The organism is Photobacterium sp. SKA34, from assembly GCF_000153325.1.
In the GTDB taxonomy this organism is placed as follows: domain Bacteria; phylum Pseudomonadota; class Gammaproteobacteria; order Enterobacterales; family Vibrionaceae; genus Photobacterium.
In genome coordinates this window covers 1-57,671 of the sequence record NZ_CH724142.1, presented here as the reverse complement: position 1 = coordinate 57,671, position 57,671 = coordinate 1, and the positions used below count along the sequence as shown (strand labels likewise).

Genomic DNA, 57,671 nt, shown 5'->3' with positions numbered 1-57,671 from the left:
CTCTATCATATTGCTCAAGTGAACGAGGGCCAACTTCATTTTCAATACTGATCAACGCGGACATCGGCACAAGTTGTCCTTTTTTATTAGCGATCATCAACTGTTTTAATGAACTTGGCGTTAAGGTAAATAACGATTCTAGCTGCATGTGAAGCGAGTAATTCGTTCCTTGGTAGCTCATATCATTACTGAAACTCTTACCACTCATTGCCAGTTTAAGTATCTGCTGAATATTACGCAGCGGCACATCATATTGTGAAGCTAACACTCGATTAATGTTGATCTTAAATTGATTGCGATCGAATTTAAGATTGCTTCGCGCATTTGAAAATAGTGGTGATTGCTCGATTTTGTAAGTCACTTCTGTGAGCTCTTTAGCCAACTTTTGCTCATCAACACTACTACTTACATTAAGATCGATACCGCCACTATTACCCCGGCGTCCACCACCCGTTTCTATCGCTGGAATAACCCCCGTATAAACACGGTTACCGCCATCTTTAAGCCGAGCATTAATCATCTCACTGATTTTTTGTGCTGATAATGAGCGCTCTTCCCATGGTTTTAACGTCACGAAACCACGAATAAAGTCAGAGCTCGCCAGAATAGCAACATGATCAATATCAGGGATATGTTTTAACTGCGTATTCATATTAGCAATCATTTTTTGTTGACTAGCATCATCGCTGCTACCGACTAATGGCTGAAATAAGAATATTTGTCCTGAATCTTCAGTAGGTAACATTTGTGATGGTGTTTGAGTAAAAGGCCAATAACTACTAGCAAAAATAATTGCCATAACTAGTAACGTCGTTTTACGCCAATCAATAGTGGCTGACAAAACATGGTGGTAAGCCTGGGCAAGTCGATCTAACTGAGCATTAATCCACGTTTCAAAACGACTAGGCGGCTTATGATTCATCATTTTACTACACATCATCGGTGATAGTGTTAATGCCACTACACCCGATATAATCACAGTGCCTGCTAAGGTAAATGCGAACTGTTGGAATAACTGCCCTGTAATACCGTCAACCAAACCAACTGGTATGTAAACGGCAGCCAAAGTTAACGTTGTAGCAATAATGGCAAAACCAATTTGACGACAGGCAATAGCAGTAGCTTTATAGACCGACTCATGAAAACGCAACTGCCTGTGTACGTTCTCCACCACAACAATGGCATCATCAACCACCAGCCCCACAGCTAATAACATCGCGAGCAATGTCAAGGAGTTAATACTAAAGCCTGCCAGTTTCAGGATGATAAACGAGCACGATAAACAGACAGGAATGGTTACAATAGGAATAAGTGCAATACGCAAATTACCAAGGAACAACCATATAACACCTGCAACTAATATCACCGCTAAACCAATAGCAAGGTAAACATCATTTAGTGCTGTAATTATAAAAGTCGATTTATCCAGTAACACCTTGGCTTTCATGCCACTCGGCAAGGTCATAGAGTCTAATAAACCATGAACTTGCTGTGATAAAACCAGTGGGTTTGCTGTTGCTGTATATTGGGGGTTCAATACAAACAGCATTGAGTTTTTGGTCGAAAAGTCCACCAACGGCTTTACTTCTCGTTGGCTATTTGGGGTACCAATCGTGATATCAGCCACTTGTTTTAATCGAATAGGCTGCTGTTGATAAGTCGCAATAATAGTGTTTTTAATATCATCAAGGCTTGAGATTGCCCCAGTAGAAATAAGCTGGTACTGACTTTCCGTCCCTGATGTTTTACCACTAATTGCCGAAATACTGTTTACGTCATTAACTTTGTTAATAACATTGTTTATTGTAAGTCCATAATAAAAAACCTTGTCAGGATTTAAAGTAATCAATACTGACTGGCTTGAGCTCGGTGCAACACTTACCGCCCCCGCAGCAGGTAACTGCTCTAACTTTGGCAATAGCGTATCAATACCATATTGATGAAATTCATACTCAACTTGATGAGGCCCCGGCGTTAAGCCAATCAGCATCGCTGGCATTCCCTGATCGTCAGATTTAGTCACTTTCGGAGAAATATCATCGGGTAACTTATTTTCAATGTTGCCAATATCATTATGGATTTCGCTCACTAATGTATCGATTTCACTGTCATCAATAGTCGATGCCACATCAATAATAATATTGCCTCGTCCTTGTTTTGCAGTCGCTGATAAATGGCTGATCCCTTCAGTACCAGCAATGGCATTTTGAATAGGAATTAAAACTTCAGTCATCATATTTTGTGCAGCTAATGCACTATCATGGACGGTAACTTGAATTTTTGACTGACTGATTTGTGGGGTATAGCGCCAAGGTAGTTTCTGACAAAAGATCAACCCAATAAATACCGGGATCAACCACAATACAGTACATAACACTGGACGGCGTAAACAGAGATCCGTTAATTTCATTATTTATCCGCCGTCTGTGACTGTAATGGTATATGTTGTAGATGCTTAACTTTTTTCGACGTTTGATCAGGTTGCTGAGCAGGCATTACTTCGACTTTTTGATCTGTGCGTAAGTAGTTTTGACCATTTATAACTAATTGATCACCCACGGTTAATCCCGATAAGATCTGCACATACCCATCATAGTATTGCCCTACTTTTACATCACGCAATCTGGCTTTATTGTTAACCACAATAAACACCTGCGCCCCTTGAATATTAGTGATTAATGAGGACGTAGGGATTGTAACTTGCTTAAGTAGTTCACGGGTATATTGGACAATTTTCACGTTTTGGCCCGGTGAAAACTGCTTAGCATTAGGTAGTTGAGCCTTTAAAGTCACCAGTCCCATTGAAATATTAGGAGAAACGTAACTCACATTACCGTCCACATATTTTTTGGGTTTAAGCTCTGAATAAACGGTAACATGTTGCTCTAATTTATAATCATCTTTTTGAGCAGCAGGTAGTTGATATTCAATAGTTAGTTGATCAGGGGTATATAAGGTTGCAAGTGTATTACCAACAGTAACAACATCACCGACATGAAAGTCGGTTTGGCTAATAACACCGTCAAATGGTGCTTTAACAGCCAACTCTGTGAGCTTTGATTTGTCTTGCTCTAACTGCGCTAAAGCCTGTTTATAGTCACTCTCGCTGTCATCATAAGTACTTCGCGCAACTACACCTTTATTTACCAGTTCTTTTTGACGTAACCAAGTTTGCTTTTTTGCATCAAATTGAGCTTGATCTCTTGCAACTTTAGCTTTAGCCTCGCTGGAATCAAACTGCACTAAAACCTGTCCTTTCTTTACTGTTTGCCCAGCCTCAAAGTAAATTGCGGTGATCTGGCTGGTCTCTAACGTTTTCAATGCAACCGAATTATGACTTTTTACCACACCATAACCCGTAACTTGATGAGTCAATGTGCGAGCTGACACCGTTTGGGTTTCTACTTGAACGACTTTAGAAGAGTGCTTGTGCGAATGAGAATCTGATTGGCTTTCTTGCTTACAGCCAACAACCATAAAAGCTACAACGGCGAAAACCATCACAGAAATGCATTTTTGTTTCATTATCATCTACTTACCTGGAAATTAAACAATATAAGCAAGGCGCTTATATTAATTGCCAGCACCTCTCAACATACCTATAAAGAATTATATATATTAACAAGGATATTTGTGAGGTTAAGTCAGGACTATGTAGCTTTACAGTTATTTACATTCCGCACTCCATTTGTAAATGCAAAAAATAACAATCAGTTACAGTATGTTTTTTTATATGTGTCGAATTTACAAATAATGAAAATAAAAAGTTACGACATAGTTATCAATATGTAAGTGGCAAGTATTTACTTGCACGCTTTAACATTTATCTTACCAAGACCATTAAGTTAATAAGGGTACGCCATGTTTAGTAAGCGTGATAAATACGCTCTCATCTTATCGACTTTGTTGCTTGTAGGTTGTAACGGTTCAAGTTCTGATTCGGCAACAACCGAGCCTTCAGTCGAGAAAGATAAAACACTTACTTCTGTTGATAGCTTTGATGAATACATAGCTGAAAATGGAGAGATAAAAGAAGATCAAACCATAACACTAGATCTTCCCGATGGTGAGATATACTTTTTAAACAAGGATTTAACGATTAAAGGCAACTTAATCATCAAATAAGGATATTGATAATGAAAAAACTTTTTTCTCTTTCTGCAATTGCCCTACTTACAGGGTTATCAACTGCCGCTTCTGCTACTTCACTCGATGTTCATGGCGAGATTAAAATTAACGGTAAAACGGTTATCGATGACAAAGGTAACCTAATTCAAGATCAGAGCGATCTTATTAACATTGATGATTACGCTAACGCCACACCAAATCGTGTTGTTACATTTTCAGCTCCTGTAAATGAAGACGGCACCGTTTCAACTTATAAATTTTTCTATGACGAAACTGGAAGAGAATATAAAGAAGAAAGCTTCATTGACGATAAACTAGTTTGGTCAATAAAATGGGAAGAACGCACCACAACACCATTAGCACATAAACGTACGATTTTAAGTGATTGGGGCGGAGAAGCTCCTATTACCACAACTTATCAAGATGAATTTACTACATCATCCGCTTATCCGTTAGCACGAATTGGCGTGAATATGACTCGTGCCGATATCTATACAAGTAAAGTTATTGCAACCAATCACCCTGATATAGAAATTAATAGTATTACTAATAATTCAGATTATCAAAAGTTAACAGTTATAGATAAAACATCATTTAAAATGGGCGATACTACCGTTGAGGACTGTATTATCGTAACTATGAGCGCATCATGGACGCAAGAAGACCAATTCCGTACGTTCTGTAAAGACTATGGCTTGGTTCAATTTGGAAACTATACGGCACAAGCTGCTGAATAATACTTTTAATGCAAAAAACGACCTTAATTTAAGGTCGTTTTTTATTTTCTCAAACCAAACATTAAAACGTTAGTTATTGCTCTAACATTTGCTCCATTGCCTGATGAGGAATATTGGCTTCCATAAATTCATCACCGTATGGCGTGAAACCCAGTTTACGGTAAAAATCGATAGCATGGGTTTGCGCACCTAAGTCCACACGGGGATAACCTTGCTGTTTAGCATAATCCACTAATGCTTGGACGACTTTTACACCTAAACCTTGTCCACGAGCAGCTTTCATGATTGCAATACGACCTATATGACCATCAGCAAGAATACGCCCTGTCCCTAATGGCTGTTCGCCATCGACCACAAGTACATGCATCGCTTGCGTATCTAAACCATCAAACTCAATTTCAGGATCAATTTCTTGTTCTTTAATAAACACCTGCTCGCGTACTAAGCGAATACTCTCTTTATTCGCACTATCAAAAGCAACAATTTTTACATCTAACATGAAATATCCTATTTATCTGAATCACAGACCTTTTTTATATTGCTGAGAAATAGTGCCAACAATGGTTTGCTCTAATGTTGTTCTCGCGTTGATATCACCATGAATATACGCATTAAACAAAGAGACTAACATTGCTTTATCAGTATTTACTTCCGTTTCCGTTTTAATATCACGGAGATCGATCATAAAGCGAGTAAACTTATCAGGGAAGTCTGTCACCACTTGTAAATTCATATAATTCTGCTGGCTATATAGCGTATTATGCGCGCCTCTTTGTTTATCTAATACGAACGAGGCGTCTTTTAAACTCAAGATAGACGCAGACTTATTACACTTACGTAAGCACTTATTATCAAAATACTTTTTCTTACAGCCTACTGTTTGATGGAATAAACATTGACGGCTCATTAACATCATCAATGGATGATAAATACTGTAATGTAATTCAAAGTTTTCAGGGCATACCACTGGATTAATTTGCTTACGATTGATCTCGTTAGAAACGAATGCGCCCTTCGCATTAAATTCATCATCAATGCACTGTAGGCTAAATGAATTAGTTAAGTTCAAGTAAGGCCCTGCAATCCAATCAATCTCTTGCTGATAAGCCACATGCGCAATACCGCTGTTATTTGCCACAATACAATTAGGTTTCACACGCTCAATAAATTCAATTGCAGCTTGGTAATTTTCACCAATTAAAATTGCTGGGAACCATGGTACAAGATGAGGATGCGCTTCAAACAATGCTACCGTTTTTTCCAATTCCATCGATAAACCTTCAGGAATGGTATAATACAGCACGGCATTGTTATCTTGATTTAATACCACATCACTTGGATCAGATATTAATATCGCCAGCTCTGGCGTGATCCCTGTTGGTTTACGGTGATTGATACTATTACGTGGTTTTGGCGTATCAATCGGCGCTACCAGCGCTTTTTCACCATTTAACTGATAACCAATTTGTTCTTTTAATTGTGCTAATTCCGCAAAAGGGATTGACGTATTTTCGGCTAGCCCTGAAATATCAACGTGGGTGATCTGATACTCACCTTCATTAGCCAAACTTTGAAAACGTTTTTCTAATAACTCATGAGTTAATACATGTTTTTGTGCACGAATAAGTGCTGACTCTGATTGTAACTCTATCGTTTGATCCGGCGTTGTCACTATCACCGTTAAACATTGACCTTCTTCACCGCTAAAGATCATGGTCATAGGTAGCGAGTTAACATCCATGGCTTTCGTGACATCTTCAACGATATTAATAATCGCTGTTTTGTCATCGTACAATTTCTGTTTGACGCCATTTACTGCATCAATTGTGGTTGCTTGATAGACCTGAGTAAAATGACTCACAGAGTTATCACGAGGGTTATCAATAAACATGCTCTTATTGATATCACCTTGGAGATACGAGTTAGAAAAATCGCGATTAAAGACCGTAAAAAGTGACCTTGTATCGGTTAGTAACGGCTTTTGCTCACAGTAACGATTTATCTGCTGACGCCATTGATCGACCACGGTATACACGTAGTGTGATTTCTTAATTCGCCCTTCCACTTTCAGCGAATATACCCCAGCATCAGCCAACTCAACCATATTAGAAAAAGCTGAGTTATCTTTCATATTTAATGGAAAATCTTTACCAGCGGCGGTGGTTTGGTATTGATCACGGCATGGTTGACTACAACGACCACGGTTACCCGAGTTACCATTTTTCACCGAACTGATATAACACAAACCAGAGAAACCAATACAATAGGAACCATGAACAAACACTTCCATAAGGACATCATGTTGATGTCCAAATTGAGCCAAATGCTTAATTTCACGAATGTTCAATTCACGCGATAAGTTAACACGGCTTGCTTGGAGCTGTTTTAAAAATAGAATTTGGCCGTCGTTATGGGTATTGATCTGCGTTGAAGCATGGACATCTAATGTAGGAAAGTGCTCTTTAATGATGTGGAACAAGCCTAAATCTTGCAAAATCACACCATCAACTTTGGTGTTCACTAACTTGTTCAATAAGCGAATAACCGCAGGAATTTCACTATCTAATACGACAATATTTAAGGTAAGAAAAATCTTACAATTGTTCTGATGTGCTAAACGAATAATGCCACTTAATACATCAAAGGTCAGGTTAGTTGCTCGATTTCGAGCATTGAAACTATCTAATCCACAATAAATAGCATCAGCGCCTGCAGCAATGGCAGCCTTAATGGATTCAATATCACCACCGGGCGCCAATAACTCAAAATTCTTAGTTTTCGCAACATTGCTCATCAACAATTGTACCTTGTATAACCGCATTAAATGTAAGGACGACTATTTTACGCGCAAGCTTTCAATAAAGTCCAACAGTGGGAGTTAAATCACACTATCAAAGATAACTTTTATATTTTGTGCACAGAATCCCTTTTGATTAAAAGAGGATAAAAAGCATTTAAGATTGGATGATTCATCTCACCTAAACACAAACGCGCGGCATTGATTGCCATACTTTCGATAGGGTTACGAATAGTCGTTAACTTAGGGCTGAAGTAGCATTGTGGAAGTACATCATCAAATCCGACTATTGATAAACGATTTGGAATATCAATACCATGTTCTTTAAATACTTGCATCGCTGCTGCTGCGTAAAAATCGTTAAATGAAACTAAAGCAGTAACTGGTAATCCTTTATTTAATAAATTAGTTGCAGCTACTGTTCCACCAATCTCACCAAAAGGTACCTCTTCAACCCAGTCTGGATTAAATTCAATTCCCCCTTCAGCTAACGCTTTCTGATATCCATTTAATCGTTCAACTTTATCATCGACTTCCATCTCACAGGAAAGATAAGCAATTTTACGATGCCCTTCTTCAATAAGATGTTTAGTCGCTAAATATGTTCCGGCGCAATTGTCTAACCAAACACATTGTGACTCAATTTCACTCACACACCTGTTAATCAAAATAAGACCAGAAACCTGCTTGGCATAACGTATCAACATGTCATCTGTCATTGCTTTACTATGCATCACAATATTACGGCAGCCTTTGCTTAACATAAATTTAAGCGCATCTTCTTCACAATCGAGATCATAGTTACCACTCGCAACAATTAACTTTCGTCCATGCCTTTTAGCAATTTTTTCTACTCCTTGTGTAAGCAATCCATAGAACGGAGAATTAAACCGACTAACAATCAAGCCAATAGTATCTTGCCCTTGATTAATATTTAAGCGTCTATTATCTGTAATTTTATAGCCCAATTGAGCCATTACTGTTTCTATTCTTTTGACTGTCTCTGGCAACACAGAATCAGATTGATTAATCACTCGAGACACTGTTGCAGTCGAAACATTTGCAGCTTTTGCCACGTCTTTAATGGTTACCATTTGCGCTTAAGATCCCATTTATCTGCCATGTAAATTACATATGATATTAACTTTTTATAGAAGTGAATTCCATCACAGATCGATATGGGTTTAATCAATACCCTTAATCTGTGGTTATAAGCAATGAATATAATAAATAACTTCTATTTACAATATAACGTGTGGATGTAAATTACATGAAAGAAGATAATGTGAAAGAGATACCGATAGGACTATCTCTTCTACCATTGATAGCGATGATCGGGTTGTTAGTTGTTGGCTTCGGTGTATATGGCCTACCTATTGAAAGTCTTTTGTTAACCTCTGCTGTCATTGCAGCACTTGTAGCATGGAAAATTGGTTACAGTTGGGATGATATTCAAAATGCGATTATTGATCGTTTAACGAAAGCCTTACCCGCTGTTTTTATCTTAGTATTAGTCGGGGGCTTAATTGGTAGCTGGATGATTGGCGGTACTATTCCGATGCTGGTTTACTATGGTCTTCAAATAATCAGCCCTGAATATTTAGTCCTAACATCATTTTTAGTAACTTGTATGGTATCGCTATGCACAGGAACATCATGGGGTTCTGCGGGGACTATTGGTGTCGCCTTAATGGGCATCGCTTCCGGCATGGATGCGAACCTTGCCGCAGTTGCAGGTGCTATAGTCTCTGGAGCTTACTTTGGGGATAAACTCTCTCCACTATCAGATTCAACCAACTTTGCACCAGTTGTCGCAGGAACAAATCTCTACTCACATATTCAACATATGTTATGGACTACGATTCCAGCATTTGTTCTGTCTTCTATAGTTTTCTTCTTCGTTGGTAGCAACAATGTAACAGCTGGAACACCAGAAAAAGTAATTACAATGCTTGCAAATATCGAACAGTTATTTTCATTTAATATTTTTTTACTGTTACCTCCTATTTTGATTTTATGGGGCGCAATCCGGAAGCTACCAACTATTCCTCTAATGTTATTAGCTATTGTAATTGGGGTATTAAATGCAGTAATTTTCCAAGGCTTTAGTCTAGATACCGCACTTACAGCAATGCTTAATGGTTTTAATGCAAATATGTTTGCTGATGCTGGTTTAGGCAATGTAACCGTCGTCAACGATGTATTAACTTTGGTTAATCGAGGCGGTATGACATCTATGATGGGTGTCGTGCTATTAGTCTTCTGTGCTTTCTCTTTTGCAGGCACTCTCGCTCTTACCGGCGCATTAAAGGTACTTGTTGATCTACTAAGTAAAGGTATCAAAGGTACTGCAAGTCTAATTGGTGCAACTATTGTGACAACGATTACTGTGGTTTGTACAACCTCAGATGGCAAACTAGCCCTACTTATTCCTTCAGAACTGTTCCGTGATACCTATAAGCGAATGCAACTCGATCCTAAAAATTTATCTCGTACTCTAGAAGACGCAGGCACCGTTATTGAGCCTCTCATCCCTTGGACCAATGCCGGCGTTTTTATGACAGCAACACTAGGCGTGTCTACGCTGGATTACCTTCCATGGGCAATTCAAAACTACTCTGTCAGCCCTACTTTAAAATGTCACATTCCTCCAACTTAGAAATGTCACATTAGGTGTATGATTCTTCCTATGGAAGAATCAGCCTACGGTGCTGGAATGTTACTCACGATGAGCACAAAAGAGCTTCAGAAACTCGAAACAATACAAAACGTTTGTGATAAGCGTATTAGACAAATTGATGCTTCTAAAATCCTGAACTTAAGCCGTAGGCATATTCAAAGATTGGTTAATCAATACCGACAGTTCGGGGCTAATGGTTTAATTTCAAAAAAGCGAACTAAGCCAAGTAATCGTCAATTCAATGCATCATTGAAAAAACAAGTTATTGATTTAATTCAGACTCATTACTTCGATTTTGGTCCTACGCTAGCCGCAGAAAAATTAGCTGAAATTCATGATATTAGACTCTCTACTGAAACCATCAGAAAATGGATGGTTTCGGTAAAACTTTGGAAACCAAAGGTTAAGAAAAGACGTAAGATTTATCAACCGAGAGCGAGAAGAGATTGTATAGGCGAACTTATTCAGCTTGATGGTTCCCCCCACGACTGGTTCGAAGGCCGAGCCGATAAATGTACATTGCTTGTTTTTATTGATGACGCAACAAGCGCCATCATGCATTTATATTTTTGTGATTCTGAGTCGACGTTTTCATATATGGCTGCGACTAAGCAGTATATACAACAGCATGGTAAGCCTGTCGCGCTCTACACGGATAAACACGGTGTTTTCCGTGTTAACCATGCTAGCAACGAAGACCGCAATAAACTGACTCAATATGGTCGCGCACTAAAAGAATTAAACATTGAGCTAATTTGTGCCAATACTCCACAAGCTAAAGGGCGCGTAGAACGCGCTAATTTAACGCTTCAAGACCGTCTAGTTAAAGAGATGAGGCTAGCAGGGATTAATGGGATAGAAGAAGCAAACGAGTGGTTATCAGGTTTTATAGATAACTATAACAGGCGCTTTGCTAAACCAGCTAAACGTCAATTGAATGTGCACAGACCTATCTACGAAACCCCGAAAGAGTTATACGATATTTTCTCCTGGCAAACTTCGCGAAAAGTAACTAAATCACTAACGCTACAGTATGACAAAGTCATGTATTTACTTGAAAAAAATTCAGAAAATGAAAACCTTGTGGGTAGAAATATCATGATACATGATTACCCTGACGGTCAAATAGATATTAAGCATTTAGGTCAATCATTAGGTTACAGTATTTTTGATAAATTGGAGCGAATAAATCAGGGAGAGATAGTTGAAAATAAGCGTTTAGACGCTGTTTTGAGATTAGCGATGGTAGAGCAAGAACGATTGGAATCAGAAGGTTTAAGAGAGCGTAGTCGTTCAGATACACCAAGACGACAAGAACAACGTAGACAGTCGCGAATAAATCCCGTGATGTATGACCAAGCGAAATAACAAATTTCTGTCACTTAGAAAAAGTGACATTTCTAACTTGGAGAACCGTGTGACATTTCTAAATGGTTGCAACACAATTCAAAACTACTCAGCTATTTTCTTTGCCATGTTATGGGCAATCACGGGAATTGGTATTGCTAAAGCAGTAAAAGATGTAAAAGAAGACACAGAAACAACTCAGACCAAAGCAATAATTTAAATTAACAAATTTGGAAAGCCCATCTATTTAGGGCTTTCTTCTCTATATTATAAGGGAATTACGGTGCACGAACTCGATACTATCATTAACCGTTATGGTACAGACTGCTTAAAATGGGATTACATGGAGAAGTGGCTAGGAGTACCCGAAGGAGAAGCTTTACCAAGCTGGGTCTCTGATTGGGACTTTAAAGCACCTCATTTTATTACTGATGCTTTACAAAAGCGTTTAGATCACGGCATCTTTGGTTATTCAGAACGTGGCGACGAATACTTTAACTCAGTGATTGAATGGTGGGCAGAGAGACATCAAGTCAGGTTACAAAAAGAATGGTTTCATACTACACCTGGTAGTTTGCCTGCAATTGCTATGCTAGTAGAACAATGGTCTCAAACGTCGGATAAAGTCTTAGTGTTAAGCCCTGTATATCATGCTTTTTATCGTACAATCGAAAATACAGGCCGTACTCTTGCTGAATCACGTTTAATCAATAATGACGGTTATTACACTATAGATTTTGACGATCTGGAAACACAGTTTCAGAATGGTGTAAAAATTATGATCTTTTGTAACCCCCACAACCCAGGTGGTCGTGTTTGGACTGAGAAGGAAGTGAATAAGGTCTGTCAGTTGTGTCACAAATACGGTATATACCTTATTTCTGATGAGATATGGGCAGATATCGTATTTGGCGACAATAAATTCTACAGTTGCCTAAGGGTAGACCATCAATATTTCGATAAGCTTGCTGTATGTATTGCTGGCACCAAAACATTCGGTTTACCATCACTGCGTCTAACTAATACCATGATCCCAAATGAGCAAGAAGCCCAAGCATTAAAAACTAAATTGCTTGCCTATGGTATTGATGTATACAGTGCATTTAGCATTATTGCGAACCAAGCAGCATACCGTAATGGTCATGCATGGGTAGATGATACCGTTAAATATCTAGAAGAGAATAATAAAATTCTTGAAGCTTTTGTTCGTGATGAGCTAGAAAAAGTAACTTATCGTGTTCAAGAATCAACCTATTTAGCATGGTTAGATTGCCGTGCAATGAATTTAGATGATCAGATGCTAGAAGAGATGCTACATCAAGCAGGTGTAATCCCTACAATGGGATATGGATTTGGCAGTGATGGTAGCGGATTTATTCGCCTTAATTTAGGTTGCCCAAAATCCGTACTAGAAGAAAAAATAAATCGTCTAAGAAAGGTATTGCTATAATCGCTTTCATAACAGTAAAGTCTGATTACACTCATTCCAACTAAGAGCTTAAATCGATATGATAAGTATTGATAAGAAGCAGTAAAAAACTTGCCACAACAGACTGTATGTAGGATAACAATAATGACCAGCACAACAGAACTAACAGATGCGCAAAAAGAAGCGATTGAAGCTATGGTAACTGATCGTATTAACGCCATGAATAACGATAAAGTATTGTGTGATGCAATTGATGCAAAAGTACATGAAATGGAAGAACACCTAAAAGAATATTTCCATAAGCGTTTTCATTTTCACAGCAATAAAGCATAAGACATCTACTTCTTATTGAGTTTAAAAAAGATCACTCTTAATTGTGGTCTTTTTCTTTTTTTAATAAGAGAACAGGATTATCTTTTAGGTTGAAGTAAACCCTGATTGGTTAAACAATTCCGTGACCAATTGAGTACTGATGCCGAGCCCGCTAAACCCAGATCGGCGCCTTGACGATTATCTTTTAACAGGAAAATATTCTCCTAACGGCATAAGAACAAACACCAGCCCTTTTACTTTTTCAAAAACAATCGCTTGATCAACATAAATTTTAAACACAGCACCTTGCCCTCAATAAAAAGGAAGCCTTAAGTATTAATCAGCGACATAAGCTTCGGCACACCTGAGACTTTTAAACATAAGAATGTAACGTATTTGTTTGCCCCACCCCCTAAAAAGAAACAAAGCGTCAAAATAAACCACCACAAGCAGAACATAACATTAACAATTAAATAAAAATCCAGAAACATAAACCAATAAATAATCAAAATGCATGATTTAATGTCATTCAGTAGGTAAAATACACTCCCTTGCTCTATTTAGTTAAAGAACCATGATTGATTTAAATGTATTACCTCTCTACCTCACAGCTGTTATCGCTTTATTATTAATTCCAGGGCCAGACATGTTACTGATTGCCAGTTCAAGCCTCAGTTACGGTCGCAAGGTAGGTATTTTTGCAAGTTTAGGTAATGCAACATCAGGTATTTTATTAACTATTTTGGCAGCTTTAGGTGTCTCAGCCTTAATTGCCGTAAACCCTATAGCATTACAAGTTCTTCGTTTACTTGGCGGCGCATATCTATTAAAGATGGGGTGGGACTGTATGCGAACACAACCTGCCGATGCGCCGGAAGAGCTCGCTAAAAGTCATAAAATGGCAACGACGCTATACCGACGTGCCGTGTTCACTAATTTACTTAATCCAAAAGCGCTTATTTTCTTTGTTCTATTCTTGCCACAATTTGTTTCGGCTCACGTTGCTGCAACATCTGGGCAACAAATGTTAGTGCTTGGTTTATTACTAAATGTATTAGGTTTACTGTTTAATTTATTCCTTGTCACCACTGTTGGTACGTTTGGTAAATCACTATTAAAAAGTGAAAAATTCCGATCAAATCAACATAAATTTATGGGGCTGATCTTCTTTGTTTTAGCTATTTGGTTATTAGCATCCCAACTCCCAACACCTGCTACACACTAATTATCCTCTTTTAATAGCGTTACCTATTTTGGTGACGCTATGCTCATATTAAAAGCAGTTTTCTGTTAACTTTCAATAATGGGAAATACATCTTTCATTTATGTGTATCTAATAGTGAAATATAAAATCTCTCACCATTTTTACCTTGAATTTCACTCTAAATATCCTCATATATCTTAATAATAAGTGTTGCGTACACTCTTTGATTCACTTTTTATTAATTAATGCGCAGACATAATATGCCCCATAACAAATTGGCGCATTAAGGATTATTATGATTATTCATGTTGGTATTATCGATCAGGACCCTGTCCGTTTGATCACCCCTTTGCTTGATGAAGCCGTTCCGGCTACAAAAATGATATTTATTGGTACTGAACATCAGCGAGAGCAGTATGACCGCCTAGCTTCTATTTTAACTCCACGTAACATAGATGTTGATTTTTTTGTGATCCCTGACAGCATTAACATCACGCTTATTAGAAGCGAGATTCACCAACTCGCTGAAGAGATTAAAGCAACAGGTTGCGAAGTTTGGTTTAACGCAAGTTGTGGTTTACGTCACCGTCTTCTTTCTGCTTACGAAGTTTTTCGTTCTTATCACTGGCCAATTTATGTTATCGAACCTTACAGTGATGAAATGTGCTGGTTGTTCCCTGCTGACTGTGAACAACAACAAGTTCAAGACCGTATTCAAATTACCGATTACTTAACTATTTTCGGTGCCCGTTGTGAGCTTTCTGATAACCCTATGCCTGAATCACTTAACGATCAGCTTTGGGAGTTAGGTCAACGCTGGGCAAGTTCTGCACTTGAATTAGGTCCAGGCTTAGCAACCTTGAATTACCTCGCGACCACATGCCGTAAAGAACAAGTTCTTCATGTGGAGCTTAGTGATAAGCAGCAAGGTTACAAAGAGCTAGGCACATTGCTATCGGACTTAGAAGAAACAGGATTAGCTACGTACCATGACGGTGTTTTAACCTTTAAACACGAAGAAGCTCGTCGTTTTGCAAATGGTGAATGGTTAGAGAACCTTGTCCATAGCACCGTTCGCGCTATTCAAAATGAACTACCAACAATTCAAGATCACTCATTAGGTGTGCAGGTTTACCGTAAGATTGGTGAGCGTGAAGTACGTAATGAATTGGATGTTGCAACTATCGTTAATAATAAGCTGCACATCATTGAATGTAAGACGAAAGGCATGCGTGATGATGGTGACGATACACTCTACAAGCTGGAATCACTACGAGACTTATTAGGTGGCTTACAAGCACGTGCGATGCTAGTCAGTTTCCGTCCTCTACGTCATCACGATTTAGTTCGAGCTCAAGATTTAGGCTTAGCGATTATTGGCCCAGATCAGTTAGGTGATTTACGCATCCATCTGCATGAATGGCTAAAAGGTGCGGGTGGTGGAGATCATTCTCACAACCCAGCCTAAAGCATAACGTTACTATTTAAAAAGACCTCAATAGAGGTCTTTTTTATTTTCTGTTTATAACACAGTTACGCCACACCATGCCCTTTAGACGCTTCTAACAAGCGATACCATTGTTCATGGGTAAGTTGTAACTGTTCGGCCGCAACAGCAGTCTTCACGCGCTCAATTTTACCCGTACCCAATAGCAAAGCGGGACGTGTAGGCAGTCGCATTAACCAAGCATAAATAACCTGATCAATAGAATCAGCATTGAGCTCTTGTTTTAGTACATTCAATGTTTCACGTACTCGATGAGCTTGTTCTGAAGGACTGTTATAAATATCGCCACCAGCTAAACATGACCACGCCATAGGTCGTACTCTATGCTGCTGTAGATGCGCTAATGTACCGTCTTCAATCGCATCAGTATGTAATGGATTAATTTCAATTTGATTGGTGATCAGTGGAAACTCTACCCGAGATTGCAACAATGAAAACTCATCATTTGAGAAATTAGACACCCCAAAATGTTTCACTTTTCCCGTCTGATGCAGTTGTTCAAACACACTATTGATCTCATCAGCATCCATTAATAGATCAGGACGGTGAATCAGCAATACATCCAATTGCTCGATGTCTAAACGCTGTAAAGAGCCCTCGACTGAAGCAAGAATATGGCTTGCTCGGCTATCGTAATAGGCGACTTGCGAAGTACCGTTAACTTCTTTACCTCCAACGATGCCGCATTTAGAAATTATCGTTAATTCATCACGAATACTTGGCTGTAATTGCAATGCTTCACCAAATAAAGATTCACACGCGGTTGCACCATAAACCGGCGCATGATCAACAGATGTTACTCCCAGTTCTAAATGTTGCTTGATAAATGATAATCGCTGCTGCGCCGTCATTCCCCACTCAGCCATTCGCCAGTAACCTTGAATAAAGTTAGAAAACAAAGGTTCATTGAGCTGTAGTTCGTTTTTATTTGTCATCATCACACCAATACATCGAAAGGAAAAATTGCGCTACCTGAACCTAACACAGCAATTACACGACTAACGTGATGAGTTTCAAAAAATATTGTTTGTTATCTTACGCATGACGACTGCAATACCACAAGTAACTGCGGCGTAAAGTAAAGATGGTTAAGGCTAAATAATATACCGCTAGCATAATGGCTGGTAACGCATCACGATCTGAGACACTGAGGATGGAGTAAACGCAGTACACCACAATAATGACAGGAATAATCAAGGCAGGTTTTACTGAAGAATAAAGATTAGTAGTCAGTAACACCACATGCGCTACTACCAAAATCAATGGTAACGTAATCATCAAAAACCACAACATAATCAATCCCTTTCTTAATCAGTAAGCATTACATCATAGCTCTGAACAAGATTTGCGCCAATATATTGTGATTGAGGAGTATGTAAGCAAAAGCAGTTAAGTTACACCACTGCCCCCCATAAGTTATCTAATTTCGCTAATAGTTGATGACTCTGGGCCGATAATTCTACATAACTGTATGCCAGCTTAATTTGATGATCATTAAAGCCAGGTCCCCAAATATTTGGATCTGATAAGTCAAAAGGTTGTGGTATTACCTTTTTGAGCCCTGACTCAGGTTTGCGATCATTAAGCTCTAACTGAATAAGCGATTGTTGTGCCGCTTGTTGCGCTAATTCTTTATAGCCCAATTTATCGAGTAAAAATATTGCATGGGCATGAGTAATTCCATGAAGTTTATCGCCAGCGAAAAAGTAATCATCAGTATTGTGGTAAATATCTTGTGTACTTAGCTCAACAGCAATAACACAATGTTGCTGAATATCTATCTCACCTTTATTTAATAAGTTCGATGGCTGATATTGACGATAATCAGCTAAACCGTAATAACGTCCCCAATTATCATCCATACAATTTAGAATAAGCTTAGCGATATTGGAAACCATACGCTGAGTAACAACAACGTTATTATTGGTGGCAGCATTTAAAAATAATGCGCCATATATGATCCCATGCCCTGAGTGGCATAATTGCTGTGCGTTAAGTGCTATGGCATTTACCACTTCACTATAGTCGGTCGTTTCAAGGCTATCGGCTAATGGATTCATTAAATGCTGATTATCATCGGTAAACTGCACTAACACTGCTTTTAAATTATCTTTAGACACATTGTTGAGTGCTCCGCTATTAAGTAATGAATCACCTGCTAATAATGCCGCTCCCGTATGTCCTTGAAACCATGCGGTGCTGTCAGCTTCCACCACATTGGCTAACGCTAAGATCCCGTTATTTAAAAACTTTTTCATTTTATTCTCTCCTTGCTTAATTTTTATAATTTCGCCACTAGCGAGATTGATGTAATGCAAGGATAAAACCTCAAGTTAGGTTTAGGTCAACATTATTAAATTAAAATTATTGTAGAAAGAAGTGACCTATCAAATTATTTGTAATAAATAGTCACCTATCATTCCGTACCGTAAATATTGTATATCTTTCTAAGATATCCCCATCAAATAAAAAGGCATCAGTTTGATGCCTTTATTTTAATTTAAGTATTAGCAAATAGCTTCTAATTCATATTCTTGAGTTAACCATTCGATCACTCCCCTTTCTGAATCAATATCAAATATCTCTCTTTGACATAAATGATTAATAATATTAGCTGAACGCCACGCCATTAAACTGAGTTGAGGCTCCGCAATACCATGAGAGTGAATACCAGCATTAACAGCGAATATACGATTGTTCAATGACCCGGCCCAATTCACTTCAAAATGGCGATTTAGGCTTAAATTTCCACAGCAATTAAGTTCAATAAGAGACCTCATATGATCCAAGCAAGGTGGAAATGAAGATTTAAAACCTGTTGCTAGAATAACTATATCTGCATTTAACAACTCATCATTTTCACTTAATGCATTTTTGACTGTCATCTTATAACTATTTTTTTCAGATGAAAGTTGCTGTAGTTCTCGATGTGGAAGCATCCGAACCCATCGCTTTTCCTTAAGAACATCAAATCGATGATAGAGCTCTCGATAAATATTGAGTAATGCGTTTTGTGTTATCCCATCCGAAGTTAATTTTTGAGAACTTAGCTCTTTGAGTTTCACCTCATCTTTTAACTGACAAAAAACTTCTACGTATTCAGGGGTAAAAAACTCATTAGTAAAAGCGGCTTCATCCAAAGGCTGGAAGTTTGCTCGCCTTGAAATCCAATCTAAACATGCAGGTTGTCCCCACTTTCCTCGCATAACGTTTAGAAAAATATCAGCTCCACTTTGCCCACCGCCAATAATAGCAACTTTCTTATCTGATAAATCTCTCTCTCTCAATCCGATTTCGACAGCATGAATTACCCGTTCACCAATATGTGGTTTAGCGCATTCGGGTAAATAAGGAACCTTACCTGTTCCTAGGAAAATATTACGCGCTCGATACATTCCTTTATTAGTATGTATTTCAAAAATCGCATTCTTCTCATCAAAATTAATTTTTTCTACTTTAGTGGCAAATTGTACATTAGGCAGTTTTTCCGAAGCCCATTTAAGGTAATTAGAAAATTCATGACGACTGATACAAGTAAGCTCTGTAGAGAGAAATCGATATAACTTTTTCTCACTTACAAGGTAAGAAACAAAGGAATATGGACTCTGAGGAGCGACTGCAGTGACCAGATCTTTAAGAAACATAGTCTGCATATGAGTATCATCAAGAAGAAGTCCTGGGTGCCAAGTAAACTGATCCCTTCCTTCAAAAAAACATGTTTTTAAGGTCGATACTTCTTCTGCCAAAGCAGCAACACTGAGATTAAAAGGGCCAGCACCGATGCCTGCTAAGTCAAGAATTTCATTTTTGTTATTGTTCATTATTTATCCTTCTAAATGCAAGGCCATGTACAACGGGTTATCTATTTGCTCATCCATTTCTGGTAACATTCGAGTTGAACTGTTATCGGTCTCATGTCGAAATTTTGCAAGGTTAAGTCCAATTCTAAGCATTCGGGGTTCAAACAAACTTAATAGTTCAAATCTATTTTTAAGCTCGGGGTGAGCATTCATATAATCAATTAATTCATGCCCTAATATTTGATAAAATTGATGCTCACTTACGCCAAGCTCTGCAGCAATTGGCGAGATAAATCTTAAGACTGTTACAAAATGCCCTGTTTGCAAATCATGAATAATTAATGACTCTGAAAGTCGAACTGTTGCTTTTTTTACAGACTCAGGTAAATCCGCCTGCTCTGGTATGTCTTTATCTATTAGACGCATATCGCCCTGAAAATCCTTCAATAATATGCGTTGTGGTATCATATCTTTAATAACAAGAGTTATATTTTGTCCGTGTGCAATCAGTGATACGCCATATTTCACTAGTAAATGATAAAGCGGAACGACGACTACTTTAAATAATAAACGTAGCCACTCATCTGCATTTAATCCCGACCTCTCAATATAATTTTCGAGTAATGGTTTCCCATTGCCATCTCGCTCCATTAAAGCCGCTATTAATAATGCCTGTTCACCACAACATAATTTAGTAGATGCAGCTTCACGCCAGATCACTCCACATAATTCATGATAACGGTAAGGCGCTTTTTTTAAATGCTTATACTTATTTTGACTAATGAAAGCACTGGCGGGCTCTCTTAAAATCTCAGCTCCACTTTGCTTTAAAAAAGGATCATCTTCAAATACATCACGAAGCCAATTAGATGCATCTGGACCAGCAAGAATGTAACGCTCAGGAATCCCTCTGTAGCAGGATGTATTCATGATTGTTAAAGGAAGTTTAATATCATATCCACCAACGTTGCTCATGTTGGTTAACGTTCGCAACGACAGTTGAGGTAAATACTTATGGCCTGCAATCCCTAAGTACACGACTTTTTCCAAAGCAATCTCGGAAGAAAATAAAATAGATAACTTTTGATCCCACTGCCAAGGATGTACAGGGACAAGATAATAGTCTTTAACTAATAAGTTTTTCTTCCCTAATTCAGCCTTTAATCCAGCATGAGAATTTTCATCCATTGCGGAATCAATCAACACTTGCCAATTTATGTCTGTTGAAACAGCTACATTTATTAACTCATGATGAACAGCTAACCATCCAAGTTGGAACGTATTAGCAGCTTCAGGTGAATACTTTTGAAGATCTCCAATTCCCCATCCTCTACGTCCTTTATTAAAAACAAATTTTGGATGCCCACTTAAGAAACGTTGCTGCTTTTCACAAGATAGATTTGTAATATCTTCAGCTTTCAGAGAATCTTTTAAATAAATAATTTCACAATCAGCAGATAATGTTGCATAAAGATCCTCAAGGTGTTCTGCTATTCCTTCATCTAACATGTCAAGATCAATTCGGGCATCAATAATAAATTGGTCTGCGGCAATATCATATGTACTATCTACATCGTTATTTCTGGTAACGGTTTCTTCTTTTATATTTACTTGGCCCCAAATATTTCTAGTGCCATAAAAATCATAACGAACCCCACTTTGAAGTTGTAGATAATAATGGTTTCTTTTTCCTACAGTGGATTGAATTAAAAAAGCCTACTCATAATCAAATTCACTGATCATTTTGGCAACTAATTCTCTATTTGCTCTAGACCAGAAACGCTTTATCGCTTTTTGGTTCATTACCATTGCTCCTTATAGAAGCTCTCTCTATTAAGCATTAATAGAGCAGAACGTTTATGGGGAAAGTCAAACTCAAATAGTTTTTTATAACCAACTTGAGAAATTCGATTAAATAAACGGTGATTGTCGTTTCGAGGTTCTAAAACAATTCTCTTTGTTCGGCAGTCATCAAGAAATATGTAGTGGCTAATTGCACGCATCCAACTATCAAAAAACATTGCGCCACGAAATTTTTCTTCTCCTACTAAAAGGTGAATACCTCTGTCAAAAGGATGAACACCATAGTATTTACCTAATCGATCCTCACTTACCCAATAAAGCTCGATATAACCAAAGGCATTATCATCAAATTCAGCAACGAGTGGAAGTATATGAGGATCTCTAAGCTGTTTATTTATATATTCAGCTTGTTTTTCTTCCGGCCACGCTTGTTCCCAAAAATTTGCAACACGAGGATTATTCATCCATTTGGTAAATAGCTTAGTGTCGACTTGAGGATCAATCACTCTGAAGGAAACTAATTTTCCTAATCTATAATCCCATCGACTATAAATTGTTCCTTTCGGCTTATTAGGCCTAACAGGATGATATTTTACCGCTGAATTACTTTGTTCCATTTGGAACGGAAAGCGATCCGATGGCAGGTGACGAATACCTGTAATTGGTAATTGATAAAATACCTGACGATATAGAGTATTTTCATTAAACAATCTACACTCAGGAAGAATATCAACTATTTTAGGCCAACTATCCTTACTAAATTTAATACTTTCTATATTCGGATAACTTGAAAATAACTTATCAAACTCACTAATTAATGTATTTGCATCTAGTTGAGAAGTAGGCGGATTTTCAATTAATAAAGAAGACTCTTTTGGTGTATTATTTTTGATTTCAATCCAATTAAACATGAGATTAGACAAGACTTAACTCCTCATTATTTCCATTATTAAAAATCTTATCTTTTTCTTTAAATAAGGGATTAGGAAGATCAAAATAAATTACCGAAGGTTCAGGAATTGAATTCTCATTTAAATTTTGCAAATAACAAAAGAAATTACCTTTACAGCATAATGTTGGACTATCAAGTACATAATTTAAACAACTTCTATCATTGACTCCGTCAGCTCTTAATGATTTAAGGCTATTTCTTAATATATTTATTAAACTTTCTTCTAAAATATTACAACGAGATGCCAATGCTGAAATAACATTATACGTAGAGTTTATTATTAGATAATAAGGAAAATAACGTTTAACCTTACTCTCATCCCAATAGTTTTCACGATCGAAAGCATCATCAATTAAATACTCTGGATACAATTTATACGCTATATCCGTATACCCTGTGCCTTGGCAATCTCTAAAGTACATCCCCACAGGTAAACCATCTTCAAGCTTCATAACAATATTTTGTTGGTGCGCAAGAAAGACAATGCCATGATTAGCCTGCATATCAAAAAGTGGCACTACTGCGTGTTGGCAATATTGTTCAAACCATTTCAGAGCAGCCTCAGATAGCGAAATTGATTTACGCTTCGCAAGATAAGATACGCGCGAAGCTAATAAACTATTTTTACCCGTTGGGTGTTGTTGACATAAGGTGGCAAGAACAACAGCTTCTTGTTCAGGTGTATCTTTGATAACGTTATCTCTTAGGGAAACTAAAGACTCTTCAATTACTTTTCCATCTATTCCTATAATTCCTAGAAAAGCTGGCTCCTGCATAATAGTGAAGCCGGTATATTTATTTGTTTTCGCCTGAAATTCATCCGCTTCAACAATGGTCTTCAGACGAAGACCCCTTCGAACTTCTTTTTCAGACATAGTTCTTATTGAGTTAGTCAATTTAACACTCAATGAAAACTTCAGCATCAGCGGAAGACCCGGACTATAAAGACTTCGAGTTGAAGATGTAGGAAGCCAATTAGTGCCATGGTCACCTAAATCAATCAATTGATTGTTCTTGATATATTCCTTTATATCGGCACGCTTCAATAGCACTTTACTCTGCCATGGATGAACAGGGAATAGACAAAAACCCTCTGGTATTTTTCCAAGTAAGGCTTTGCGTAGTTTATTATCAACAGCCAAGACTTTTCCTAAAAGAGCTGTTGCGCTGTCCTTTCCAGCACTGTCCTTAAGGACTAATTGTCTTGAAACAGCAAACCACCGGAGTGGAAAGCAACTCTGAAATTCAGGAGTAAATAGGCTTGCATCTTCCTCGCTAAATTGTTCGCGACTCTTTGGTGCAGGATGAACAGAGTGCCCAGCCAAGAGGCCCTGTTCCGCATTTTCGAATTTTAGCGCCCCATCAAATAAAGAGTTGAAAGAAGATATCCTTGATATAGCAGCATGTGTATTTGCATGGCTTTCCATCACTCTCTCAATAAATTTCAGTTTATTGCTATTTGTTTGGTCACCTACGAGCTTCTTATTATTTATGATTATCTCTACAACTTGGCGAAAACTAATTTCCACTCTTTCTTGACCAGAGATTAGGAAAGCAGGCCACCTGTACTCACTAATACCTAAAGATGAAAAATAGTGTACAGGGACAAGAATATATTTATCTTGCTCTAAAGGAATGTGTAAATGACAACTACCTTCGGGTTGAGTAACGTAATAAAGAGATGAAGACTCTCTCTGTAAGGAATTTAAAAAACAGGCTGACGCAATATCATTAAATGTTTTAAGCATTTCGTAATTCCAAACCACCTTAAAAACCAATGATGTAAAAGATAATGATTATCATTTACGTTTTCAATTGTGATTTATTGGTTTATTCATCATCTATTGAGATATCGGTCACAAAAAAACAAAATATGCATTAAATTGCACCCAAAAATAACACTTATTTTTATAGGGAGAATGTTTTCCCTTCGGACTAAAAAACCTAAAAGGTATATGTAAATAAAATTAATTCATTTTTGTGTTGTTAAATTCCCTATTAAAATAAAAAACATCAAATGATAGTGATTATCATTTGCATTTTATGTGATTTATAACTTACTCTGGGCCGATAACTTTAATATTAATTGGTTTATGATGTATCTACATAAATATCAAAAAAGTTCATCAAAGTTACCTCTACTTTTTATTGCTGTCATACCTACTTTGATGGGAATTGGGCAAAATGGATTACTGGTATCTCTTCCACTATTAGTTGATAAAACGGGAATTAACCTTTCAACTTGGTCGATAATTATCTCGATAGGAAGTATTTTATTTCTCCCCTCCGCGCCTTTTTGGGGACGTTATAGTGATATTAATGGTCCTAAGTCAGTTGTTATCCAATCTTTAGCAGGTTTTACAGCATGCTTTTTCATACTCAGTGTTTTTTCTTTTTTAGGAAGTAAAACTAACCTTAATTCTATTTGGATAATAAGTTGCCTCTGTTTAGGACGAGTTATTTATGGTTTAACTGTGTCAGGAATGGTGCCAGCGACACAACATTGGGCAATATTAATATTGGGAGAAGATAAAAGGCTTGAAGCCATCACTACAGTTAGTGCAGGCCTAAGTACTGGGCGTTTACTAGGTCCTATTGTGGCTATTGCTGCATTGAAAGTAAGTGCTATTGCTCCGTTAATCCTCTTAACTTTACTACCTATAGTTATGTTATTTATCACAAGTACACTGCCTTCTCCTCCTTATCAAAAAAAGAAAAAACAGAATGAGACAATATTGTCAGTAAGTCACTCGAAGCGATATCTGCCTTACCTTACCACAGCACTAAGTGCTAGCGCTGCACTCGCATTGCTCTATTACGTTCTTTCTCCCGCTTTATCTGAAATAACTAATTTAAAAGCAGAACGTATTTCTGATTTAGTCGGATATATTCTTACACTTGCAGCTGCGATCTCTCTGCTGGCGCAACTATTTATAGTTAAATCTAAAAAGCTTAATATTGCACAAATGTATCAATTAGGCGCTTTTTCAATCTTTCTCGGATATACGATATTTCTATCCTCATCATGGATCTTATTTTTTATCGCCATGATCTTTGTTGCTTTCGGCAATGCCTTACTTGTACCAGCCTATACAAGTAAAGCGTCAGAAATATCACAAGGCCAGCATGGCATAAGTTCTGGTTATATTACAATGGCTCACACATGCGGTTACGGTATTGCAGCTTTACTTGCAGTAACAAGTGAGTTTGGCGCTAAGTATCCTTTAATTTTGTGTGTACTCTCTGGTGGAATATGTTGTATTTTTGCAGCTAAATACGCAGGAAAAATAAAGAAAGATAAAGATGTGGATATATATTAATAATTTGGTGAAGATATTCTATCTTTGGGGGGTATTTAAAACCTCGATATAAATACGGCAGTTTAAAACTGCCGCAAGTAATTACAATTAGTAGCGTAATGAGTAATTTAAGCTAAAGGTTCTTCCTCGCCCTTTATAATCAAACATAGATGCAGGGTTTGTATTATAAAGGAATGTGGCACGTTGCCCCCATATCGTTGTGTACTCTTCATTTAAAAGATTCTGAATACCAAACCCTAACGTTCCTTTTGGTAGATCAACGGATCCAACTAAGTCAAATAGTGTGTATCCATCAATACTCTGTCCTTGGTCATCCGATAAATTAAATAATGTCTGACTCTGTAATTTCACTGAATAAGAGTCCTCATACCAGCCAAGCCAAGCACCTGCTTTAGATGCGCTCGCATCAGCGGCACTCATCTTTTCCCACTTTCCAGATTCTGTATTTTTCTGTTCAGATTTAACTAAATTACCCGAAACCCCAGCTTGCCAGTTCTGGCTTAGCCAATACGATACATCTGCTTCCAAACCATAAACTCGTTTAGGATCATTGATAAGATCAATTGTGAAATCTGAATTAATTTTTGTTCTCTTATTCGAATATGAGTAATAGGCAGCACCTTGCCAAGTAAAATCTCCTAGTTCTTGTCGCATACCAATCTCATAACTATCAGTTTTGATACCCGCTTGAGTTGAATTATTGATATCAGGTGCGCTATCTAACGTCCAATGATCACCAATTAAAGTATAATCTCCTCTACCATAATTCTTGGCAGGATCTGCAAGATCATATCCTTGTGAGAAGTTTGCCCATACTTGACTTTTATCAGTTAACTTGTAAATCGTGCCTATATTAAATAACCCTAATCCATAGTTATTTTCGCCACCAGGCAGCATATCGGCAGAAGTACCGTTACCCATTGCAATCTCTTTTTGAATGCTTGCCTTTACAAAATCATTAATTTTATTGTTAACATACTGATAGCGATATCCAGCTTCCAACTTCCATGCATCCGTAATGTCATAACTACCCTGTATAAAAGCAGCAAGTCCTTGAACTTCGGTCCCAGGATAACGACCAATAAGGTCAGATGTTTTATTTACTAAGCCACCAGTTTCGAAGCTTGTGCTTTGATCAAAGATAGCCTGATCACTTTTTAATTTATCTATATATCCTTCGAAGCCATATGTTAATTTCGCTTTTTCAAATGATTTGATCATAGCAGCTCGCATGCTTACAACATCTGTTGTCTGTTCTGAAGCCGCTAAATAATCTCCATAAAAATAAGGTGTAGAAGTTAATACTTCTTTTCGGTAAGAACCTTGAAGTAATAATTCGTGTCCCAATATATCAGCGTCGTGATACTGAGCATTAAACATATAACGTTCAGTACCCATATTACGATCAGAGTCGAACCCCTCTCTTACTTCTGGATCTGATGCATCTTCAAAGTCTTTACCAAAATATAAACCGTAAGGACTGTCTTGCTGACTATTATAATACTGTGCTAAGAAGGTAATTGTTTTGTCATCATCAGGCATGATGGTCGTTGTTGCCTGCAAGTCAACCATATCATTAAATTGAAGTGAACCCTGAGTTGTGTCTGGCGTTACTATGGTTCCTTTCGCATCATAAAAACCATTATTTTTACCGTACACAACCGATACTCGACCAAACATATTGTCGGTTCCGCCACTTATTGACTGAGCTAACTTATAGTCGTAATCATCACTAGCATTAAAACCAGAAGATGTACTGACATAACTTTCAAATCGAGTCTTACCACTTTCGCCTTTCTTGGTGATGATATTGATAACTCCACCCGTTGCACCTGCACCATAAACAGACGTAGCCCCCGAGAGGATTTCAACCTTATCAATATTAAAAGGATCAATAGAATCGAGTTGGCGACTAATAGAGCGAGAAGAATTAAGAGAAACACCATCAATCATTACGAGCATCTTACGACCACGTAAGTTTTGTCCATAGCTCGTACGACCTCCACTACCGATATCCAGAGCTGGTACTTTCGATGATAGTATAGCCGAAAGATCTTTCCCTCCTTTATACTCTTCCTCAATATCCATTCCATTTACAACCCATACCGATCCGGGTATATCATTGATACTCTTAGGCGAACTTCCTGTAACAACAACAGTATCCATTGTTTGTATATCTTTTGAATTGATATTTTTAGCGGCAACTGGTAATGCTGAAACTGCAACAAATACCGCTATTGGGGTCATTATGAATTTACTACTACTTTTCAACTTACTTCTCCCTGATTACTTTCTGACTTATTAAGTTTCTTATTTCATATTTTTAATAGATTTATGAATAAGTAATTGCTTTTGTTCATGGTAAGAACGTCTGTTACAAGTGCCACATAGAGAGGACTCGTTGCCGGGTAAAGTATATTTAAGGCAACAACTGCGGCGGCGAGGAGTACAGAAAGAGCGTTCTGATTGAGATATTTCCAGCCACTCAATAGCATCTTGTAATTCAATACATAGATAAGAAAAGAAAAAGCGAGCATCCTCTGCAAGGTCACTTCCTCTTTCACTCTTTAACGAAATTTGACTCCAAGGAGAAGCAACAGCCAAAGCAGCATTCCCCCAAAAAATACGTGGTGGTAAGTTAAAAACTTGCTTAAAAGTAGAACAAAGTGAAATAAGCAAACTATTTAACCAATCATGAAAATCTCTACCCTGTTTTTGATAAGGAGAGTCTATCCAGCCCCACTCTTTATCATTCAAATCTACAATTAAAAAGTCGAGGCATTGCTGTGGCTTTATTCCTGATAGGTTAAATACAGCTACAACCAAAGATATAATTTTATTCAGCCATTGCTTTTGAAGTAGAGATGCTGCAACTTTTAATGTTGGAGCCCTAACTTCTTTCTTAATATCTATCGCCAAATCAAGTAGAAACTTTTCATCTTTTATAAAATGAGAGAGAGGAACAATGTTATTTGAAGTTTGTTCTTTCCATTGCCAATCAATATTTATAGAGAGTAATAAAGAATCGAGATTTATATTTTCTGAATTATTAGGGATAAAATCACGCAATTGAGAAAACATTTTAAATCCACCTCTTTTTTACCACATATTAAATGCGGGTTAATATTTATAAGATTGTCATATTTCTCTCTGGTTGAAGAAAGAATATGAGCAATATTGCACCAGCATTCGATAATGATAATTATTACCATCTGCTAGTGCAATAGTTTTCGTTTTTATATAGCTAAATAAATTCTTTATGATTTAAATTAATAATTAGCTATTATCATTACTCTTTAGAAAAAAACGAAATATATCCTTAACCTTAAAGCTGCTATTTTCTTATTAAATAAATAAAATAAGCTCCACCAATAACTGAGGCTAATAACCCCGCAGGAAACTGCCAAGGAAACCAAATATTGCGGCCAGCCCAATCAGCAAGCATCATGATATTTCCGCCAACAATCGAAGCGACAATTAATTGTCTTCTAGACTGATATTGCCCTAAAGATCGTGCCATGTGAGGAGCAAGTAACCCAATAAAGCTCAAAGGTCCCATAACAATGGTTGCGACCGCTGTAAGTATTGCAGCTAAAAGAAAAAGTACTTTCCTAGCATTTTTAAGAGGAACTCCAACGGAGCAAGCTGATATATCACCAAGTGCTATGATATCTAGCCAACGATGACATAAGATTAGGAGGATGCTAACGGCTCCAGTAACAGAAAATATAAGATAAAAGTCAGATAATGATGCCAGATAAGTCGAACCAGACATCCAATTTAGTAGCCCTTTTACATTATCCTGTCCGGAAGCCATGGCAATTCTGATTATGGCATCGAGACCAGCACTTAAACCGATACCTGTAAGTAATACCTTCGCCGGTGAAAACCCCTCCTTTCTGGTGGTTAACCCAATCACGCTAATTACTAGTAATGCCCCTATTGCACACACTAAAAGCTGACTCGTTCTTGAGATGTGGAAGCCCAATAATGTTACCAAAACTAAAGCTAAAGCAGATCCAGCACTAACCCCCAACACTTCAGGGCTTGCCATCCCATTACGTGTAATACGTTGGATAATAGTACCTGCTAAGGCAAGTGCAACACCAACAAAAAAAGCCACTAAAGCTCTAGGTAATCGAAGATCATATACAACATTTGAAAACGTAAATAGCCACCCTAGAGCACTTTTACCTATGGTAAGAGAGCCAATGAAGACAATAGTACCAACACATGCCAGTACAATAACTACATTTTTAAATTGATAACTTACATACGTTTTCTCTTCTTGCTCTTCAGCACGAAAACTGGATGGAAAAGTATTGCGGTGAATTATCCAAATAAGAAATGGGGAACCGATTAAAGCCGTTACAGCACCTGTGGGTAGTAAGTTTCCCTCGAGATTCGAAAAAATCATCGAGCACAAATCGGCAAACAGCAGTATTGCTGCACCTAAGAAAGTACTTAAGACTAATCTGGTAAACAGCTTACGAGCACCAAGCATTTTAGCCAACACTGGCGCGACTAAACCGACAAAACCTATAATACCAACTTGACTAACGATTGAAGATGTAATGAAAACAGATAAAGATAATGCCAATACTCTTAAAACAATAACACGAACACCAATCGCTGATGCAATCGACTCTCCTAACTGTAAAATTGAAAGTGGTCTTATTAAAAGAAATAAAGCTATCCAAGGAAAACCGATGAGTAAAGTTACTAATTGGACTTTGCTCCAATCTGTTTGATCTAAAGCACCAGCTCCCCAAATAAAGACACTCGTTAGTTGGTTTTCGTTCACTAACAGCAACATCATATTAAGTGAACCAATAAACAAACTTACAACCATACCGGAAAGAACGAGCTGGAAAGGAGAAAAGCCTTTTCGAGCACTAAGTAAAAAAACTAATCCTGTTGCAAATAAACCGCCGATGAAAGCAAAAACAAAGTTAAACTGTTGTAACTGTGAAGGAATAAATAAAGTTCCAATTAACACACCCAATTCGGAACCAGCAGCAACACCAAGTGTCATCGGAGAGGCTAATGGATTGCGAAGAACATATTGCATCATTGAACCAGCAGCTGCGAGCCCTGCCCCACATACTAAAGCAATACTTAAGCGAGGAAGAAAACTATAGTGCACAATAAGCTGTCTGTAATCTTCATTATTCGGTGAAAAGATTGCAGAAATCCATTCACTAAAAGACAAAGAGTAAGGTGCATTATAAGACACAAGAAAAGTAGTTATTATTACGCCAACTATAAGTCCAATATTGCTAGTCTTAATTTTCACTTTATTATTAATTGCTTTACTAGTCATAATATTTTATTTGATAAATAACTGAGTTAATTTATTACTAAAGTTTTGAGCGGATTCTAATCCTCCAAATGTCCACATTGTTTTTAGTTCATGACATCTATTTTCACGTTTAAATGCCAACGCATTCCATATTGGTGTATTAAAGACTAAATCTTTTTTTGATTTACTCATCGGACCTAAATAAACCAAAAAGGATTTTTGTAACGGGGCAAGTTTTTCTAAACTGATTGAAGAAAAGCCCCACTGGTTCGTTGAGCTTTGCCAAGCATTATTTAAGTGCATTTCTTTAAGAACATTTCCTAATAGAGAGTTTTCCCCATGCACCCTAAGATGTGATTCGTCAAGGAAGCGAACAATTAATATTTCCTTATTAAATCCGATTCCTTTTAATCGCTTTCCGTTTTTTGTAAATACTTTTTCTGTTTTATTAACTAGATTTTGAGCTTCTTTTTCTTTCTTTAATACCCGCCCTAATTTAAGGGATATTTTATTCAATTTTAAGATCGGACTTTTATCATTATTATAAGCGGTAAAAACCATCGTTGGTGCAATAACTTGTAACTTTGGTAATACTGGCGCTAATTGATCACTCATTAAAATTAAGTCTGGTTTTATCTCACTGAGCAATTCCAAATTTGGCTCCCTACGTGAACCAAGATTAATAACACTATCTGGTAATTTAGGAACCTGTAACCACTTTCTATATCCGTCGGAATCTGCGACAGCATATGGAATAACACCTAAAGAAAGGAGTGTCTCAGCCATAACCCAATCCAATGCGACCACTTTTTTAGGTGTTTTATTAAATTCAACTTTTCCCATTTCATGATTAAATATTTCAGCAAAGCAATTTGAGCTCAATAAAAGTAAAATAGAAATAATAACTCGCAAAATACTCACCTTAATTTACGAATATAAAAACATAAAATAAATATTCTTTTAGCATTCAACGAAATGTTTCATAGAACAAAACTTATTGGCTGACCTGATAAAGGGTGCTCAAACAAACCAAGTTTGACACCATATACACTCTCGAGAACTGACGTTTCCATCATTTCTGTTGAAGAACCTTTAAAAAGAAGCTTTCCAGAATGCAATGCAATAAGAGTATCACTAAACCTGGATGCCATATTGATATCATGCAACACGGTCACAACAGTTAAACCGAGTTCGCAATTTAGTTGACGAATAAGTTTCAATAGCTCGAATTGGTGGGCAACATCTAATGCAGAAGTCGGCTCATCTAGAACAATACACTCACTTTGTTGGGCCAATAACATTGCAACCCAAGCTCTTTGCCTCTCACCACCAGACAAAGTGCTAACAAAGCGGTTTTTCATATTATCTAATCCAACCTTGAGAATAGCTTCATTCACAAAATGATGGTCCTCAGCCGTATAACGTCCCATGACACCTTTCCATGGGTAACGACCAAACTCCACTAACTCTTTAACAGTGATACCTTCCGTAACAGGTGGATGTTGAGGCAAATAAGCGACACTTTGAGCAAATTCTTTAGGTGTAGTTTGCTCTATCGGTTTTGATTGTAAATAAACTGTACCATTTGTCGGTCTATTTTGTTTGCTGAGTAATTTAACGAGTGTCGATTTACCACAACCATTGTGACCTAGAAAAGTAGTAAATTTCCCTTTTTCTATTTCCAAAGAAAGAGGATGAAGTATTATTTTGTCTTTAATACAGAAAGATACATTGTCTAAGCTAAACATCATAATAAGCAAAAAACACACAAATAAAGAGTTAATGTAGCATATCATGACAGAACAAGGTTTAAACGCAAATGATAATCAATATCATGGTCATTTATATTACATTGTGTGATGTTGAGCCAATTTAGTGTTTGAGTTAGAGACTATTTTAAGTGGTGAATCTTTCAAAATAAGTTTTACATACATAATTCTAAACGCCCCCCTTTATCAACAAATTTTCTCATCGCTGATTTCTTACTTTATTTCTGTTATCTCGCCACCAACAAAATTGATGTAGTGAAAGCATAAAACCTCAAGTTTGGTTGAAGTAAAACAAATAATAAAAATAGACTAACAGATCAATTAATCGCATTAACATTATCTTACACAAACCCTCAGCATCCCTTTAGCGAATAATGTATTGTCCTCTAAATAATTTGGAGGAAGAATGAAATTAAAATTTGCACCTGTTTTATTTGGCTTATTTGCCAGTATGTCTGTCCAAGCCTCAGAACCACAAGCATTTATTGGTGTCGGTATTAATGATGGTGTCAGTAGTATCAACAATCGTTGGGATTTTAATCCAAGTGTAAGGATCGGCGCTAATATTAACGATAACCACCGGCTCTATGGCTACCTTGAGATAAAAAAAGAACTCTACAACTTTGTAGCGTCTTATGACTACTTAGTACCCTTTACGAAGAGTGGAGATTGGCGAGGATTTATTGGTGCGAGTACGGGAGTCCAAATTGCAGAATCGAGCAAAGATGATCTTATTTTAGGCGCACAGACAGGGATTAATTATCGAATCAATAAGAACTTTAATACTGAATTTGGTTACAGAGTTCATGATACAAGAAGAGTTTGGAAAACACGTAATATGTCTCAACTTGATACTTTTTATATTTCTCTAGACTTTGCCGTTTAATCTAAAAAGAATTTTCATATCATAACCCATTTTATTTAAACCTTTTTATTCATGACAGTATTATTGAAAATAAAAAGCCGCTCCTAAGAGCGGCTTTTTAATATATATTTTTAAGAATTAAATCTTATTCAGCCAGTATTTTACGTGCAGCTTCTACCACGATCTTAATTGATTTTGCTTCGGTTTCTTTTAGTGTTGCGTGATCTGGTGTCTCTTTTTGTGTACGGTTAATAATAACACCCGCTACACAACCCGCACGTAAACCGGAGCTTGCACACATAGTTAATAGCGTTGCTGATTCCATTTCAAAGTTAAGCACGCCCATTTCTTGCCACTCTTTCATTGAGCCTTGGAAACGACGAACTACGCGACCCGAGAACGTGTCGTAACGCTCTTGACCTGGGTAGAACGTATCACTTGATGCTGTTACACCTGTGTGTACTACTGCATGCTCATCATCACATGCTTGTTTCATTGCAGTTGCAACACCGAAGTCAGCAACAGCTGGGAACTCCATTGGTGCGAAGTGCAAACTTGCACCATCTAAACGCACTGAGCCTGTCGTTACGATCATGTCGCCTGGGTTAATGTTAGGCTGAATTGCACCTGTTGTTCCCACTCGTAGGAAGGTTGTTACACCTAGTTGTGCTAATTCTTCAACAGCAATAGAGGTTGATGGACCGCCGATACCCGTTGAACACACAACCACTGATTTACCGTCTAATTTAGCGCGAAATACAGTATACTCACGAGAGCTAGCTAAAAACTCAGGGTTATCCATTAAGTTTGCAATTTTCTCAACACGTGCTGGATCACCGGGAATAATCGCTAATTCTGCACCATTAAGATCAGCTTTATTAACACCTAAGTGGAAGACTTTATTATCAGACATAATGTTACCCTTTAATTTAAACAGCTCTGTTGTAGGTTCAGAGTGATTCTTATGAGTTATTACTATTTTAATCAATTTTTTGATAGAAAGAGTCAAACAAACTGCAACATGCTCTATCAAAAACACGTGGTAACAATAACCAATGATTCAACTACTTTTAGTGAGCACTGTCACACCAACAAAAAGCAATTTAAAAATTCGTTACACAAAAATACGATCTTAATCACACGAAAACGATATCTTATTGCCGAAATCACAAAAATTCGTTTTCTCACGCATGTACTCTTTACTCTGTTTTCCAGTCCTATAACGAAAAAAACGGCATGATAAACAATACATCATTGTTCATATCATACCGTTTGGACTAGTCACTAATGCTCAGAGCAATTAGTTTTTACTTTTCGCTCTGCGGCTTAAAGCGCAATAAACGTAATGCATTCAGTGTTACTAACGCTGTTGCACCACTGTCTGCAAGTACTGCAACCCAAAGCCCTGTAAAGCCCAATAAGGTTGTGACAAGGAACACCGCTTTTAAACCTAATGCTAAGCTGATGTTTTGACGAATATTGCTCAATGTTGCACGAGATAATTCAATCATCACTGGCAGTTCAGAAACACGGTTATGCGTAATTGCTGCATCAGCGGTTTCTAGCGCTACATCTGTACCACCGCCCATCGCGACACCAATTGTTGCTGTTTTCATTGCTGGCGCATCGTTAATACCATCACCCACCATGGCAACAGAATGTAGCTCACTTAGCTTACGGACTTCTGTTACTTTGTCTTCAGGTAATAGCCCTGCACGAAAATCAATATTTATTTCTTTAGCAATCGCAGCTGCCGCACGTGGGTTATCACCCGTTAGCATCACTGAATTCACGCCAATGCTTTTCAGCTTAGTGATCGCTTCTAAAGCATCACTTCGTAAATTATCACGCCATGCAACCAAACCTACAGCTTGCTGATTACGAACGGCTACCACCAGCGTTTTACCTTCGCTTTCTAGATCTAACGCTTGCTGTTGCTGATTATCAGTTAACACAATTTGCTCTGGTAGACGATCGGCAGCACATAACATAAAGTTATCGCCTTCGGTAACACCTTGGATACCGCGACCTGCTAGTGCCTCACGATTTTCTGCCTCAACAACTGATAATGATTTTTCTCGAGCAAGGTTAACCACAGCTGTTGCTAATGGGTGTAACGAGCCTGATTCAACGGCCGCAGCTTGACGTAATAATTGATCGGGATTGTTATCCCAGCTAATTAAATCCGTCACCACAGGTTTACCTTCCGTTAGCGTACCTGTTTTATCAAACGCAACAGTTTCGATATGACCAAGTTGTTCTAGTGCAGCACCACCTTTGATTAATGCACCGCGACGCGCTGCTGCTGCTAAACCTGAAGTAATTGCTGCTGGCGTTGAAATAACAAGTGCGCAAGGACAAGCAATAAGTAATAACGCTAGACCTTTATAAATCCACTCATCCCATGATTGACCAAAAACAAGCGGCGGTATAATGATGGCAAGTGTTGCTAATAGCATCATTGCAGGAGTGTACCAACGGCTGAATTTATCAATAAAGCGCTCTAGCGGTGCTTTACGTGATTCTGCATCTTCAATGAGATGAAGAATACGGTCGATCGCATTTTCACCTTGCGCAGACACAATCGTTAATCGAACCACTTTGTCTGATGCCATGCTACCCGCCATTACTTTCTGGCCAGGTGTTCGTTCAACCGGTACTGATTCCCCTGTTAGCGCGCTTTCATCAAAACTCGCGACCACATCTAAAACTTGGCCATCAGCCGGTAAACGCTCACCGGGTACGACTTCAATCACATCACCGGGTTTTAACTCGCTTGCTGGAACTTGTTTCTTCTCACCGTTTGGCAGCACTACATTGGCATCTTCAGGCACCAAATCCATTAATGCTTTTACACCACTTCGTGCACGTGATGCGGCATACCCTTCTAATTGTTCACCAATTAAAAACAGTAAAATGACCATTGCCGCTTCTGCGGTTTCCCCTAAGTACAGTGCACCAATGGCAGCAATACTCATTAGGGTTTCAATCGAGAATGGTGAACCTGATTTACCTAAGCTAATAGCTTTTTTCACAATGGGCACTAAGCCAACAACTGTGGTTAAAGTAAATGCCGCTAAACCCCATGAATGTGACACTTTATCAATTAAGAAAGAGGCAATCATCATTGCCGCAATAACAATGACTTCTAAGTGTTCTTGAATAAATGATTTTTTTGGTAACGCTTCAGCCGCTGCAACATTAGACACTAAGGTAAAACCAGTTGCCTGTGCTTTATCTTCAATCTGTTTTTTTAATTTATTGTTATCGGTTTGCTGATTAGCTTGCATGTTAACGATTAGCTTTTCCGTCGCAAACATCACTTTTACCGTTTCAACTTCAGTAAGACTCGAAATTGATTTTTCCAATTTAGCCGCGCAGCTTGGACAATCCATGCCTATCACTTTCCAGCTAAATGTTTGACCGTGAGCCGATTGTGCTAGAGACGCTTCAATCGCTTGCTCTTTTGATGAGGTTGACGTTGAACAACAACTTTTTACTGAAGATGAATGACTTGAGTCGTCATGTTCTGAATGCTGGTGCTCTGACTCTACGTGCGCGTGTTGAGAGGCGCTTTCAGTGTCTGATGAACCAATAGAAGATACTGTAAAGGTTGATTGTTTTTTATTTGGGTGAATGGCATCTATTGCTGATAGTGTTGCTGCATTAAGTACTTTGTCACTCTTAGATGAGCAACAGGAAGCAGGGCCGTCGGTATCAGACTCACCACAACCTTCGGTGTGTTTTTGTACACTCTCAGAAGCGGTTGATGAACAGCATGTCGCTGACTCACAAGATTCAACAGTGACTGTCGCTTTTGTTACCGCTGTTGGTTTTGCAGCATGAACATGCAGTTTTTTATTATTACATTGAGCACACATAATCGTTCTCCTTGAGTGCTTTGATTATCTGTAGTCAATATAAACCTTGGAGTAATGTCTAAGGTCAATAAAAAAAGCCAAACTTTTATGGTTTGGCTTTTGCAGTCAACTCATACTATATGCTCATCTATCACCGCTAAAGCTTCATCACCAGAATCACAGGTACTCATAAGGTCTGATTCAGAGCGTATTTATTATTTGTTTTTTTCAGCTTTTACATCATCGTCAAGGTGTTCACTATTCAGTGCTTCTTCTAGTACCCCTTCGGTTCCCATATAAGTACGAGATGAGCAGAACGGTGTTACTGGCACAGATGGCGTTAATATTTCATGATCAGCCACATCTTGATGTTCATGCGCTAAGCCCATTTTCTTAACTTGTTTTAATACTAAATAAAAACCCAGTAAGCCAAAGACAACGGAGCCAACCGCTTGGCCGATTAACACCCCACTCGCACCGGCAAGATGTCCCCCAATAAGTACAAAAGGGATCGTACCTATTGTTGCTTTCCCCATATTCAATGCTGTTGACCATGTTGGACGATTGAGGTTGTTGAATGCTGCATTGGCAACAAAGAGTGCGCCATTAAAAATAAAAGTTACAGCAATGAAGGTACAGAACACACCGACAATTTCTGCAGCATCTCCCGTTAAACTGAAGATAGCGATGAGCTGATTTTGTCCTAGCCATAGAACGATAGACACCAAAACACAATATACTGCAGTAAAGAGCATTGCATCACGTAGAATTTGTTGAATACGATCCCAGCGTTCAGCACCAAAGTTTTGCCCAATAATAGGGCCAACGGCGCCTGATAACGAAAAAACTAAAGCAAAGCAGACTGGCATAATACGCCCGATAACGGCATAACCTGCCACAAAGCTCTCGCCAAATTGTGCAATATTACTTGTAACAACCGCATTACCAATAGGCGTCGCGGTATTGGTTAAAATGGCAGGAAACGCAATTTTAGCAATGGTTGGCATCGCCAATTTAAACTGAGAAAAATCAGGCTTTGCTAATAATTTATGTTTATAAATAACAACATATAACGAGAAGATGGTCACAGCTAGGCGTGCAATAACTGAAGATATCGCAGCACCTTGCATGCCCATTGAAAAACCAAAAATAAATAATGGATCAAGTACTGCATTCACACCACCGCCAATCAGCGTTGTCATCATTGAACGACGAGCATCACCCACACCACGCATTGCAGCGCCTGCCGCCATAGATACAGCCATTAACGGTGCGCTTGGTAGTAGAATAATCAGATACTGGCTAGCGGCTTCTGCGACATGTCCTTTTGCACCAATTGCATCAAGTAATAGAGGCAAATTCCACAGCATAGCTGCAACCATTACAATACTAATAAAGACAGCAAACAACATGACATTCGTCGCCATACTTTTAGCCTGCCCTCGATCATTTTGACCTAAAGCGCGCGAGACAAGTGCGCCAGAGGCAATTGATGTACCTATCGATATAGAAGTAGAGAAGAAGACTAACGTACCTGCAAAACCAATAGCAGCTGCCAGTTCAACTTCACCCAACAGGCTAATGAAAAACATATCTAATAAATCAACCAAAAACAGCGCCATCAAGCCGATTGCACCAGTTCCAGACATCACAACAATGTGGCGCATTGGTGAACCTGTAACGAATTTAGCTTGATGGTTTTCAGGTGCTTCTGTTGATGAATGTTGTTTCACTAAAACCTCTATACCTTATAAAACAGCTCGAATATCCATATTTGCAACTAAAAAATAAAGGCGCTAAATAGCGCCTTTACATAATCAATTAAGACTTAAATATATAGCATTAAAGTGGATGTTTAAAGCAATCCCCTAAGTGAGTACTGATCGCGGTAAGAACATCACGACGCGTTATCACACCAAGTAATTGTCCATTATCAACCACAGGATAAATCTTAGGTTTTTGACCCGTCATAATTTGTGCTAATTCAATAATTGAATCATCACTCGAGACCGTTAATACATCATCACGCATACAATCTTTAACAGTATGAGAGTCTTGGCAGTGATAACCCACTTTCAGTAATGTATGGATCATATCTTGTTCTGATAAAAAGCCGATAACCTGCTTGTATTCATTAATAACAGGTCCACCAATTTGTTTTGCTGTCAGCAACTTGTCGAGTGCTACAGATAATGACATTGATTCGCTGAATGTCACTGGGCGGACGTTCATATAATCTTTTACTTTTAATGATTCCATGTATCCCCCAAAACTACCTTTGAGTATGTAAACCTGACAAGCCTTTGTAGTTATTATTGATAGCTAAAAACCTGCCCCTTATTACATTTAAGCCTATTTCTTCAAATTTACTAAATTAGAATTTGTATTTTTATCAACAGTTAAGGTTCTTTGACTCATAATTAATACATTGATACAAAAAAGCGCCTCAAAATTAGAGACGCTTTTTCATTAAGCAATTGTTTATTATTAATGCATCATCAGCATAGACAGCATTGCTAGCGGGATTTTCAAACCTGAACCAAAGACAAGCTGTGAGCCTTCCACTTTCACAGTTAATTTATAGCTATCTTGATCTTCTGTAATGATCTTCTGTTGCAGTAGTTCTGGTACTTTTGCTGCAAGCTGTGGTTCATTAGATACAAAACCTTTTGGCATTGAGATGTTAATATTACCCACTAATTTATTTGGTAATGCAGCTAAGTTTTCAGACGCACGCGCTAAGCCTGGTTTAAGCTCAAGTAAAAGAGATGCATTCACTTTACCTTGTTCTGTCATCATGCTGAGATCAGATAAATCAACAGTGGCACCTTTAGCAACTAATAAATCTAGAGCAAGCATTGCATCTTGCATCTGCGCTTGTTGCTGCTCTACCGTTGTAGCCTCTTCCATTACTGCTAAACGGCTAATCGCTTTATAGTTAAGATCTTTTAATGCCAGTGCAAAATTGAAATCGGTATATTGCTGACCATCAAGGGTCACAATTTTCTTAATCGAAATATTATTCGTATTCGTTACTTGCTGTGTTTCATCTGTCGGTGTTTTTTCATCTTTCGGCTGACTTAACGCATTTTTCATCATCATCCTCATGCCTTCTAACTCAACATGATGCTGATTATCTGCCGATGCGAAATTTGCTTTGCCTAAATTGAATGTCTGATCACCGATCCAGAAATTACCCTGCATTTGACCACTACCTTGACCTTCAAAGGCATTCACTTGCATGGCTTCACCGCTATCTGTTTTCACATTTATAGAAGGTAACGTATAATTGAATTTACCTGCACCATCTGCATTTGCACTGCCCGTTAACACAAAAGCTTGGCTTTTAACAAAAGCTCCTGACTGATTATAATCAATCGGATTAATCGTCATCGTAAAATCGGTATTTCCCGTCAAAGAGGAATCGGTCACTAAGGTGATAGGTTGAACATTTTCACCCCAAATACTACTGATCAGTGGGGCGACTTGTTTATCAATTTCTAATTCACTGCTCGACTTAACACCTAAGAATCCGTTTTTAATATGATGCTTAACTAACCATGTAGTTGGTAAACCTTCCTCTTCAAATGTTGTTTTTAAGGTATCTTTTAATTCAATACGAGAGACTGCATCAGAAGAAAGATAACCGCGCTCAAAACTTTGATTCGTAATGGTCATATAAGGGCTGTGATAATCTTTAATGGCTCCCATATATAAACTTTGACCTATTTGTCCTGTGGCTAATGGCCAACAAAGGATCACGGTAACCGCACCTGCTCCTGCTACAACGTTCTTCAACAACATATTGAATCCTGATTAATAAATTTAAGTGCAAATATATGACTATATCATCAACTTTTTAAAGGGCTGTCGTCAACTAGAACTCACTGATTAATAAGAAAACAGATCAAGTTTGCAATTTGTCTTTTTGATCCTTTCTTATACTAATAGCTGAGTTATTTGATATGGTATTAATAAATACAAATAATAATTATGTTTATTAAGGTAGTTAGTCTTATGAAAATCGCACTCTTTAGCGCAAAAAAATATGACGAAGAATCCTTCTCTAAAATCAACCAACAATTCGGCCACAAGATCGCTTACTTTGATTTCCCGCTCAATAAGCAAACAGCTAAAATGAGTGAAGGGTTTGATGCAGTTTGTGCCTTTGTTAATGATGATTTGAGTGCACCTGTCTTAAAGTGTTTAGCAAAACAGGGCATTAAAGTCATTGCGATGCGTTGTGCCGGATTCGACTTGGTCGATTTAGAAGAAGCGAAAAAACAAGGGATGCAGATCGTGCGTGTACCAGCATACTCGCCGGAGTCTATCGCAGAGCACACACTAGGCTTAATGCTGAGCCTTAACCGTCGTATTCATCGAGCATATCAACGTACTCGTGATGCTAACTTCTCCTTAGATGGCTTAACCGGCTATAACTTTCACGGTAAAACCGTTGGTGTTGTAGGTACGGGTAAAATTGGCTTAGCGACAATCCGTATTTTAAAAGGCTTTGGCATGAATATTCTTGCTTTTGACCCATATCCAAATCCAGCGGCGATTGAGTTAGGTGTCACTTACGCAAGCCTTGATGAGATTTACAAAGTGGCAGATGTGATCACATTACACTGCCCTATGTCAGAAGAAAACTATCATATGCTTGATAAAGCGGCTTTCGACAAAATGAAAGATGGCGTCATGATCATTAATACCAGCCGTGGTGGACTTATCAATTCAAACGATGCTGTTGAAGCATTAAAATCACAACGTATTGGTGCGTTGGGTGTTGATGTGTATGAAAATGAAAAAGATTTATTCTTCCAAGACAAGTCAAATGATGTAATTCAAGATGATGTATTCCGCCGTTTATCATCCTGTCACAACGTACTTTTCACTGGACACCAAGCCTTTTTAACGGAAGAAGCTTTGGGCAATATAGCTGAAACTACGCTGAAAAATCTGTCTGATTTTGATCAAGGTAAAGTATCAGGAAATGAAGTGCTAGATTAATAAATAATGCCGCTAAATATATAAAATTTAGCGGCATTTTTATTTATGGTATTGATTTTAAAAATAACACTCTGCTTATTTTAACCAATCTCACTGAATAACCAATCACTAAAAGCTTTTATTTTAGGGGTGTTTTGCATGTTATGCCGGCACACAACATAATAACTAAAAGGTGATGGTGCCATCATATCAAAAGGTGTAACTAGCCGTTTTTCCACTAACTTTTCAGCAATAAATGAGTGCCTTCCCATGGCAACACCGATCCCACATTCAGCCGCTTGTAAAGCCAAATCGGAACGATCAAATGTACATTCCGATCCAGGTAATTGAGTACCGTATTGCTCTGCCCATAGCTGCCATTCATCATTTCGCCCAGCCCTTGCCCACGGCGCAGCATCATGGAGCAATAAACATTGCATTAAACCTTCAGGGTTATCATAAAGATCATTTGCGATAGCATAATCATGGCTACACACTGGCTGCATCGCTTCATCCATTAATTTACACGAATGCAAACCTTGATATTCCCCTTTGCCAAAATAAATCGCGCAATCAAAACTTTCTGTTTGAAAATCGACAAGTTCATTACGGGTTCGCAAATGAATACGTAGCATGGGATAAAGGTCAATAAAGGATTTTAAGCGGGGTAATAACCAAGTTTGAGCAAACGTTGGTGGTACAGAAATATTTATATCACCGCTTAGCTCAACATTTTTCAAATCACGTATTTCGTGTGCAATATCGCCAAAGTTAGCTGCAAGCACTTGTTTTAAAAGAAGTCCTTCATCTGTGAGTATCAGTTTGCGAGGCTGACGAATAAAGAGTTGGACGCCTAATGCTTCTTCAAGATTTTTGATTTTATGGCTAACCGCACTTTGAGTTAAAAATAAAACTTCAGCCGCACGTGTGAAGCTCATTTGTTCAGCTGCTATAAGAAAGCAATGTAAGCCAGAAAGTACAGAACCAGAAAGGTTAGAAAGTTGCATAATACCGCCACATTAAAAATCTAGTAGCAAGCATAACAAGAAAATGATCGGGGCTCAGCTATAAATATGAGTCCCCGAATAGTGTCAACTAATTAGCCATACTACGGTATTGCTCAAGCAAGCCTGATTTATACTCGTCAGTTAATAATTGCCAGTGACAGCCTTTGACTGCCCCCGCAAAAATCCATAACAAATTACGATTGACTTCTTCTCCATGGTGTTCGCATACTTTACGATAAACATTAACAGCACCCAACTCTAAAAAAGTAGGTACATCTAATACACCTGTTCGTTTAACCATTCTTTCAAGCGTTAATCGCATATTGGGTAAATCACGTAAACGTTTACTCGCACCAGACTGCTTAAATGCCTTATCTTTACATGAAAACTCAATCGATTTAGCTACTAATTGATTACAAACCTGCGGATCTTTTTCTAAAAGCTCTCTTATTTCGTAATAATTAACTGTTGCCGTTTTGCTTTTCTTTATATGTTTAAATTTCGCACAACCTAACTTTATTAACTCCGGATCCAGTTTTTCGCCACCTCGAATATACATAGAAGCCGGTGTAACTATCGCAAACATCGCACCGTCTATAAATACTCCTGTTCCACCAAACATGGATCGTTTTTCTTGTTGTCCGAACTTGTTTAAATAATTTAAATAATCTTCCTTTGGTGATGTCACAACTAATTCTCCATAATGTGGTATTAATCAATTATTCCAAACACGTCAAATAACCTAGCCAAACAATAGATTAGATTGTTAATTATTCGACAAAGCAATTGTATGCTCCTAATCATTATAGATTAAATAAGCAGCAGTCAAATATGAGATTACTCGCATATTTTTTGTCGAAAAATAATGTATATCAAACTAGATTTGCAGCATTTATCACGCAAGAATCAATAATGAATTGCATATCTATCATCATTATTATCAGTGCCGACTATCTTTAAGATATTTACAGTTAATAGAGTATACGCTGGAGCTATGAAAAAAATTCCATTGTTCCCATATGTAAACCACATTCTTCCCAATGGAAGAACTCAGCTAAAAATTGCACAAGCTCGTCATATTCGTATGGTGAAAGAAGCCCTTATTTCTAAAAAAGGGTTTGTAATGGCAATGATAGATAGCGAACGTGAGCACAGCGAAGTTAAAGATGTTCCTGCATTAAGTACGCACGTTAAAATCATAGACTTCAACCTACTCGAGGGCGATTTATTAGGTATTACGGTAGAAGGTATCGATCTACTCAAAATAGAACAAATTAAGATTGATGATGATAAGCTTTTAGTGGCCGAATGTATGCCTTTTAACACTTGGGCTCCCTCTCAAATTACAATGAGTAACGAGTGTTTAGCCAAACGATTAAAGCAACTTTATTCTTCTCAACCAGAAATAGGCCATTTATATCCTACCGCATTGTTTGATGATATGACGTGGGTCTGTCAACGTTGGTTAGAAGTACTACCGATAGAAGTAAAGTATAAGCAAATGCTGATTCATCAAAAAACGCCCAATCTAGCCATTCGTTTTTTAATAAAGTTACTTCAAGATAATAAATTAAACCATTAGTGGGATGAACATCATTTATTTTTAATTTATAACCTACTCACTTCAAATAAATTACGAGACAAACTACTCGATTACGCTATCAAACGATAGAATTTGATTATTATTTTATAAGATTAGTTTTACATGTCGCATTTATCTTTTTTTTGGTTAAAACATAGCCGTGATCATCAAATAAAAGCGTTGGAATCTGAGTTTTGTAACTTAGTAAAACAATCTGCGCAACAAAATAAGCTTAAGCTTCCTCCTATCCCTGATGTGCTAATGAAGCTAAATCAATTATGTAATGATGATGAAAGCACCATTCATGACGTGGCTGATTTACTACTTGATGATCCCGCCCTAACCGCTACCATTATTCGAACCTCTAATACGGTATTATTTAACCGCCGTAATGTTGTCTGTAACGATCTTCTAACTGCGGTCTCTCGTCTTGGATTGTTGCGGGTACGTGATATCGCTACCGCGCAAGCAATTGCTGAATTACGAAACCTAAAAACTGAAAATCTTGCTTGTAATCAACTGCTCAGTCAAAGTGCGATTCGTTCACGTCAATTTGCAGGTACGATGGCTCTAATTTGTCAAAGCTTAATAAAGCACAGTGAAAAGCCCTTAAAAATAGAACCGGAAAAAGCTCTATTAACAGGCTTACTGGCTGATATTGGTGTCTTTAGTTTAATCTACGAATATCTTAATTATATTGCAAACGATAATTATCTTGATATCGATATTGCCAAATATATTTTCAAAGAAACCTGTATGAAAACAAGTTTGATCGTATTAAAAGAGTGGGGATTTGATAATGATTATCTTGAAATCGCCTCTAATAAACGACAGCCTTATGGAAATAATAACGATGCGTTAAGTTATCTTGATATCGCCCGTATGGCACACCACTTATTGTTGTTTAAAAATAACGATGATGCTATCGACGAAAATGATGTTGAGCTCGACCTTGTAGGAGCTGAGGTTATATATGAATTAACTAACTTACCCGCTCACGAATTTAATCAACGAGTGAAAAACATCGTTCGTGAAAGTGGATTCTGACCTAACCCTCACCCCTTCTTTTTTTCTTACTTAAAAAGAAGGGGGAAACATCCATCTATAAGCCCCCACTTGCCTATATACTCCCTCTTTATCACTGTGTTAAATTAGATTTCTGTTAAAAATATAAATAAATGAATTCATTATTGCTGGTTACTTTGTGTTACATAACCAAATCCTCTAGCAAATAAATCACTAACTCTCTGAATATATTTAAGGACTAATGTGTTGTCTGGGATTCTACTTATCTTTTTGCCGCTTATTATTGGCTATCTCATCCCTCTTCATAATAAAAAACACCTCGATTTTATTAATGCTCAAACTAGCCGCTTAGTCTTGGTGATTTTGACATTAATGGGATTAAGCATAGCTGCGCTAGATAATCTCAGCCAAAACTTAAACCAAATCCTTATCTACACCACAACATTTTTTATCTCAATCAGTGTATGTAACCTTGCTGCACTCCCTTTTTTAGATCGTTTATGGCCAACACAAACGATTGATGGACACCATCATTTACCGATGGCAAAGATGATGATGGAATCAGTTAAATTGGTCTTTGTTGTAGCAGCCGGGTTGATCGTAGGTTTAATACTTAATATTAATTTGGCATGGGTTGATCAAGCAAGTGAGGCCATTTTATTACTATTACTGTTTTTTATTGGCATCCAATTACGTAATAGCGGTATGACGTTAAAACAAATAGTGCTCAACAAAAAAGGGATGATTATAGCTGCTGTGATTATCAGTACATCTTTTCTAGGCGGGATAATCGGCGCACTTATTCTAGGTATCCCACTTAATCATGGCTTAGCCATGGCTTCGGGTTTTGGTTGGTATTCTCTCGCGGGTATTTTAATTGGCGACGGCTTAGGTAATGTATTTGGTGGCGCTGCATTTTTAAACGAGTTACTGCGAGAGATCCTTGCGCTAATATTAATTCCGCTACTCATCCATCGTTATCCCAATACAGCTATTGGTTATGCTGGGGCAACGGCTATGGATTTCACCCTACCCGTGATTCAAAACACAGGAGGTGTGCGCTGCGTACCTATCGCCATTGTCAGTGGCTTTATTCTTAGCCTGTTAGTTCCAGTTTTCATATTATTTTTCTTATCGCTATAACAGTGATAAAAATAAGTGAAAAAAAACCGCAGTTTTCACTGCGGTTTTTATTTATCGCTCTACTACTTTTGTATGATTTTTTTTGTCATGCCAAGGTGGATTGGTAAACGTCAGATATTGCGCACCAGCATAGAGGGGATATAGCCCTAATGTTGCAATACATAGATAAATCTTATCAAACTCACGCTTTAAATAACGTTGCTTTGTGAACAGCTCATCATCGCTAGATATCACTTTCACACTTAACAAAGCGCGTGATAATGAAGTGCCAAGTAACCGATAACACAACCAGTGATAGCCCATAAAGACACCAACAAATAATGCCATGATGCCAATAATTAACAGTAACAATACTGGTAGTGCCATTGTATCGTTAAGCGATAACGATACTCCTGTACCATTGGTAATATAACCAACCACACCAAGGAAGATATCTTTGGCGATCATTGCAAACATCTGCACGATAGCCATATCAATCATAAACGTACCAATACGTCTGTATTTCAATGAAAAGCTGCTCATTGCTTAATTACTTACCAAGTTTTGAATTAATTTGAGCTTTAAAGCCTGCCGCTTGTGCACCATAGATAGCTTGAATGCCCGTACCACCTACTTTTACTAAACCTTTAGCGCCTAGGTTTTCAGTCCAGTATTTATTATCTTTAACAAGCTCACCGTCTTTAACTGTAATACGTAGACGTGTAATACATGCATCAACATCAACAATGTTATCTTTACCACCTAATGCTTCGATCATTTCATTGATTTGGCTGTCATCAGAACCACTCCCTTTTGCTGCTTGGTAATCTTTCTTACGAACAACCGCAACAGCACTCCCCTTACGACCCGGTGTCTTGATATCAAACTTCAGAATGAACCAACGGAACAACAAGAAGTAAACAGGACCATAAATTAGACCGAGTAGTGGGATGTAGTACCAGTGGTTTTCAGTCCCCGTTAGGCCAGGAAGCATACCAAACAGTGTAAAGTCAATGAAACCACCACTGAACGTCATACCAACTTTCACGTTTAGTAAGTCCATGATCATAAATGATAGACCTGCTAGTGGTACGTGAATAAAGTAGTAAAGCGGTGCAGATAAGAATAGGAATGTAAATTCAATCGGCTCTGTAATACCTGTTAGGAACGCTGTTAGCGCAACAGAGAACAATAGACCCGCAACTTCTTTCTTATTCTCTTTATCAGCCAGCGTGTACATCGCGTATGCAGCTGCAGGTAGACCAAACATCATGAATGGGAATTTACCTGTCATAAAGTTAGTTGAAGAGAACTGAGAATAATCACCGTTAGCTAAAGAGCCAAAGAAGACATTTTGTGTTCCTTTGTAAACCTGACCTGCAATTTCAGCAGTACCGCCTATCTCTGTCTGCCATAAAGGAAGATAGAATACGTGGTGTAGACCAACAGGGATAAGCGCACGTTCAATAATACCGAAGATGAAAGAAGCAATATAACCATGACCAGAAGCTGTCATTTCACCCAATGTTGCCCCGATAGAACCGAATACTGCACCGATGTAAGGCCAAATGAATACAAGTGCTATACCGTAGAACAATGCAGAAAACGCACTAACGATAGGAACGAAACGCGCACCACCAAAGAAACCTAAGAACTCAGGAAGCTTAATGTCATGGTACTTGTTATGAAGAACAGCGGTAATACCACCAGCGATAAGACCACCGAATACACCCATACTTAGCGTGTTGTGAATACCTAATACATCAGCTAACACTCCCGCATAATGAGTGCCCATTAAGATTACAGTGTTATTTGTTGTATCGACCATGCCAGCAACTGATAGCGTTTTCGCAATCGCAGTATTCATGATTAAATAAGAAATTGTTGCTGCTAATGCTGCTGCGCCTTTTTCTGCTCGAGCAAAGCCGATTGCAATCGCAAGCGCGAACAGTAAAGGTAGATTTGCAAAAATGATATCGCCTGCAGCGGTCATCACCTGTAGAAAACTATTTAAAAGTGTTCCGTCTTGCAAAATACCAATATTGTATGCGTCAATCATACTCTGGTTGGTAAAACTACCACCAAGACCTAGCATAATACCTGCAGCTGGTAATAGCGCTATCGGCAGCATCACTGCTTGCGATAGTTTACTAAAGAAGGCTTTCATTACCTTATCTCCTCGATATGGGATCTAAACTTGTATCAAAAATAATTAAGACTTTGTTTGTCTTTATAACCATTATTTTAATTACTTCAATAAGCGTAGTAATGCACACTCACACGAGACAAGCTCAAATTACCGAGGTAATTGATTGTGATAGTGAACATTATTTCCTGAGTGCTATATTTATCTAAAATAATAAAAACACTAACGACATACCCCCGTAGTCATAATGTTAGTATTTATTGTTTGTTATTTCTGAAAAATATAATTTTCGATAAGTAATATAACTTGATGATTGTCATACTTACTACTGGATAGTCATACAAGATTCAGAATATATAATAGAGATCACATCGAAATAAAGATATTAAAAAGCAGAAACAAACTTACAAGAGGTTGATAAAAAACAACTTTAAAACAAAAAAAACCATTAAAAATAATAGATTAATTTCTAAATAGTTACTTATATTACCAATGTAACATTCGTAAGGGTAATAACACTTTATATTTACTGGAATACGTGAATATTGATTGAGAATTTCACATCTCGATTCTAATTAGAGTAGCTATATATGATAATTTATAACTTAAAAGTGAGGTTAAACGACTCTTTCGCTTAAAGTAATGTAGATGATAAAAATAATAACAGTACTATGACCTTAAAAGGTTTCTTGTTGTTGAGACGCTATCCACTCTATAGTTAAACGATTTCAAATGCAGATCGTTGTCACGACTTTGAATTTAAATGAAATACCACCGTATCATCGTTAGCTATTTCAAAGCGGTTAAAAAAAATCCCGTAACTTTCATTACGGGATTATGAGCGTTTAGCAAATAAGATTAAACTTATTCTTTATGAGCCGCTTTTTCTTCTGGAGTACGATAATCGAAGAAGTAAATAAGTAACATCGGTACAATAAATGCTACTGCAATTGATACTGCGTACACCCACATTGGGTTGAACACAGGGATAGTCAGTAACGAAGTAAATGCAAACGCCTGAGTTTTAATACCACCGTATTGAGAACCTAGAATTGCAATTGTTAAACCACCAGCTAGACAACCAGGAAGCATACGTGAGTAAACTTTCTTAAAGCGTAAGTGGATACCGTATAGTGAAGGCTCAGAAATACCACCGAATAAACCAGCAGCCAATGCACCAGAAGCTGTTTGACGCATGGTTTTATCTTTTTCACGTAATGAAATTAGTAGTACACCCGCTGTTGCACCGAAACATGCGAAGTTCCAAACACCCATAGGACCTTGAATGAAGTCATAGCCCAATGTTTGAATATTCATTAACATCAATGCATTTAGAGGCCAGTGAAGACCAAGAGGTACAAGGAATGGGTACAGTAATGGAATTAGAATTGCGAACACAAATGGTGCATTTGTATTTAGCCAAGCTAAACCAAGACCTAAGTAAGTACCAATCCAAACACCTAGAGGACCAATTAAGAACGCTGTAAGCGGAATCATGATAATCAAAGATAAGAACGGCACAAATACCATGTGCAGATTCTCTGGAATAATCTTCTTCAGGAATCGATAAAGAACAGCTAATACAGCAACCATGATTAGCGGTACAAATACGTTACCAGAGTAATCATTAAGCTGCATTGATAAACCAAAGATATCAGCAACATGAGATACAGTACCAAGTGTCGTATCTTTAATCGACGTTGTTGATGCCATTGAAGATAACTTTTGGAACTCAGGCGTCATAAGTGCGCCCATGATTGCAGCACCTAACCAAGGATCAACCTTCAGTTTTTTCGAGGCATTGTAAGCAACCATAATAGGCAAGAAGTAAAATACTGTATGCCACATTGAGTCAACGAAAACCCAACCAGCAGACTTATCACCCCTAAAGTCAACAATATGAAGAGCATCTAATACGGCACATAGTGCAATAATTAACGACGCACCTAATAAAATACCTAAAATTGGACGGAACGAATCTGAAAGGTATTCAAAGAAACCATCAACCCAAGCGACTTTCCCTCGTACACCACCAGAGCGCATAGAAGCTTTGATATCATCATTTGATGCATTATCAGCTTTCACTTCATTCGTACTTGTTGTGCCACTACCCGCTTGATTTTCGATCAGTTGCTGGATTGCACTATGCATAGTCGCAACACCACCGCCGACAACAATTTGGTAGCGTTCACCGCTTTGAGGAATACACCCCATTACTTCAGGAATGGCATCTAATGCTGCTTTATCAACAATAGAATTATCATTTAATTCAAAACGTAAGCGAGTTGCACAGCAAGTGAAGAATTTTATATTTCCTGCGCCGCCAACCCCTTCAAGGATCTTCTCAGCTGAAGACTTATTGCCATTCGACATAATTATTTACCCTTTATATATCTAAATTTATAACTGCAGAATGTCATTGACACTCACAGAGACATCTTTAATAACTAATTAATTTGATTAGTATAATTAGGACTTAATATAAAATGCTGTCTACTTTAATTAATTTATCTTTAACATCACGTAATGATAAATTGATTAAAGCATTCCCTGAAAGCATTACCCCCGATATTAATATTGCGCGTTTTTGACCGATTTCGCTAGAACATACGTAAATAACATCAGAAATATAAAACATTGATCACATTAATTAATAATAAAGCATTGAATTGCTGATAATAAACATAAAAATTCACTTTTTATTAAGATTGGATGACAAATATAAAACCGAGTTGATACAATATTTTAACTATTAGAGATTATTAAAGTTTTGTAATATTTAATAGTGAAGGAAATAACCCACTTATCTATAGAAATACAAACAATATTAATTCCCTTACATTTTATACTGAAGATATAAATTCAGTGACTTTTGTTACTTTTGTTACTTTTGTAATAATTAAAGTTATTAATTTATATATTTACTCTTGCCTATATTTAAGCCCCTCAAAAAAAAAGAGAAGCCAACGCTTCTCTTTTTTAAAATCAATATATCAATATTATTTCTTTGCTAAAGAAAATAGCGTAAAGAAATTTTCAGTGGTTGCTTCTTCAACCTCTTCAACGGAAAGGCCTTTTAGCAACGCAATGTATTGAGCAACTTCGCGTGTATACGCAGGCTGATTTTGCTTTCCTCGATATGGAATTGGCGCAAGGAATGGAGAATCAGTTTCAACTAACAAACGATCCAGTGGTAACTGGCTTACCACATTTTTCAGATCGCTAGCTGTATTAAATGTTACAATTCCTGAAATCGAGATATAAAAACCAAGTTCAATCGCATCTAATGCCATTTCAAGCGATTCCGTGAAACAGTGTAATACACCGCCACATTTTTCAGCCCCTTCTTCACGAAGAATACGCATTGTATCTTCACGTGCCATACGTGTATGAATGATTAGTGGCTTATTCAATTCAACCGCGACACGAACTTGTTGGCGAAAGATCTCTTGCTGAAGCTCTGCCGTATCAGGCTGATAATGGTAATCTAACCCGGTTTCACCAATAGCCACAACTCTTTCATGTTGTGCATAAGCCTTAAACTGTTCGTAGTTATAGCCAGACTCAACATCTAAAGGATGGATACCGCAAGAAGCAAAAACATTTTCGTAAGGGGCGATCATTTCCATCATTTTAGGAAAAGCGGCCAACGTTACACCAACAGAAAGGAAATACTCTACACCTCTTTCTTTGGCTTTATTAAGTACATCATCAATCCCTGTATGTAACTTATCGTAATCAAGTTTGTCGAGATGACAATGTGAATCAACTAACACGGGCGTTCCTCTTTTATTTCTGAATATGACTATAAATACAAAGCTCAATACTACGCTTAATCTTGAATAAAGCCAGTTAGCCACTCTACAACTAACAGCTCAATATTCAATCCTGTATGCTGCTCTAGTTTACGGTAAAGTGTATTAATTTTTCTTGATTGCTCAAGTAACAAAGCACCCGAAACCTTTGAAGCAACCTGTTGTACTACCACTAAAGACTCTTTATGCACAAAACTATTACTTACGCCTTGCTGATACTTAAAACAGTCGACTAAAAAATAGCTCAACCATTTTAATGTAGCAATACCGTCTGCAGTACACATCGCGGTAACATCATAGATGCCAATATTTGGTGGCTGTAAAAACTCGGCAAAAGCTTTGATCAAATTAGCATGGCGAATATTCATACCACTTTCAACAAACGCTAACGTTGACAACGGCGCACCGCTATTAAGACGAATAGATTCAACGTTAATAGATTGCATTAATTTATGCTCAACCCACTGCTTTACATTTGCTTCAGCAGGAATGGGTAAACGCCATTTGTTACAACGGCTGACAATAGTCGGCAATAAACTATCTAAACTTTGCGCCGTCAAAATAAACTGGCAACCTTTCGGCGGCTCTTCAAGCGTTTTTAAAATCGCATTCGATCCCGCTTCTCCCATTGCATCGGCATGTTCAATTAAAATCACACGCTGACCATTTAAGTGAGAGGTTTCTGTAGCCCAGCGGTTACATTGTCGAACCGCATCAACACCAATTTTTTTACCTTCTTGTTCAGGCTTAATAGTATGAAAATCAGGATGACTATTGGCTTCAAACAATTTACAGCTATGACAAACATCACATGGCTCTGTTTCATTGTTTTGACACAAAACGGTTTTAGCTAACTGGCGCGCGAGAACATCACAACCACTGCCTTTTAACGCCAATAACAAAATAGCATGGTGAAGCCGCTTTTGTTCTAACAACTGTTGCCAATTCTGCCATAACGACTCTTGCCAAGGGTACAACATGTTATTGCTGCTCCAACCACGCATTCAGCGCAGACTGTAGATCTTCAGTAACTTTTTCTAAACTTTGGCTTGCATCGACAATAATGACGTTTGGCTGATTTTCTGATAATTCAAGGAAACGCGCACGTGCACGATGAAAGAAATCGATATTCATTTGTTCAATACGATCTAACGCACCACGCCCGCGGGCACGTTGTAACCCCAGTTCAGGATCAATATCCATGTAAATCGTCAAGTCAGGACGAAAATCACCCAGTACCGTATCACGTAAATTTTCCATTAATGCTCTATCAAAACCACGACCGCCCCCTTGGTATGCTTGGGATGACATATCATGACGATCGCCAACAACCCACAGACCTTGGTTCAGTGCAGGTTTAATCACGTTATCAACCAATTGAATACGTGCAGCATAAAGAAGTAATAATTCAGCCATATCTGTTAATGGCTCATCAGGATGCCCTTCTTTAACAAGTGCGCGCATTTGCTCAGCCAAGGGTGTACCGCCAGGCTCTCTTGTTGACGCAGGAGCATGAATACCATGCTGTGCCAATGTAGCGATTACTTGCTTAATCGCTGTACTTTTACCGGCCCCTTCAAGGCCTTCGATGACAATAAATTTACCGACCATTGTGACTATTTTCTTAATGTTTTTAGGTATGCACGAACCGCTCGGTTATGCTCAACCAAAGTTGCAGAGAATTTATGCCCACCTTTACCATCAGCAACGAAGTAATAGTAATTGCTTTCATCAGGGTTAACGGCTGCAAATACTGACGCTTTACTTGGCATTGCTATCGGCGTTGGTGGTAAACCTTTCATGGTATAAGTGTTATAAGGCGTTGGGGTTCTGAGATCTTTTTTACGAATATTACCGTCATATTTATCACCCATGCCATAAATAACCGTTGGGTCTGTTTGTAAAGGCATCCCTTTACGTAAGCGATTCATAAAAACAGAAGCAACCATACCTCGTTCTGTTGGTACAGAAGTTTCTTTTTCAATAATAGAAGCCATGATCAATACTTGATAAGGATCTTTTAAAGGCAAATCTTTCTCACGTACTTCCCACGCTTTGGCTAACTCTTTATTCATCGCGAGATAAGCACGTTTTAGTACCGCAATATCGGTAGTACCCGCCGTGTAATGATAAGTATCAGGCAATAAGTAACCTTCAATTTTCATGTTATCAATACCAATTGCTTTCGCAATTTGTGACTCTTCCATACCATCACTAACATGCTTTAATTCAGGCGCGGCTTGAATTTTTTTTAACCATTCACTAAAACGCTCACCTTCAACCAAGGTAATTGAGTATTGAAACTCCTTACCAGAAGCAATCAATGCCAAGGCTTCTTGCAATGTTATCTTTGGCTCTAAGCCGTAAGTCCCTGCTTTAATATCCGTTAAAGATGGCTCTAACTTTCCGACCCAGCGCGTCCATTGTGATGTCTTGATCACTTTATCTTGTACAAGCTGATTAATTAACCCTCTAAACGATGTCCCTGGTTTAACTGTTAACATTACCTGCTCAGTATTAATGACAGGCAGATTTAGCTCGTTCTTAACTTGAGTATACGCCCAGACAGCAGCACCTGCCGCCATTGCAGCAAGAATGAAAACAATAAGAATCAACTTCTTTAACACGTATATAGCCTCTTTTTTAATACGTCGAGTAGTGACTGTTCTTTATAATAGGTAGAGTCAATCACCTTTATTGGCACTAACTCCATTAACGCATTGGTTATAAATACTTCATCAGCACAAAGCAAATCTGGCAATGAATAATTACCTAATTCTAACGTATATGGCAAAGTTGAAAGCAATGTAATGACATGTCGACGCATTACACCTTCAACTCCCGATCCAGTTAAATCAGGCGTATAGACAATATTTCCTTTACGCCAGAAGATATTAGATGCTGTTGTTTCAATAACATGATTATTGGTATTGAGTACCACCGCATCCAACCATTGTTTATGTTCGACTTCTTGTTTTAAAAGCACCTGTTCAAGTCGATTTAAGTGCTTCATACCCGCAAGCATTGGACTATAACCAAGTTGCTGCTGACATACACCCAGTAAGATGCCCTCTTTCTGCCATTGTTCGTAATGAGCAGGCCAGTTGAACGTACTAAAAATAACTGTTGTGTCATCGCAACCCGTTGAGCTATATCCCCTACCGCCGCAACCTCGGCTGATTAATATTTTCACCCCACCGCGATCTGTAAATGTCGCCGCAGATTGTTCAGCTTGCAAGAATACTTGATCCCAATTAGGTTCATTAATCGCCAACCTGCGTAACGTTTGTTGTAGACGCTCAACATGAAGTGACCATAACAACAGCTTTCCCTGTTTAACGCCTATTGTCGAAAAACAGCCATCTCCATATTGTGTAGCACGATCAGTTATTGCTAACTCTCCTTGCTTCTGACTGTTAATAAACCCCATCGATTATCCTTTTTTTATGATAAAAAACAGCCCGATACCTACAAAGATATCGGGCTGCTAATCATATCAGGTTATCACATGATTTTCCTGATGCTATTTAAAGACAAATGTAACTACATTTTCTTAAATAATAATGAACCGTTAGTACCACCGAAGCCAAATGAGTTACACAATGCGTACTCTAGATTTGCTTGGCGTGCTTCGCCTGGAACATAGTCAAGATCACAACCTTCACCTGGATTTTCCAAGTTAATTGTTGGCGGAACCACTTGATCAACAAGGCTTAGAATTGTGATGATTGATTCAACAGAGCCAGCAGCACCTAGTAGGTGACCTGTCATTGATTTAGTTGAAGACACCATCACGTTATCAACCGCATTACCCATAGCGCGCTTAATACCTAATGTTTCAGCAACATCACCCGCAGGTGTCGATGTCCCGTGCGCGTTAATGTAACCAATTTGGTCTGCATTGATACCCGCATCACGGATACATGCTTCCATTGCTAGCGCGCCACCTGAACCATCAGCACTTGGTGACGTCATGTGGTACGCATCACCACTCATACCAAAGCCCACAAGCTCAGCATAAATTTTGGCACCACGTGCTTTTGCATGTTCGTACTCTTCTAATACAATCACACCAGCACCATCACCTAAGACGAAACCATCGCGATCTTTGTCCCATGGACGAGAAGCTGCTTGAGGATCATCGTTACGTGTGGATAACGCTTTAGCAGCAG

The 57,671-nt window shown here is 38.0% G+C and carries 47 protein-coding genes and 1 pseudogene (1 of these 48 running past the window's edge); 15 read left to right on the top strand and 33 right to left on the bottom strand.

All coding sequences use genetic code 11. The features are described 5' to 3' along the window. Positions 1 to 2,410: the 5' portion of an efflux RND transporter permease subunit gene (locus SKA34_RS09230; RefSeq protein ID WP_006645251.1), read on the bottom strand. It extends 668 nt beyond the left edge of the window; 2,410 of the gene's 3,078 nt are visible here — the first part of the coding sequence; the start codon lies at positions 2,408 to 2,410; its stop codon lies beyond the left edge, outside the window. Next, positions 2,410 to 3,525 (bottom strand): efflux RND transporter periplasmic adaptor subunit, encoded by a 1,116-nt coding sequence (locus tag SKA34_RS09225; protein WP_006645250.1) that lies wholly within the window; start codon positions 3,523 to 3,525, stop codon positions 2,410 to 2,412. The genes SKA34_RS09230 and SKA34_RS09225 overlap by 1 nt, the downstream gene beginning before the upstream one ends. Before the next feature lie 336 nt (positions 3,526 to 3,861). Here SKA34_RS09225 and SKA34_RS09220 point away from each other — a divergent pair, with 336 nt between their 5' ends. Next, positions 3,862 to 4,125, top strand: coding sequence for a hypothetical protein (locus tag SKA34_RS09220; protein WP_006645249.1), 264 nt, complete (start codon positions 3,862 to 3,864; stop codon positions 4,123 to 4,125). Positions 4,126 to 4,136: 11 nt separating this feature from the next. Beyond that, the gene (locus SKA34_RS09215; protein ID WP_006645248.1) at positions 4,137 to 4,865 is read left to right on the top strand and encodes a hypothetical protein; all 729 of its coding nucleotides are present in this window, start codon (positions 4,137 to 4,139) and stop codon (positions 4,863 to 4,865) included. A gap of 73 nt (positions 4,866 to 4,938) precedes the next feature. Here SKA34_RS09215 and SKA34_RS09210 read toward each other — a convergent pair whose 3' ends face one another. The 3 genes from SKA34_RS09210 to SKA34_RS09200 form a co-directional block, all read right to left on the bottom strand. Continuing rightward, positions 4,939 to 5,364 carry a GNAT family N-acetyltransferase gene (locus SKA34_RS09210; protein WP_006645247.1) on the bottom strand — a complete coding sequence of 142 codons (426 nt, stop codon included), beginning with the start codon at positions 5,362 to 5,364 and terminating at the stop codon, positions 4,939 to 4,941. A gap of 21 nt (positions 5,365 to 5,385) precedes the next feature. Further along, entirely contained in the window at positions 5,386 to 7,659 is a 2,274-nt protein-coding gene (locus SKA34_RS09205; RefSeq protein WP_006645246.1) for a peptidase U32 family protein, read from the bottom strand. Positions 7,660 to 7,769: 110 nt separating this feature from the next. Next, entirely contained in the window at positions 7,770 to 8,756 is a 987-nt protein-coding gene (locus tag SKA34_RS09200) for a substrate-binding domain-containing protein (RefSeq protein WP_006645245.1), read from the bottom strand. A gap of 176 nt (positions 8,757 to 8,932) precedes the next feature. On the opposite strand from SKA34_RS09200, the gene nhaC reads away from it, so the two are divergent. The 7 genes from nhaC to SKA34_RS09170 all read left to right on the top strand — a co-directional run bounded on the left by nhaC (position 8,933) and on the right by SKA34_RS09170 (position 16,102). Then, on the top strand, positions 8,933 to 10,321 hold the full coding sequence (gene nhaC, locus SKA34_RS09195; RefSeq protein WP_006645244.1) for a Na+/H+ antiporter NhaC: 1,389 nt from the start codon (positions 8,933 to 8,935) through the stop codon (positions 10,319 to 10,321). Between the two features lie 69 nt (positions 10,322 to 10,390). After that, positions 10,391 to 11,710 (top strand): ISNCY family transposase, encoded by a 1,320-nt coding sequence (locus SKA34_RS09190; RefSeq protein ID WP_083784328.1) that lies wholly within the window; start codon positions 10,391 to 10,393, stop codon positions 11,708 to 11,710. A 49-nt stretch (positions 11,711 to 11,759) separates the two neighbouring features. Next, positions 11,760 to 11,909, top strand: a complete 150-nt coding sequence (locus tag SKA34_RS23195) for a hypothetical protein (protein WP_006645243.1) — start codon at positions 11,760 to 11,762, stop codon at positions 11,907 to 11,909. Positions 11,910 to 11,972: 63 nt separating this feature from the next. Further along, positions 11,973 to 13,139, top strand: coding sequence for a MalY/PatB family protein (locus SKA34_RS09185; RefSeq protein WP_006645242.1), 1,167 nt, complete (start codon positions 11,973 to 11,975; stop codon positions 13,137 to 13,139). Between the two features lie 123 nt (positions 13,140 to 13,262). After that, a complete protein-coding gene (locus SKA34_RS09180; protein ID WP_006645241.1) occupies positions 13,263 to 13,451 on the top strand; it encodes a hypothetical protein in 189 nt (62 codons plus the stop codon). Positions 13,452 to 14,004: 553 nt separating this feature from the next. Then, positions 14,005 to 14,655 (top strand): LysE family translocator, encoded by a 651-nt coding sequence (locus SKA34_RS09175; RefSeq protein WP_006645240.1) that lies wholly within the window; start codon positions 14,005 to 14,007, stop codon positions 14,653 to 14,655. A 274-nt stretch (positions 14,656 to 14,929) separates the two neighbouring features. Beyond that, a complete protein-coding gene (locus tag SKA34_RS09170; protein ID WP_006645239.1) occupies positions 14,930 to 16,102 on the top strand; it encodes a Card1-like endonuclease domain-containing protein in 1,173 nt (390 codons plus the stop codon). Between the two features lie 65 nt (positions 16,103 to 16,167). On the opposite strand, the gene SKA34_RS09165 is transcribed toward SKA34_RS09170, so the two are convergent. The 7 genes and pseudogenes from SKA34_RS09165 to SKA34_RS09135 form a co-directional block, all read right to left on the bottom strand. After that, positions 16,168 to 17,076, bottom strand: a complete 909-nt coding sequence (locus tag SKA34_RS09165; RefSeq protein WP_006645238.1) for an aldo/keto reductase family oxidoreductase — start codon at positions 17,074 to 17,076, stop codon at positions 16,168 to 16,170. A 100-nt stretch (positions 17,077 to 17,176) separates the two neighbouring features. After that, the gene (locus SKA34_RS09160) at positions 17,177 to 17,434 is read right to left on the bottom strand and encodes a hypothetical protein (protein WP_006645237.1); all 258 of its coding nucleotides are present in this window, start codon (positions 17,432 to 17,434) and stop codon (positions 17,177 to 17,179) included. Between the two features lie 101 nt (positions 17,435 to 17,535). Further along, positions 17,536 to 18,399, bottom strand: coding sequence for a hypothetical protein (locus SKA34_RS09155; protein ID WP_006645236.1), 864 nt, complete (start codon positions 18,397 to 18,399; stop codon positions 17,536 to 17,538). A gap of 249 nt (positions 18,400 to 18,648) precedes the next feature. Then, complete coding sequence (locus SKA34_RS09150) at positions 18,649 to 19,962, bottom strand: lysine N(6)-hydroxylase/L-ornithine N(5)-oxygenase family protein (protein WP_006645235.1); 1,314 nt, start codon at positions 19,960 to 19,962, stop codon at positions 18,649 to 18,651. Between the two features lie 3 nt (positions 19,963 to 19,965). Continuing rightward, a pseudogene (locus SKA34_RS09145) lies at positions 19,966 to 21,744 on the bottom strand (IucA/IucC family siderophore biosynthesis protein). After that, the gene (locus tag SKA34_RS09140; RefSeq protein WP_006645232.1) at positions 21,744 to 22,667 is read right to left on the bottom strand and encodes a GNAT family N-acetyltransferase; all 924 of its coding nucleotides are present in this window, start codon (positions 22,665 to 22,667) and stop codon (positions 21,744 to 21,746) included. Before SKA34_RS09140 ends, SKA34_RS09145 begins: the two are co-directional and overlap by 1 nt. Next, on the bottom strand, positions 22,660 to 24,444 hold the full coding sequence (locus SKA34_RS09135; protein WP_006645231.1) for an IucA/IucC family siderophore biosynthesis protein: 1,785 nt from the start codon (positions 24,442 to 24,444) through the stop codon (positions 22,660 to 22,662). Before SKA34_RS09135 ends, SKA34_RS09140 begins: the two co-directional genes overlap by 8 nt. Before the next feature lie 297 nt (positions 24,445 to 24,741). On the opposite strand from SKA34_RS09135, the gene SKA34_RS09130 reads away from it, so the two are divergent. Continuing rightward, positions 24,742 to 26,016, top strand: a complete 1,275-nt coding sequence (locus tag SKA34_RS09130; protein WP_006645230.1) for an MFS transporter — start codon at positions 24,742 to 24,744, stop codon at positions 26,014 to 26,016. Between the two features lie 87 nt (positions 26,017 to 26,103). Here SKA34_RS09130 and SKA34_RS09125 read toward each other — a convergent pair whose 3' ends face one another. The 5 genes from SKA34_RS09125 to SKA34_RS09105 all read right to left on the bottom strand — a co-directional run bounded on the left by SKA34_RS09125 (position 26,104) and on the right by SKA34_RS09105 (position 33,066). Next, the gene (locus SKA34_RS09125; RefSeq protein WP_006645229.1) at positions 26,104 to 28,263 is read right to left on the bottom strand and encodes a TonB-dependent receptor; all 2,160 of its coding nucleotides are present in this window, start codon (positions 28,261 to 28,263) and stop codon (positions 26,104 to 26,106) included. Between the two features lie 63 nt (positions 28,264 to 28,326). Beyond that, positions 28,327 to 29,097, bottom strand: a complete 771-nt coding sequence (locus SKA34_RS09120; RefSeq protein ID WP_006645228.1) for a (2Fe-2S)-binding protein — start codon at positions 29,095 to 29,097, stop codon at positions 28,327 to 28,329. Positions 29,098 to 29,350: 253 nt separating this feature from the next. Further along, positions 29,351 to 31,339, bottom strand: a complete 1,989-nt coding sequence (gene fhuB / locus SKA34_RS09115; protein ID WP_006645227.1) for a Fe(3+)-hydroxamate ABC transporter permease FhuB — start codon at positions 31,337 to 31,339, stop codon at positions 29,351 to 29,353. A gap of 6 nt (positions 31,340 to 31,345) precedes the next feature. Next, entirely contained in the window at positions 31,346 to 32,239 is an 894-nt protein-coding gene (locus tag SKA34_RS09110) for an ABC transporter substrate-binding protein (protein ID WP_369750678.1), read from the bottom strand. A 59-nt stretch (positions 32,240 to 32,298) separates the two neighbouring features. After that, positions 32,299 to 33,066 (bottom strand): ABC transporter ATP-binding protein, encoded by a 768-nt coding sequence (locus SKA34_RS09105; RefSeq protein ID WP_039860181.1) that lies wholly within the window; start codon positions 33,064 to 33,066, stop codon positions 32,299 to 32,301. A gap of 427 nt (positions 33,067 to 33,493) precedes the next feature. On the opposite strand from SKA34_RS09105, the gene SKA34_RS09100 reads away from it, so the two are divergent. After that, positions 33,494 to 33,973, top strand: a complete 480-nt coding sequence (locus SKA34_RS09100) for a hypothetical protein (protein WP_006645224.1) — start codon at positions 33,494 to 33,496, stop codon at positions 33,971 to 33,973. 124 nt (positions 33,974 to 34,097) lie between these two features. Here the strand turns inward: SKA34_RS09100 and udp are convergent, their stop codons facing one another. The 5 genes from udp to SKA34_RS09075 form a co-directional block, all read right to left on the bottom strand. After that, the gene (udp, locus tag SKA34_RS09095; protein ID WP_006645223.1) at positions 34,098 to 34,865 is read right to left on the bottom strand and encodes a uridine phosphorylase; all 768 of its coding nucleotides are present in this window, start codon (positions 34,863 to 34,865) and stop codon (positions 34,098 to 34,100) included. A gap of 394 nt (positions 34,866 to 35,259) precedes the next feature. Further along, positions 35,260 to 37,833 (bottom strand): zinc/cadmium/mercury/lead-transporting ATPase, encoded by a 2,574-nt coding sequence (locus tag SKA34_RS09090; protein WP_006645222.1) that lies wholly within the window; start codon positions 37,831 to 37,833, stop codon positions 35,260 to 35,262. A gap of 194 nt (positions 37,834 to 38,027) precedes the next feature. Next, the gene (locus SKA34_RS09085; protein ID WP_006645221.1) at positions 38,028 to 39,545 is read right to left on the bottom strand and encodes an MATE family efflux transporter; all 1,518 of its coding nucleotides are present in this window, start codon (positions 39,543 to 39,545) and stop codon (positions 38,028 to 38,030) included. Positions 39,546 to 39,654: 109 nt separating this feature from the next. Then, positions 39,655 to 40,071, bottom strand: coding sequence for a CBS domain-containing protein (locus SKA34_RS09080; protein WP_006645220.1), 417 nt, complete (start codon positions 40,069 to 40,071; stop codon positions 39,655 to 39,657). Between the two features lie 228 nt (positions 40,072 to 40,299). Then, positions 40,300 to 41,616, bottom strand: a complete 1,317-nt coding sequence (locus tag SKA34_RS09075; RefSeq protein ID WP_006645219.1) for a DUF945 family protein — start codon at positions 41,614 to 41,616, stop codon at positions 40,300 to 40,302. Between the two features lie 213 nt (positions 41,617 to 41,829). Here SKA34_RS09075 and SKA34_RS09070 point away from each other — a divergent pair, with 213 nt between their 5' ends. Further along, a complete protein-coding gene (locus tag SKA34_RS09070) occupies positions 41,830 to 42,822 on the top strand; it encodes a 2-hydroxyacid dehydrogenase (protein WP_006645218.1) in 993 nt (330 codons plus the stop codon). 80 nt (positions 42,823 to 42,902) lie between these two features. Here SKA34_RS09070 and dsdC read toward each other — a convergent pair whose 3' ends face one another. Further along, positions 42,903 to 43,808, bottom strand: a complete 906-nt coding sequence (gene dsdC, locus SKA34_RS09065; protein WP_006645217.1) for a DNA-binding transcriptional regulator DsdC — start codon at positions 43,806 to 43,808, stop codon at positions 42,903 to 42,905. An 88-nt stretch (positions 43,809 to 43,896) separates the two neighbouring features. Next, entirely contained in the window at positions 43,897 to 44,496 is a 600-nt protein-coding gene (locus SKA34_RS09060) for a TfoX/Sxy family DNA transformation protein (RefSeq protein WP_006645216.1), read from the bottom strand. A 306-nt stretch (positions 44,497 to 44,802) separates the two neighbouring features. On the opposite strand from SKA34_RS09060, the gene SKA34_RS09055 reads away from it, so the two are divergent. From SKA34_RS09055 to SKA34_RS09045, 3 genes are all read left to right on the top strand, one after another. Continuing rightward, positions 44,803 to 45,390 carry an LON peptidase substrate-binding domain-containing protein gene (locus SKA34_RS09055; protein ID WP_006645215.1) on the top strand — a complete coding sequence of 196 codons (588 nt, stop codon included), beginning with the start codon at positions 44,803 to 44,805 and terminating at the stop codon, positions 45,388 to 45,390. 123 nt (positions 45,391 to 45,513) lie between these two features. Beyond that, entirely contained in the window at positions 45,514 to 46,437 is a 924-nt protein-coding gene (locus SKA34_RS09050) for an HDOD domain-containing protein (protein ID WP_006645214.1), read from the top strand. Positions 46,438 to 46,659: 222 nt separating this feature from the next. After that, complete coding sequence (locus tag SKA34_RS09045; protein WP_039860176.1) at positions 46,660 to 47,559, top strand: lysine exporter LysO family protein; 900 nt, start codon at positions 46,660 to 46,662, stop codon at positions 47,557 to 47,559. Positions 47,560 to 47,610: 51 nt separating this feature from the next. Here SKA34_RS09045 and SKA34_RS09040 read toward each other — a convergent pair whose 3' ends face one another. From SKA34_RS09040 to SKA34_RS09000, 9 genes are all read right to left on the bottom strand, one after another. Beyond that, entirely contained in the window at positions 47,611 to 48,081 is a 471-nt protein-coding gene (locus tag SKA34_RS09040) for an RDD family protein (RefSeq protein WP_006645212.1), read from the bottom strand. A 7-nt stretch (positions 48,082 to 48,088) separates the two neighbouring features. Further along, a complete protein-coding gene (locus tag SKA34_RS09035; protein ID WP_006645211.1) occupies positions 48,089 to 49,705 on the bottom strand; it encodes a PTS transporter subunit EIIC in 1,617 nt (538 codons plus the stop codon). 843 nt (positions 49,706 to 50,548) lie between these two features. Next, positions 50,549 to 52,057 carry a PTS transporter subunit EIIC gene (locus SKA34_RS09030; protein WP_006645210.1) on the bottom strand — a complete coding sequence of 503 codons (1,509 nt, stop codon included), beginning with the start codon at positions 52,055 to 52,057 and terminating at the stop codon, positions 50,549 to 50,551. Positions 52,058 to 52,683: 626 nt separating this feature from the next. After that, positions 52,684 to 53,460 (bottom strand): TatD family hydrolase, encoded by a 777-nt coding sequence (locus SKA34_RS09025; protein WP_006645208.1) that lies wholly within the window; start codon positions 53,458 to 53,460, stop codon positions 52,684 to 52,686. Positions 53,461 to 53,516: 56 nt separating this feature from the next. Then, positions 53,517 to 54,479, bottom strand: coding sequence for a DNA polymerase III subunit delta' (gene holB / locus SKA34_RS09020; protein ID WP_006645207.1), 963 nt, complete (start codon positions 54,477 to 54,479; stop codon positions 53,517 to 53,519). Between the two features lies 1 nt (position 54,480). Continuing rightward, positions 54,481 to 55,110, bottom strand: coding sequence for a dTMP kinase (gene tmk / locus SKA34_RS09015; RefSeq protein ID WP_006645206.1), 630 nt, complete (start codon positions 55,108 to 55,110; stop codon positions 54,481 to 54,483). A gap of 5 nt (positions 55,111 to 55,115) precedes the next feature. Next, on the bottom strand, positions 55,116 to 56,126 hold the full coding sequence (gene mltG / locus SKA34_RS09010) for an endolytic transglycosylase MltG (RefSeq protein WP_006645205.1): 1,011 nt from the start codon (positions 56,124 to 56,126) through the stop codon (positions 55,116 to 55,118). Continuing rightward, positions 56,120 to 56,929, bottom strand: a complete 810-nt coding sequence (pabC, locus tag SKA34_RS09005; RefSeq protein WP_006645204.1) for an aminodeoxychorismate lyase — start codon at positions 56,927 to 56,929, stop codon at positions 56,120 to 56,122. The genes mltG and pabC overlap by 7 nt, the downstream gene beginning before the upstream one ends. A gap of 113 nt (positions 56,930 to 57,042) precedes the next feature. Then, the coding region (locus SKA34_RS09000) for a beta-ketoacyl synthase N-terminal-like domain-containing protein (protein WP_006645203.1) at positions 57,043 to 57,671 on the bottom strand (629 nt) is incomplete at its 5' end.

Bases quoted from the DNA above. Each gene is read 5' to 3' on its own strand.
- SKA34_RS09165 (WP_006645238.1), bottom strand. From the start codon at position 17,076: ATGACAAATAAAAACGAACTACAGCTCAATGAACCTTTGTTTTCTAAC.
- tmk (WP_006645206.1), bottom strand. From the start codon at position 55,110: ATGGTCGGTAAATTTATTGTCATCGAAGGCCTTGAAGGGGCCGGTAAA.
- SKA34_RS09200 (WP_006645245.1), bottom strand. From the start codon at position 8,756: ATGGTAACCATTAAAGACGTGGCAAAAGCTGCAAATGTTTCGACTGCA.
- SKA34_RS09220 (WP_006645249.1), top strand. From the start codon at position 3,862: ATGTTTAGTAAGCGTGATAAATACGCTCTCATCTTATCGACTTTGTTG.
- SKA34_RS09205 (WP_006645246.1), bottom strand. From the start codon at position 7,659: ATGAGCAATGTTGCGAAAACTAAGAATTTTGAGTTATTGGCGCCCGGT.
- SKA34_RS09180 (WP_006645241.1), top strand. From the start codon at position 13,263: ATGACCAGCACAACAGAACTAACAGATGCGCAAAAAGAAGCGATTGAA.
- SKA34_RS09050 (WP_006645214.1), top strand. From the start codon at position 45,514: ATGTCGCATTTATCTTTTTTTTGGTTAAAACATAGCCGTGATCATCAA.
- SKA34_RS09070 (WP_006645218.1), top strand. From the start codon at position 41,830: ATGAAAATCGCACTCTTTAGCGCAAAAAAATATGACGAAGAATCCTTC.
- SKA34_RS09125 (WP_006645229.1), bottom strand. From the start codon at position 28,263: ATGACCCCAATAGCGGTATTTGTTGCAGTTTCAGCATTACCAGTTGCC.
- SKA34_RS09030 (WP_006645210.1), bottom strand. From the start codon at position 52,057: ATGTCGAATGGCAATAAGTCTTCAGCTGAGAAGATCCTTGAAGGGGTT.
- SKA34_RS09040 (WP_006645212.1), bottom strand. From the start codon at position 48,081: ATGAGCAGCTTTTCATTGAAATACAGACGTATTGGTACGTTTATGATT.
- SKA34_RS09170 (WP_006645239.1), top strand. From the start codon at position 14,930: ATGATTATTCATGTTGGTATTATCGATCAGGACCCTGTCCGTTTGATC.
- SKA34_RS09090 (WP_006645222.1), bottom strand. From the start codon at position 37,833: ATGTGTGCTCAATGTAATAATAAAAAACTGCATGTTCATGCTGCAAAA.
- SKA34_RS09120 (WP_006645228.1), bottom strand. From the start codon at position 29,097: ATGTTTTCTCAATTGCGTGATTTTATCCCTAATAATTCAGAAAATATA.
- SKA34_RS09080 (WP_006645220.1), bottom strand. From the start codon at position 40,071: ATGGAATCATTAAAAGTAAAAGATTATATGAACGTCCGCCCAGTGACA.
- fhuB (WP_006645227.1), bottom strand. From the start codon at position 31,339: ATGACTAGTAAAGCAATTAATAATAAAGTGAAAATTAAGACTAGCAAT.
- SKA34_RS09150 (WP_006645235.1), bottom strand. From the start codon at position 19,962: ATGAACAATAACAAAAATGAAATTCTTGACTTAGCAGGCATCGGTGCT.
- nhaC (WP_006645244.1), top strand. From the start codon at position 8,933: ATGAAAGAAGATAATGTGAAAGAGATACCGATAGGACTATCTCTTCTA.
- SKA34_RS09225 (WP_006645250.1), bottom strand. From the start codon at position 3,525: ATGAAACAAAAATGCATTTCTGTGATGGTTTTCGCCGTTGTAGCTTTT.
- SKA34_RS09135 (WP_006645231.1), bottom strand. From the start codon at position 24,444: ATGCTTAAAACATTTAATGATATTGCGTCAGCCTGTTTTTTAAATTCC.
- SKA34_RS09175 (WP_006645240.1), top strand. From the start codon at position 14,005: ATGATTGATTTAAATGTATTACCTCTCTACCTCACAGCTGTTATCGCT.
- udp (WP_006645223.1), bottom strand. From the start codon at position 34,865: ATGTCTGATAATAAAGTCTTCCACTTAGGTGTTAATAAAGCTGATCTT.
- SKA34_RS09190 (WP_083784328.1), top strand. From the start codon at position 10,391: ATGAGCACAAAAGAGCTTCAGAAACTCGAAACAATACAAAACGTTTGT.
- SKA34_RS09055 (WP_006645215.1), top strand. From the start codon at position 44,803: ATGAAAAAAATTCCATTGTTCCCATATGTAAACCACATTCTTCCCAAT.
- SKA34_RS09215 (WP_006645248.1), top strand. From the start codon at position 4,137: ATGAAAAAACTTTTTTCTCTTTCTGCAATTGCCCTACTTACAGGGTTA.
- pabC (WP_006645204.1), bottom strand. From the start codon at position 56,929: ATGGGGTTTATTAACAGTCAGAAGCAAGGAGAGTTAGCAATAACTGAT.
- SKA34_RS09155 (WP_006645236.1), bottom strand. From the start codon at position 18,399: ATGAAAAAGTTTTTAAATAACGGGATCTTAGCGTTAGCCAATGTGGTG.
- SKA34_RS09075 (WP_006645219.1), bottom strand. From the start codon at position 41,616: ATGTTGTTGAAGAACGTTGTAGCAGGAGCAGGTGCGGTTACCGTGATC.
- dsdC (WP_006645217.1), bottom strand. From the start codon at position 43,808: ATGCAACTTTCTAACCTTTCTGGTTCTGTACTTTCTGGCTTACATTGC.
- SKA34_RS09035 (WP_006645211.1), bottom strand. From the start codon at position 49,705: ATGAAAGCCTTCTTTAGTAAACTATCGCAAGCAGTGATGCTGCCGATA.
- holB (WP_006645207.1), bottom strand. From the start codon at position 54,479: ATGTTGTACCCTTGGCAAGAGTCGTTATGGCAGAATTGGCAACAGTTG.
- SKA34_RS09160 (WP_006645237.1), bottom strand. From the start codon at position 17,434: ATGTTGTGGTTTTTGATGATTACGTTACCATTGATTTTGGTAGTAGCG.
- SKA34_RS09100 (WP_006645224.1), top strand. From the start codon at position 33,494: ATGAAATTAAAATTTGCACCTGTTTTATTTGGCTTATTTGCCAGTATG.
- SKA34_RS09105 (WP_039860181.1), bottom strand. From the start codon at position 33,066: ATGTTTAGCTTAGACAATGTATCTTTCTGTATTAAAGACAAAATAATA.
- SKA34_RS09210 (WP_006645247.1), bottom strand. From the start codon at position 5,364: ATGTTAGATGTAAAAATTGTTGCTTTTGATAGTGCGAATAAAGAGAGT.